At 41.7% G+C, this 57,671-nt stretch carries 47 protein-coding genes and 2 riboswitches (1 of these 49 running past the window's edge); of the genes, 19 read left to right on the top strand and 28 right to left on the bottom strand.

Features of this window, described 5'->3' with window-relative positions; translation table 11 throughout:
* Positions 1-1,203: the start of a CHAT domain-containing protein gene (locus tag RMY64_RS26095; RefSeq protein ID WP_322701534.1), read on the bottom strand. Its footprint begins 4,038 nt before the window's first position; 1,203 of the gene's 5,241 nt are visible here — the first part of the coding sequence; its start codon is at positions 1,201-1,203; its stop codon lies off the left edge, out of view.
* Positions 1,204-1,410: 207 nt separating this feature from the next.
* Between RMY64_RS26095 and RMY64_RS26090 the strand changes: the two genes are divergently transcribed.
* The 6 genes from RMY64_RS26090 (at position 1,411) to RMY64_RS26065 (ending at position 9,085) form a co-directional block, all read left to right on the top strand.
* Complete coding sequence (locus tag RMY64_RS26090; protein WP_322701533.1) at positions 1,411-3,225, top strand: ShlB/FhaC/HecB family hemolysin secretion/activation protein; 1,815 nt, start codon at positions 1,411-1,413, stop codon at positions 3,223-3,225.
* 291 nt (positions 3,226-3,516) lie between these two features.
* Entirely contained in the window at positions 3,517-3,771 is a 255-nt protein-coding gene (locus RMY64_RS26085) for a hypothetical protein (protein WP_322669580.1), read from the top strand.
* 304 nt (positions 3,772-4,075) lie between these two features.
* Complete coding sequence (locus RMY64_RS26080) at positions 4,076-4,699, top strand: DUF3859 domain-containing protein (RefSeq protein ID WP_322684715.1); 624 nt, start codon at positions 4,076-4,078, stop codon at positions 4,697-4,699.
* A 5-nt stretch (positions 4,700-4,704) separates the two neighbouring features.
* Positions 4,705-6,540 (top strand): asparagine synthetase B family protein, encoded by a 1,836-nt coding sequence (locus RMY64_RS26075; RefSeq protein ID WP_322701532.1) that lies wholly within the window; start codon positions 4,705-4,707, stop codon positions 6,538-6,540.
* A gap of 46 nt (positions 6,541-6,586) precedes the next feature.
* Positions 6,587-7,804: a decarboxylase gene (locus RMY64_RS26070; protein ID WP_322701531.1), complete on the top strand. Its 1,218-nt coding sequence runs from the start codon at positions 6,587-6,589 to the stop codon at positions 7,802-7,804.
* Positions 7,805-7,819: 15 nt separating this feature from the next.
* Positions 7,820-9,085 (top strand): hypothetical protein, encoded by a 1,266-nt coding sequence (locus RMY64_RS26065; protein ID WP_416212159.1) that lies wholly within the window; start codon positions 7,820-7,822, stop codon positions 9,083-9,085.
* A 98-nt stretch (positions 9,086-9,183) separates the two neighbouring features.
* Here RMY64_RS26065 and RMY64_RS26060 read toward each other — a convergent pair whose 3' ends face one another.
* Positions 9,184-10,080: a DUF4351 domain-containing protein gene (locus tag RMY64_RS26060; protein ID WP_322669575.1), complete on the bottom strand. Its 897-nt coding sequence runs from the start codon at positions 10,078-10,080 to the stop codon at positions 9,184-9,186.
* Between the two features lie 75 nt (positions 10,081-10,155).
* The gene (locus RMY64_RS26055) at positions 10,156-10,731 is read right to left on the bottom strand and encodes a hypothetical protein (protein ID WP_322669574.1); all 576 of its coding nucleotides are present in this window, start codon (positions 10,729-10,731) and stop codon (positions 10,156-10,158) included.
* Positions 10,732-11,064: 333 nt separating this feature from the next.
* Here RMY64_RS26055 and RMY64_RS26050 point away from each other — a divergent pair, with 333 nt between their 5' ends.
* Positions 11,065-13,053, top strand: coding sequence for a S8 family serine peptidase (locus tag RMY64_RS26050; RefSeq protein WP_322669573.1), 1,989 nt, complete (start codon positions 11,065-11,067; stop codon positions 13,051-13,053).
* A gap of 661 nt (positions 13,054-13,714) precedes the next feature.
* On the opposite strand, the gene thiC is transcribed toward RMY64_RS26050, so the two are convergent.
* Positions 13,715-15,088, bottom strand: coding sequence for a phosphomethylpyrimidine synthase (thiC, locus tag RMY64_RS26045; RefSeq protein ID WP_322669572.1), 1,374 nt, complete (start codon positions 15,086-15,088; stop codon positions 13,715-13,717).
* A 7-nt stretch (positions 15,089-15,095) separates the two neighbouring features.
* A riboswitch (TPP riboswitch) is annotated at positions 15,096-15,192 on the bottom strand.
* A 398-nt stretch (positions 15,193-15,590) separates the two neighbouring features.
* On the opposite strand from thiC, the gene RMY64_RS26040 reads away from it, so the two are divergent.
* A complete protein-coding gene (locus RMY64_RS26040; RefSeq protein WP_322701529.1) occupies positions 15,591-15,935 on the top strand; it encodes a hypothetical protein in 345 nt (114 codons plus the stop codon).
* Positions 15,936-16,160: 225 nt separating this feature from the next.
* Here RMY64_RS26040 and RMY64_RS26035 read toward each other — a convergent pair whose 3' ends face one another.
* A complete protein-coding gene (locus RMY64_RS26035; protein WP_322701528.1) occupies positions 16,161-17,153 on the bottom strand; it encodes a 2-hydroxyacid dehydrogenase in 993 nt (330 codons plus the stop codon).
* Positions 17,154-17,444: 291 nt separating this feature from the next.
* On the opposite strand from RMY64_RS26035, the gene RMY64_RS26030 reads away from it, so the two are divergent.
* Positions 17,445-17,672, top strand: a complete 228-nt coding sequence (locus tag RMY64_RS26030; protein WP_322669568.1) for a hypothetical protein — start codon at positions 17,445-17,447, stop codon at positions 17,670-17,672.
* 216 nt (positions 17,673-17,888) lie between these two features.
* Positions 17,889-18,536, top strand: coding sequence for an rRNA large subunit pseudouridine synthase E (locus RMY64_RS26025; protein ID WP_322701527.1), 648 nt, complete (start codon positions 17,889-17,891; stop codon positions 18,534-18,536).
* Here RMY64_RS26025 and lnt read toward each other — a convergent pair.
* The 6 genes from lnt to RMY64_RS25995 form a co-directional block, all read right to left on the bottom strand.
* Positions 18,533-20,125, bottom strand: a complete 1,593-nt coding sequence (gene lnt, locus RMY64_RS26020; RefSeq protein WP_322701526.1) for an apolipoprotein N-acyltransferase — start codon at positions 20,123-20,125, stop codon at positions 18,533-18,535. The two genes, RMY64_RS26025 and lnt, sit on opposite strands and share 4 nt — an antisense overlap.
* Positions 20,106-22,709 carry a DNA topoisomerase (ATP-hydrolyzing) subunit A gene (gene gyrA, locus RMY64_RS26015; RefSeq protein ID WP_322701525.1) on the bottom strand — a complete coding sequence of 868 codons (2,604 nt, stop codon included), beginning with the start codon at positions 22,707-22,709 and terminating at the stop codon, positions 20,106-20,108. Before gyrA ends, lnt begins: the two co-directional genes overlap by 20 nt.
* Before the next feature lie 140 nt (positions 22,710-22,849).
* Positions 22,850-24,184 carry a chloride channel protein gene (locus RMY64_RS26010; protein ID WP_322669564.1) on the bottom strand — a complete coding sequence of 445 codons (1,335 nt, stop codon included), beginning with the start codon at positions 24,182-24,184 and terminating at the stop codon, positions 22,850-22,852.
* 195 nt (positions 24,185-24,379) lie between these two features.
* A complete protein-coding gene (locus tag RMY64_RS26005) occupies positions 24,380-24,784 on the bottom strand; it encodes a hypothetical protein (RefSeq protein WP_322701524.1) in 405 nt (134 codons plus the stop codon).
* A 110-nt stretch (positions 24,785-24,894) separates the two neighbouring features.
* Positions 24,895-25,764 (bottom strand): zinc metalloprotease HtpX, encoded by an 870-nt coding sequence (locus tag RMY64_RS26000; RefSeq protein WP_322701523.1) that lies wholly within the window; start codon positions 25,762-25,764, stop codon positions 24,895-24,897.
* A gap of 268 nt (positions 25,765-26,032) precedes the next feature.
* Complete coding sequence (locus RMY64_RS25995) at positions 26,033-26,557, bottom strand: Chromate resistance protein ChrB (protein WP_322669561.1); 525 nt, start codon at positions 26,555-26,557, stop codon at positions 26,033-26,035.
* Between the two features lie 201 nt (positions 26,558-26,758).
* On the opposite strand from RMY64_RS25995, the gene RMY64_RS25990 reads away from it, so the two are divergent.
* From RMY64_RS25990 to RMY64_RS25980, 3 genes are all read left to right on the top strand, one after another.
* Positions 26,759-27,946, top strand: coding sequence for an MFS transporter (locus tag RMY64_RS25990; protein ID WP_322669560.1), 1,188 nt, complete (start codon positions 26,759-26,761; stop codon positions 27,944-27,946).
* Positions 27,947-27,976: 30 nt separating this feature from the next.
* Positions 27,977-28,060, top strand: a riboswitch (Fluoride riboswitch).
* A 95-nt stretch (positions 28,061-28,155) separates the two neighbouring features.
* Complete coding sequence (locus RMY64_RS25985; protein ID WP_322701522.1) at positions 28,156-29,490, top strand: voltage-gated chloride channel family protein; 1,335 nt, start codon at positions 28,156-28,158, stop codon at positions 29,488-29,490.
* 333 nt (positions 29,491-29,823) lie between these two features.
* On the top strand, positions 29,824-30,120 hold the full coding sequence (locus tag RMY64_RS25980) for a hypothetical protein (protein ID WP_322701521.1): 297 nt from the start codon (positions 29,824-29,826) through the stop codon (positions 30,118-30,120).
* Between the two features lie 162 nt (positions 30,121-30,282).
* Here RMY64_RS25980 and RMY64_RS25975 read toward each other — a convergent pair whose 3' ends face one another.
* The 10 genes from RMY64_RS25975 to RMY64_RS25930 all read right to left on the bottom strand — a co-directional run bounded on the left by RMY64_RS25975 (position 30,283) and on the right by RMY64_RS25930 (position 41,181).
* Positions 30,283-30,726 (bottom strand): hypothetical protein, encoded by a 444-nt coding sequence (locus RMY64_RS25975; protein WP_322701520.1) that lies wholly within the window; start codon positions 30,724-30,726, stop codon positions 30,283-30,285.
* Positions 30,727-30,872: 146 nt separating this feature from the next.
* Positions 30,873-31,511, bottom strand: coding sequence for a Uma2 family endonuclease (locus RMY64_RS25970; RefSeq protein WP_322701519.1), 639 nt, complete (start codon positions 31,509-31,511; stop codon positions 30,873-30,875).
* Between the two features lie 123 nt (positions 31,512-31,634).
* Positions 31,635-32,870, bottom strand: coding sequence for an LL-diaminopimelate aminotransferase (locus RMY64_RS25965; protein WP_322701518.1), 1,236 nt, complete (start codon positions 32,868-32,870; stop codon positions 31,635-31,637).
* A gap of 243 nt (positions 32,871-33,113) precedes the next feature.
* Positions 33,114-34,469, bottom strand: coding sequence for an NAD(P)/FAD-dependent oxidoreductase (locus tag RMY64_RS25960; protein ID WP_322701517.1), 1,356 nt, complete (start codon positions 34,467-34,469; stop codon positions 33,114-33,116).
* A 233-nt stretch (positions 34,470-34,702) separates the two neighbouring features.
* The gene (locus tag RMY64_RS25955; RefSeq protein ID WP_322701516.1) at positions 34,703-35,623 is read right to left on the bottom strand and encodes a DUF4349 domain-containing protein; all 921 of its coding nucleotides are present in this window, start codon (positions 35,621-35,623) and stop codon (positions 34,703-34,705) included.
* A gap of 323 nt (positions 35,624-35,946) precedes the next feature.
* Complete coding sequence (locus RMY64_RS25950; protein ID WP_322701515.1) at positions 35,947-37,080, bottom strand: restriction endonuclease, SacI family; 1,134 nt, start codon at positions 37,078-37,080, stop codon at positions 35,947-35,949.
* On the bottom strand, positions 37,047-37,916 hold the full coding sequence (locus RMY64_RS25945) for a DNA adenine methylase (RefSeq protein ID WP_322701514.1): 870 nt from the start codon (positions 37,914-37,916) through the stop codon (positions 37,047-37,049). Before RMY64_RS25945 ends, RMY64_RS25950 begins: the two co-directional genes overlap by 34 nt.
* Before the next feature lie 11 nt (positions 37,917-37,927).
* Positions 37,928-40,267 carry an NACHT domain-containing NTPase gene (locus tag RMY64_RS25940; protein ID WP_322701513.1) on the bottom strand — a complete coding sequence of 780 codons (2,340 nt, stop codon included), beginning with the start codon at positions 40,265-40,267 and terminating at the stop codon, positions 37,928-37,930.
* A gap of 60 nt (positions 40,268-40,327) precedes the next feature.
* Positions 40,328-40,576 carry a hypothetical protein gene (locus tag RMY64_RS25935; protein ID WP_322701512.1) on the bottom strand — a complete coding sequence of 83 codons (249 nt, stop codon included), beginning with the start codon at positions 40,574-40,576 and terminating at the stop codon, positions 40,328-40,330.
* Between the two features lie 449 nt (positions 40,577-41,025).
* Entirely contained in the window at positions 41,026-41,181 is a 156-nt protein-coding gene (locus tag RMY64_RS25930; protein ID WP_322701511.1) for a hypothetical protein, read from the bottom strand.
* Between the two features lie 184 nt (positions 41,182-41,365).
* Between RMY64_RS25930 and ilvC the strand changes: the two genes are divergently transcribed.
* Positions 41,366-42,379 carry a ketol-acid reductoisomerase gene (gene ilvC, locus RMY64_RS25925; RefSeq protein WP_416211781.1) on the top strand — a complete coding sequence of 338 codons (1,014 nt, stop codon included), beginning with the start codon at positions 41,366-41,368 and terminating at the stop codon, positions 42,377-42,379.
* A gap of 112 nt (positions 42,380-42,491) precedes the next feature.
* Here ilvC and RMY64_RS25920 read toward each other — a convergent pair whose 3' ends face one another.
* The 3 genes from RMY64_RS25920 to ovoA form a co-directional block, all read right to left on the bottom strand.
* Entirely contained in the window at positions 42,492-42,974 is a 483-nt protein-coding gene (locus RMY64_RS25920) for an SET domain-containing protein (RefSeq protein ID WP_322669548.1), read from the bottom strand.
* 196 nt (positions 42,975-43,170) lie between these two features.
* Positions 43,171-44,022: a sterol desaturase family protein gene (locus tag RMY64_RS25915; RefSeq protein ID WP_322669547.1), complete on the bottom strand. Its 852-nt coding sequence runs from the start codon at positions 44,020-44,022 to the stop codon at positions 43,171-43,173.
* Positions 44,023-44,060: 38 nt separating this feature from the next.
* The gene (gene ovoA, locus RMY64_RS25910) at positions 44,061-45,398 is read right to left on the bottom strand and encodes a 5-histidylcysteine sulfoxide synthase (protein ID WP_322669546.1); all 1,338 of its coding nucleotides are present in this window, start codon (positions 45,396-45,398) and stop codon (positions 44,061-44,063) included.
* Between the two features lie 551 nt (positions 45,399-45,949).
* On the opposite strand from ovoA, the gene RMY64_RS25905 reads away from it, so the two are divergent.
* Together RMY64_RS25905 and RMY64_RS25900 are read left to right on the top strand one after the other, a co-directional pair.
* Complete coding sequence (locus RMY64_RS25905) at positions 45,950-46,945, top strand: glycerophosphodiester phosphodiesterase (protein ID WP_322701510.1); 996 nt, start codon at positions 45,950-45,952, stop codon at positions 46,943-46,945.
* Between the two features lie 35 nt (positions 46,946-46,980).
* Positions 46,981-48,147 carry a DUF3466 family protein gene (locus tag RMY64_RS25900; protein ID WP_322701509.1) on the top strand — a complete coding sequence of 389 codons (1,167 nt, stop codon included), beginning with the start codon at positions 46,981-46,983 and terminating at the stop codon, positions 48,145-48,147.
* Positions 48,148-48,309: 162 nt separating this feature from the next.
* On the opposite strand, the gene RMY64_RS25895 is transcribed toward RMY64_RS25900, so the two are convergent.
* The 4 genes from RMY64_RS25895 to RMY64_RS25880 form a co-directional block, all read right to left on the bottom strand.
* Positions 48,310-49,005: an SAM-dependent methyltransferase gene (locus tag RMY64_RS25895; RefSeq protein WP_322669543.1), complete on the bottom strand. Its 696-nt coding sequence runs from the start codon at positions 49,003-49,005 to the stop codon at positions 48,310-48,312.
* A 216-nt stretch (positions 49,006-49,221) separates the two neighbouring features.
* Entirely contained in the window at positions 49,222-50,319 is a 1,098-nt protein-coding gene (locus RMY64_RS25890; RefSeq protein WP_322701508.1) for an iron-containing redox enzyme family protein, read from the bottom strand.
* A 296-nt stretch (positions 50,320-50,615) separates the two neighbouring features.
* Positions 50,616-52,454 (bottom strand): penicillin-binding protein 2, encoded by a 1,839-nt coding sequence (locus RMY64_RS25885; protein WP_322669541.1) that lies wholly within the window; start codon positions 52,452-52,454, stop codon positions 50,616-50,618.
* A gap of 95 nt (positions 52,455-52,549) precedes the next feature.
* Complete coding sequence (locus RMY64_RS25880) at positions 52,550-53,230, bottom strand: hypothetical protein (RefSeq protein WP_322684754.1); 681 nt, start codon at positions 53,228-53,230, stop codon at positions 52,550-52,552.
* Between the two features lie 492 nt (positions 53,231-53,722).
* Between RMY64_RS25880 and RMY64_RS25875 the strand changes: the two genes are divergently transcribed.
* The 3 genes from RMY64_RS25875 (at position 53,723) to glgB (ending at position 57,386) form a co-directional block, all read left to right on the top strand.
* Positions 53,723-53,938 carry a hypothetical protein gene (locus RMY64_RS25875; RefSeq protein WP_322688216.1) on the top strand — a complete coding sequence of 72 codons (216 nt, stop codon included), beginning with the start codon at positions 53,723-53,725 and terminating at the stop codon, positions 53,936-53,938.
* Between the two features lie 651 nt (positions 53,939-54,589).
* The gene (locus tag RMY64_RS25870) at positions 54,590-54,922 is read left to right on the top strand and encodes a hypothetical protein (RefSeq protein ID WP_322669538.1); all 333 of its coding nucleotides are present in this window, start codon (positions 54,590-54,592) and stop codon (positions 54,920-54,922) included.
* Between the two features lie 172 nt (positions 54,923-55,094).
* Positions 55,095-57,386, top strand: coding sequence for a 1,4-alpha-glucan branching enzyme (gene glgB / locus RMY64_RS25865; protein WP_322684756.1), 2,292 nt, complete (start codon positions 55,095-55,097; stop codon positions 57,384-57,386).
* The last annotated feature ends 285 nt before the right edge of the window (positions 57,387-57,671 follow it).

Raw genomic sequence — 57,671 nt, 5'->3', positions numbered from 1 at the left:
ACCTGTCACCTGAATTAAACCATTGATAACCGAGGCATTCCCGCCTGTAATTCGACCAAGGATATTTTGCAGCGCCGGACTGGCTTGAAAGTTGGCAATTTGTTCTGGTGAAATTCCAAACTGTTGAAAGCTGTGAAAGAGGTTTGCACCATCTCTTGAAGTTGTGCCGCCAGTGATATCAAGTCGATTGCCGTTGGGAGTCACAATTGTGTTTGTGCCATCGGCAGCAGGAACTATTTGTTGTGCTTGGGCTAATCTCGGACTTACCAGCGAGGCAATAACTAAGCCTGAAGCGGCGATATTAGACAATAGACCTCTTGCACAAGTCCCTAACACCCCACCCCCAACCCCTCCCCGCAAGCAGGGAGGGGAGACAAAGCGTAGCTTTGGCGGGGTGGGGTTCTTTCTTATTTTTGATTTATGCAAGAGGTCTAATAAAGATTTTTTGCAGCGTAATATGAAGCGACTTGTGGGCAATTCTACATCGATTTGTAACTTGTCTGCTAATCCGCGCCGCCAAAGTGCTTGAGCGATCGCCTTCTGCGACCAGAGTATTTGTTCTTTTTTTCTGGTAACAGAGATGCTTTGAGAATGATTTCGGTAGAAATAAAGTGGCTCTTGGACTCGGCGCACTTGGGCTACTTCTGAAAGTCGCAGACATAGATCATAATCATAGGCACAGCAAGAGAACAATTCGTTAACACCTCCCACTTGGTCATAAACCGATCGCCGCATCAAGCGGAAGTGGAAAGTCATGAAATCTACCAACAAACCCGATCGAGAGTAAGGAATGTCACAGCGATCGCCATAACCGATAACTTTGCCGTTTGGATCGATATTTAAGTAGTCAGTGTAAACAAATCCCGTTTCTGGGTAGCGATTGAGGACTGTAGCGGTTTGAGCAAGAGCTGTGGGGGCAAGGATATCATCATTGTCTAATATACCGATGTAAGTGCCGCTAGTTTGGGCGATCGCTGCCTTACAAGCCGCAGCAACTCCTTGATTGTCTGCCTCCACCACCCGCACTCGCCCATCTTGTTGAGCATAAGCGCGAGCGATCGCCACCGATCCATCTGTAGAGCCATTATCCCAAATTAGTAACTCAAAGTTTTGCCATGTCTGCGCTAAGACGCTAGCGATCGCTTCTTGAAGGTAAGACTCCCGATTGTAATTGACGATGACAATGGAAATCAGTGGTGACATCGAAGTTTTCCCAAGTTTTCTACCTATTACCACAATATAATGCTAGGGACTATCACTTAGAAGAAATCGCTGTTAATTATAGTTTTAGTTACAAATCTTTTGAAATTTGAATATCAAAAATATGATATTGAAATACTCATACAGCCATACCATACTCCAAAATCAAAATCAGCCCAGTCGTTAAATAAGGCACTCCACTGAAGAGAAATGAGAAAAGAAACAGAAACTGGTGTTCAGCCTAGAGCAACGACTCAGCAAAGAATTGTCTATTTATCTCATCAGTTAGACAACTGGCAAAGTTTGGCAATTACTAAATGCAGTAAGCACAGTTTCAGCTTTCGGTGCGGCTTGCTAATTCTGCCTGCGGTCTGGATTGTAACTGCAAATGGACTGAGAGCTAGAGCTAATATTTTTACACCGGACTCGGTTCAAAATAGCAGTCAGTCAGAGTTACAAATAGTACAGTCAACAGAACCTACTCCAGTAACTAACCCACAACCAGAAACACCACAACGCATTCGGGTTCGGAAAATTCAGGTTGTAGGTAGCACAGTTTTTCAGGAAAATGATTTTAATCCAGTAGTGAAACCGTTTGAAGGACGGGACTTAACTTTAGAAGAAATCAGACAAGCCGCCGATGCCGTTACCCAGCTTTACCTAAATAAAGGGTATATAAATTCCAGAGCAATTCCAGATACTCAACAATCTAGTACCGCAGATGGTGTTGTGGTAATTCAGGTATTGGAAGGGCGTTTGACAGAGATTGACATCCAAGGGACGCGGCGATTAAACCCATCTTATATTCGTAGTCGCATCCAACTAGGTGCTGGTATCCCTCTGAATACTGGTAAGCTCGAAGAACAACTAAGGCTACTGCGGCTAGATCCTCTGTTCAAAAATGTGGAAGCGAGTTTGCGTCCAACGGGTAAGGTTGGTCAAAGTATTCTCGTTGTCAGAGTTGAAGAGGCAAAAACTATAATTGGTAGTTTGGGTGTAGATAATTATTCGCCTCCCAGTATTGGCGCCCAAAGATTGGGTGTTGAATTGCGATCGCGCAATTTAACCGGTATGGGAGATGAGTTAGCTGGCTCCTATTACCATACACTCTCTGGTGGTTCCGATGTCTTTGATTTTAGTTATCAGGTTCCCGTGAACGCCATGAATGGGAAAGTGCAGATTCGAGCGGCATTTAATCGCAACGAAATTACTGAGTCACCCTTTGATGCCTTTGGGATTCGGGCCAACCAGGATCTTTATGAAATCAATTATCGTCAACCATTGATCCGATCGCCTAGAGAAGAATTTGCCTTATCTTTAGGATTTACCTATCAAGATGGTCAAACTTTTATTTTTAATAACCGCGCACAACCCTTTGGCATTGGGCCTGATGCCAATGGCGTTAGTCGTACAAGTGTAATTAAATTTGCTCAAGATTATATCAAGCGCGAACCTCAAGGAGCTTGGTTTTTGCGATCGCAATTTAATTTTGGCGTTGATGTATTAGATGCAACTATCAACAATGACCCCATACCCGATGGCCGCTTTTTCAGTTGGCTAGGTCAAATACAGCGCGTGCAGCAACTCAGTAACGATCATTTATTGCTCATCCAAGCAGACTTGCAGCTTACACCAGATAGCCTTTTACCTTCCCAGCAATTTGTGATTGGTGGCGGACAATCTGTAAGGGGATATCGCCAAAATAGCCGTTCTGGGGATAATGGATTTCGGGTAGCGATCGAAGATCGGTTTACAGTACAGCGCAATGAATCTGGATTATCCACAATTCAACTTGCGCCATTTGTGGATATGGGAGCCGTCTGGAATCAGTCTAATAATCCGAATCTGCTACCTAGTCAAACTTTTTTAGTGGGCGCGGGCTTAGGATTAATATGGAATCAGGCAATGGGAATTGATAATCTCTTTTTGCGCCTAGATTATGGATTTCCATTTATCGATCTGAGCGATCGTGGTAATAACGCTCAAGATGATGGCTTTTACTTTAGCCTTCGCTATCAACCCTAGCTAAAGGCTATGGTAATCATAACTAATTCTGCGGGCATGATATTATTTGAGCCGTATTTGAGGAAGTCGAGTTTAATTAGCAAAATGCTATTTCACTTACTTATTTTAGTAGAGGAGGTACTGATTTCAGTATTTTCCACAGTTAATTACCTGTTCTTCTGCTTTATCCTAATATTGAACTAAAAAATTAACTTCTTTCTTCAGGAATTTGAATTTTATCCTGTGTATATACACAAAGGGGAAAGTTTTAGTTTATAAATTTAAGAAGGAAAGAATTATAAAAGAGAAGTTATGGCACAATCTAACTCACAAGACAAAAACAGCTTTCTTTACCCTCGTAGCCGGTATTATGGTAAATTTCAGCCAGAGAATTTGGTGTTTAATGCCAACCTCCAAGAATTCTCTCAAAGAATTAGTTACATCACTTCCCTAGAAACAGGGGGTAAATTGTCTCAGGAAGAGGCTTATCAGCAAATTAAGTCACTTTGGAAAGAGTTGAAACATAGCAAAAAACAATTGTCTATTGGCGGAAATCAAGAAATTTAAACTAAGAAGGAGGTGTTGGTAATTTTTTTTAAATTTAGTGCAAAAATACTATTGCAAAAATCCTTGAGCCGCCCATAAATTGATTTTAGGGCGGTTTTTTGGCTTTTGCAAGAAGTATCTTTTTCGTTATGTTAATTCTACTTGTTACAGGTAATACCAATTCTGTTATGTCATATTAATTTTAGTTGTTACAAAGTATCTCTTAAATAATCCGAAAAGCAACAACTTTATTTTGTAGCTTATGATGTACCTACAAAAGCGATATTTAGCGATCGCCATAAAGTTTTTCAACAGGAGTTAAGCTATGACGCGGCGACTGACTCAAGAGCAATTATCACAAATAGTTACAGAAGTAGAAGGTCTGCAATTGCGTCGGGAAGCGGAACTAGACCAACAGCAGATTAGAGAAATTTTACAGGAGTTGAATTTACCGCCAGAGTTACTAGATGAAGCGCTGATTCAGTTAAATCGCCGCCAAGCATTGGAAGTACAACAACGCCGGAATCGATGGATTACCTCTGGAGTGGTGGCAATTGTAGTAATTGTCATTGCATCGACAATATTTTTCATGCAGCAGCAAAGTTCTACACTTTCTCGTGTTTCTGCTCAACAAGACCGCATTACTTTGATACAAGATAATGGCGGCGACTTAAAGACAATTTCTCGCCAAACCAATCCAGAAGTGTTGTATCGTGTCACCTTAAAGGATGCACCTTTAGGTAAAAAGCTGGCTCTCTCTTGTAATTGGATTGACCCAAGCGGTCAAATTGTCAAGCAAAACAACTATCAAACCCGCGAAATTAATACATCTGTCTGGGATACCCAGTGTCGCTACACTATTAACCCAGCTGCAACTGTTGGCAATTGGAAAGTGCAGATGTTCCTAAAAGGTCGGCAGATTAGCGATGAAACCTTTGAAGTTAAATAGTCCAGATGGTTATCCCGCATCACTTTCTTGGCTATTGGGGTTACGGCGCTCAACAGGAGTTGGAAGCGCTGTTAACTAGTGTGGTGGAAAACCTCTCTCCAAACCTCTCCCCTACAAGGGGAGAGGCTTTGAATTTTCCCCCTTCCCTAGTAGGGAAGGGGGTTAGGGGGTTAGGTCAGAAAAGTCAGTTTTCTACACAAGAAAATAATCCTCTTCCCATCTGGAATGTTGTTTACATAGGAATTGATGGCAATCCCCCACTGCAACAAAATCAAATTGCTGCCATCTTTGCATCAGGATTATTTAATTCACCCGATGCTTGGGTAATCCAAGAAAACAACTGCCTAATTTTGGGAAGGGAAGCTTTCGGAAGAGTTCCTTTGTATTGGACTGTGCAAGGAGAAATAATCTGGTTTGCATCTCAACTGCAATTACTTTTACCGATTTTGCCACAATCAGAAGTTAGTATTGCTGGGTTATATGGCTATAGCTGTTTTTCTTACGTTCCCACACCCTTAACTCCTATTAAAGAAGTGTTTGCAGTGACGGCTGGGACGGAATTAGTTTGGCAGAGCGATCGCCAATCAGGTATTCTGCAAACACCTAAATCTAAAAACATCCACTCGTGGCGGGAAGCACCAGAACAGTTAACAGATGAAGCTACAGCAATTACCCAATTGCAAACTCTCCTGAAAAACTCCATTGAAGGACAAATTGCAGATTTAAAGGATGAGCCTGTCGGGGTATTTCTCTCTGGCGGACTCGATTCTTCAGTGGTGGCGGCGCTGCTAGTACAAGCAGGGGTGAAAGTCCGCGCCTACACTTTAGATTTTGGGAACGCAGGGATTCCAGAGTATCCATACTCTGAACAAGTCGCCCACTTTCTCAAAATTCCGCTTGTAAAAGTTGCAGTAACCCCAAGTTCGATCGAGAATGCCTTAATTCCGACTGTGCAAGCATTAGATTTGCCTTTTGGAGATGGGGTGTGTGTGCCATTGTATCTCCTATCTGAGAGAGCCAGTCAGGAAACTCAGGTAATTTTTAACGGTGAAGGTGGAGATCAATTGTTTGCTGGTTGGACGAACAAACCTTTAATTGCCGCAGGTGTTTATCAAGCAGAAAATCCCGCCGGACAGGAAACTTTTATCCAGCAATATCTCCGCACCTTTCACCGTCTTGGGGGATACGAATCTCAAGTTTATCAACCAGATATCTATGCACAGATCCAAAATTTGCATCCTGAAGATTGGCTGTTGGCGGCTTTAGATCGCAATGAGTGTCCATCTTTGCTGCATTGCCTCCGCCGTGCTAGTTTGATGCTCAAAGGAGCGCAGAATATCCATCCCCGTGCCACTGCATTAGGGTTTGCTCATGGGTTGTGGGTGCGATCGCCTTTTTGTGATTTACCTTTAGCTGAGTGGACATTCCGTTTATCTGGAGAACTCTGTTTGCAGGGTGCTTGTGAAAAATATATCCTCAAACGGGCTGTAGAAAACTGGCTTCCGCCCGAAATTGTCTGGCGACAAAAACGTGGTATGGGGGTTCCTTTAACTTCTTGGTGTTTAAATGATTTTTGGCATCAACTCGGCATTTGGCTCAATCCAGAAAGACTTCGCGCCAACAATCACTTTTATCCTCACATTGCGGCACAAATCGTTGAAGGCAAACTGGGAGCAGCTATTCAAGGCCGTCGAATTGGTGAAATACTCTGGTTACTAATTATGTGGCAACTTTGGCGATCGCACGTTTTAAATGAAGAAATAACTAAACAGTCTTGGGATCATCCCTTTTGGTTACATCGTTGGCTATGGAGAAATTACAAAATAATTCGTAATTCGTAATTCGTAATTCGTAATTCGTAATTTACTTTATTAGTATTTTTGGTAAATGGTATCAAATAATTTAACTCATAATCGTCTTAATCTCCCATTCTCTAAAGAATTTGCTCAGGAGTTACTGAGTACTTATGGTTCTCCGCTTTATGTTTATAATGGCGATCGCTTGCGCGAAACTATTGAGCGGATTAGCAAAGCAGTCAGTTATCCGCGCACGCAATTTCGGTTTGCCAGTGTTACTAATGGCAACATTGCGCTGTTAAAAATTTTTCGCTCCTTTGGGTGGGGACTTCACGCCAATACGCCAGGAGATATTTATTTAGGATTGCAAGCTGGTTTCGATCCTAGCGAGATTGTTTATAGCGGCAGTAATTTGAATCAGGCTGAGATGCTACAAGCCCTAAATTGGGGAGTTACAACACTCAATCTCGATAGCCTTGCTCAGTTGCAGTTGTGCTGCAAAGTTTTGCCCAAACACAGAGAGAAATCTATTCGCCTTGGTTTACGCCTCAATTTGCCAGAAATTACCGGAGATAGCCGCATTGGTGTACGTCCAGAAGAATTTGGTGATGCGATCGCTTTAACTGCTGAGGTGGGATTAAAGCTGAGTGGTTTACACTTCTATCGAGGAACGGGAACTAATGCCACAGCCGCTTTTACCCAAGTAATTGATACGGTAATCGCCACAGCACAAAAGTTACCTGATTGGGAATATTTAGATTTTGGTGGTGGTTTTGGCTATCCTTATCACCACAACAAAACAGCCTTTGACTGGGAAATATTTGGGGCTGAGTTAACCGAGAGAATTACTCATTTAGGGCGGAAAATTGATTTGGTGATTGAACCGGGACGAAGTGCGATCGCTGGATGTGCAACTTTGCTTGCTCAAGTTGTTTCGGTAAAATGGCAAGGAGAAAAACAGATTGTCGGAGTTGATACCACCGTTGCCAATCTTTCAGTACCCTCAGTACACGGCGGCTACCGAGAAATTATTACTTGGAAACAAGCAGACAATCCATTCACAACTGATATTTGTGGTAATACCACATATTCACGAGATTATCTGGGGAAAAATTGCCAACTTCCAGCCCTAGAAATTGGCGATCTCGTTGCCATTTTAGATGTCGGTGCTTATGGTTATGCTATGTCGTCTCACTTTTTACACCGTCCCAAGCCGGCGGAAGTCTTGCTAGAAAATGACACACATCGCTTGATTCGTCGGCGCGAAGATTACAGTGTTTTATTAACAAATCAGGTATTAGATAACTAATATCAAATAACCATTATGAAGTGTATTAACTGCGGAACTGACAATAAACTAAAAGACCGGACAGCTAATCAAGGTCGGTGTGTAAAATGCAATCATCTCTTTGCATTTGAACCGACTAGTATGAGTAATGTTCAGATTACCGATCCTTTTTTTGCAAAGGCGATCGCTGACATTTCTGTAAACAACACCTTATTTTTTACACCCAAGCAATTGTTGTACTTGTTAGATAATCGTCTTAGGGCTAAATCATTTTCAGGATTTATCTGGTTAGTTGAATTTTTAATAATTAGCTTTTTTACAGCCATTTATAGTTATTTGATAGTTACATTACTTTTAAGTCTTTTTATTATTATAAGACTTTTAAAATCTAGTACGTCTAGTAAACTCAATAATCAAGCTCGTCAGGCAAATGCCAAGGCTTTAAAAATTATAGGGGGAATCATTATTGTTGGAGGAATTTTATTTAGTATCAAGATGAATTCATTTGCTATATTTGTTATTTTCGTTAGTATGGGAATGCTGTCGATATACTTAGGAACTCGACAGTTAAGTAGAATCGGATTAGTAACACAGGAATTGTTGTTTTCTCAATCTCAGGTTAAAGATTGGCTAGATCGCTGGCAGCAAATAAATGGTTCGATTCTCAAAATTCTTCCCTCGCCAAAGCAGGAAAATACACCAGCCACGATTAATCCTGACGTAACAGCTTACAGTTTTGATAGATTAGTCGTTTGTGACACTGCTAGTATTGCTCAACTATTAATCGCTAATAATTTCCACTTTGAAAACAACTGTGCAATTCTTAGTATTACTGGATATCCCCAAAGCATTTTTGACACCACAATGCAAATGCTGCGGCGCAATCCCGATTTAAAAGTCTATGCACTGCATGATTGCAATCCACAAGGAATTGCTTTAGTTCATAATTTGAGAACCAACGCTAATTGGTTTCTCAATAGCGAGATTGCAATTATTGATATCGGATTAACGCCACGTCAAATTATCGCTACGAAGCGCGGAATGTTCATTCAAACCTCTCCAGAGTCGGCGCAAGCAGCTAAACAATTGCCTGAAGAAATACGTCAAAGTTTATCTGCTGAAGAATTAGCATGGTTAGAATCGGGAAAGTTTGTAGAATTGGAATCTTTCACTCCCCAAAGAATAATTAAAGTTCTACAAAAGGGTATTGCTGGCAGCCAAAATTTAGAAAGCGATGACAGTAGCTTGCTTTTAGTCGGTGATACAGGAAATGATATGTACGTTGTTCAAAGTTTTGGTTAGTATTCTCCTTTCAATTGTAGGGGCAATTCATGACTTGCTCCTACATGAATAAAGTGCAGTCTCACATAAAATTTGTTTAATTGATTTACAGATGATATTTATTCAATTTGTTGGTTTAACCAAGCTTCTAAATCAGAAATAGCTGAAAAATCTAACAAAGCCTCTCCTAACGCCTCCAATTGTTCAATAGATAATCCTTGAACTCGCTCAATAGTAGATGAATCAATCTCACCAAAACGGCGATTTAGTAGACGTATAATTAAACGTTGTTCGCCTTGTTTATTTCCTTCTTGTACAGCTTGTTCCCGATCTTGTTGATAAAGTGGTTTTAATCGCATAATTAACTCCCAATCGTCTTCTTCTGAATTTTGATTAACTTGCAAGTTTTGCCGCAAGTTATAAAGTAATTCTAGCGTTGCTCTGCGAAATGGATGATTTGATGATAGTGCTTCTAATTCATCTATTGCTTGTTTTTGTACTGTTCCTCGACCGAGAATTCTTAACCACAGAGTTTCTTGGGTGCGCGGTAACTGGTGAATCGCAACGATCGCAGTCCGCAAATACTCTGCGATAAAATGTACTCCAGGTAGCCAATCTAACTTTTGAGTAGCACCGAATCCTGACAACAGCGTTGTAGATGCTGTTGGGGTGAGTATCCATAATTTGGGAAGTTCTAATTCTGAAATGGAAGTTTTATTGCGATTTGCTTGACGTTGTAATCCACCCCTTACTTCTAATAATTTTAACAGACAATCACAAATTTCTTCTTTTGATGCAGGGTTACGGAAGGGTTCAATAATGGCTGTTGTAGCGGCAAATCTTCCTAATAATTCTAGTGTTTCTAAATTCGTGCTTTGTTTTGTTAAAGGAGAAAATAAAACATCGATTTCTCGAACTTCTCCCGCCACACGGCTAGAACCTTGCACTTCTCCATAAGGTTTTAGTAATTCTTCCAAATAATCTTTTGCAAATTGGTCATGGATAAATCTAGTCATTCAACCAAAAAAGTTTATTTAGTTAACGAATTGACGATCGCTCCAGTTACTTTTACCACAGGTCTAATTTGTAATTTATCTCAAACCCCTTTCCATAAGCATTTGAGGTTCAACATTCTCAACATTAGCGATCGCTTCTAACTGAGAAATTCCAGCGATCGCATCAACAATCCTACCTGATTTGGCACGCAACCAAGCGGTATGAGGCGCATAAGAAAGGCTTTGTGCAACTTCATAACCCGCTTGATTAATTACCTCGTGCTGCGATTCCACATCAACGCTTTCAGCAAAGCGGATAAAAACCAGTCCAGTTGGTACTGCTAAAGAACCATTAGATTCTAGTGTATAAATCGGACTCAATATACCCTGTTCTGATTGATTGGGTTCGCCTGAAAAAACTGCGATTGCACCGTCGTTAAGTCGTAAAATTGCTCCTGTTGCCACAGTGCTGGGTTGATTGTAATGTACTGCATAGTACCCAGGTTTACGACTGTAAGATACAGTTGTGCGTAGGCGTAACCCGTCGTAGCCATCGCTACCAACGCGAATTTGTTCAGGATACTCAGAAAAGTAGTCTTTTTGAAATCTCACTTCACCAATCAGGGGTAGAGAGTACACCTGTAGAAAATACTCAACCGGAAAATAAAACATCTTTCTCAAGTTCTAATGATCTTATAGCGTTTTTCAGTGGCATGAAATACATTATTTTCATCGTGATTCACAGTTATACGCCCTTACTGATAGTGAAGATTCTTAAAACAACCGATTTTGAATCCTCTCTTTTCTGGAAAGACTAATCGAAGATTTGTATGAACTGAGATAGATTAAATTCTGTATTGTAATACACATATAGCACATGAAATCAGAAGCATCCATAAACTAAACGTAAGCCTACGATGGGTGTAGCAAGCTTTAAAAGTAAGGCATAATACGGACTTCCCAATTGCCAATTTTCAATTTTCAAAACATTTAGGAGATTAAACAATGGTTCAGGTTCGCTATGGTGGACAGAACGGACAACAGTATGAATTTGCTATCAGTAACGAACACGTTGTAGTGCGTACCGAAAGCCGCAGCACTCTTGTCGGTGCAAGATCCTTTGAAGTCGCACCTGTGTCACCTACAGCTCGTAGTATCCTCAATCAATTTGAGTTAACAACACGGTTTCGGCAAGCGGGTGTAGAAATTTTACAAGCGAAAGTTCCGAATCAGGGTGCTGCTTTGCGCGATCGCGCCCGTAAAATTCTCAACAATGAGTCCGAAGTCCAATTTGCCGGACGTGTCCTAATCGATCCACTATCCCAACAACCTGTAGTTTACACTGAAAACATTTTTGTTAAATTTGATAGCGAAGAAGAGCCAAGGGTGTGCCAAGAGGTTTTAAGACGTTACAACTTAACAATTAAACGCCAACTTGAATACGCGCGAAATGCTTATTTTGTCAGTGCCCCTACAAATACTGGTATAGCCGTCTTTGACATCGCCGAGAGACTTCTAAATGAGAAATCAGTTGAACTGTGTCATCCCGAACTAGCGCGTGAGTCACGCCAACGTCAGGTTTTCCCGCAGCAGTGGCACTTAAAGCAAACAACAATTAACGGTAAGACAATTAACGCTCATGCCAACGTTGAAGCCGCTTGGAAGTTGAGTAATGGCACTGGGACAATTATTGCAATTATCGACGATGGAGTGGATCTCGATCATGAAGAGTTCCGTTCCTCTGGCAAGATTGTTGCCCCGCGTGATGTCACACGTAAAACGAACAATCCCAGACCGGGAAACGATAATAATCACGGTACATCTTGTGCGGGAGTCGCTTGTGCAAACGGTAACTTTGGAGCATCTGGTGTAGCACCGGGTGCAAAACTCATGCCGATTCGTTTAGCTTCAGCATTGGGGTCGCAAGATGAAGCAGATGCTTTTGTTTGGGCGGCTCAAAATGGTGCTGATGTTATTTCTTGCAGCTGGGGCCCAGCAGACGGGACTTGGTTTGAGCCAGACGATCCCGCACACAACCAAAAAGTACCTTTGCCTGATTCCACACGACTTGCTATAGATTTTGCAACCAATAAAGGACGCAATGGCAAGGGCTGTGTAATTTTATTTGCAGCTGGCAATGGTAACGAAAGCGTTGATAACGACGGCTACGCCAGCTACCAAAAGATAATTGCAGTGGCAGCTTGTAACGACTACGGCACGAGAAGCGCTTACAGTGATTTTGGTCAGGCGGTTTGGTGTGCCTTCCCCAGCAACAATGGTGATATTTCTCAAACCACTGGAATTTGGACAACCGATCGCTCTGGTGTACTTGGCTATAATTCCGGTAATCGAAATCTGGGTGAGGCCGCAGGCAACTATACGAACGAATTTGGCGGAACTTCTAGTTCCTGTCCAGGTGCAGCAGGTGTAGCAGCCTTAATTCTTGCCAGAAACCCAAATCTGCGTTGGGATGAAGTGCGAGACATTATAAAACGCTCCTGCGATCGCATCGATTCAGCTGGAGGTAAATATGATGCCAATGGCCGCAGCCCCTTTTACGGTTACGGTCGAATCAATGCTCTCAAAGCTGTAGAATTGGCCAAGCCACCGCAAACATCACCCATCAGCAGATTCCAAGCAGTGCAAGATATCCCAATTAACGATCTACAAACATCAACATTATCGGTGGCGATCGCTAATACTACCCTCCTAAAATCCATCAAAGTTAATATAGATATCGAGCATACTTATATTGGGGATCTTATAGTTACTCTTCTTCCCCCAGTGCAAACAGGCATACTTCCCATAAATCTGCACGATCGCCAGGGCGGAGCTACAGATAATATTAAAACAACTTATGACGAAGTAAATACCCCAAAACTTGCTGCCTTTAAAGGTAAAAGTCCCCAAGGAACCTGGACTCTGGAAGTTGCAGATAAATCTGAAGGAGATACAGGAAAAATTCGTAGCTTGACCATTGAAATGGGATTTTAAATAGGGGGCGCACAGCTAGCTGTGTATTGGTGTTAACTTAAGGTAAAAGTTATACCAAATTGAAAAAAGAATGCGACAAATAGACCATTTGTAGAGACGCGATTCATCGCGTCTTTACCGAAGGATGTGTTGCAATCATTAATTGAATTGGTATTAGGTTAGAAAAAGCGTTCTAGAGTTGCCCTCATCCCGCGGGGTATTTATTAATGTTCTGTTAAATAACCACATATTACTGAGCAAAAATCAAAATATTCTTCGCTGTAGGAACTTCTGCCTTCACGTTTGGGTGTTACGCGCAGTCTGTAGCAGCTTCTGCCTTCTCTGTAGGAACTTCCGCCTTGACGTTTGGGTGTTACGCGCAGTCTGTAGCAGCTTTTGCCTTCACGTTATCAGAAACAAGTAAGTAGGCGCGATTAAACGCGATCGCATAGATTACCAACCAGAATTACTGATTTAGCTTTAATTGGGGAGCGATAGCAATTAGATTACTCTTGTAGGAAGTAAAAGTGCGATCGCAAAACCTAACCTTATATTTTGAGAGAAGCAAAACCATTTTGTCTCATTCCCAGTTTCCGACTGGGAACGAGGTTTTGAAAGAGTTTGAACTTATAGTTGATACCAGTTACAGAGGTTTTTCGACTTTTGCAAGAGGTCTAATCTGTTAACTTTGAGTCACAGCCTCTTTCGCCAGGAACTTCTCTAATTCTGTCAGCGCATCAGCATCAACCTTAGTTTGCATTGGGCAGAACTTAGGCCCACACATCGAACAAAACTCAGCAGTTTTATAAATATCTGCTGGCAGAGTTTCATCGTGATATTCCTTAGCTCTTTCTGGATCGAGTGATAATTCAAACTGACGGTTCCAATCGAAGTTGTAACGCGCCTTGGAAAGTTCATCATCTCTATCCCTTGCACCAGGGCGATGTCTAGCAATATCAGCCGCATGAGCTGCTATTTTATAAGCAATCAACCCATTCCGCACATCTTCGGCATTTGGTAGACCTAAATGTTCTTTAGGTGTTACATAACACAGCATTGCCGTACCGTACCATCCAGCCATTGCCGCTCCAATAGCTGAAGTGATATGATCATAGCCGGGAGCAATGTCTGTCACCAATGGCCCCAAAACATAGAAAGGTGCTTCCGAACACTCTTCCATTTGCTTACGGACGTTGAACTCAATTTGATCCATTGGCACGTGTCCAGGCCCTTCCACCATCACCTGTACATCATCTTTCCAGGCTTTGCGAGTTAGCTGTCCGAGGGTTTTTAATTCAGCTAATTGTGCTTCATCTGAGGCATCATGGGTGCAGCCGGGACGCAGGGAATCTCCCAAACTGAAGGAGACATCGTACCTTTTGAAAATCTCAATAATATCTTGGAAGTGGGTATAAAGCGGGTTTTGTTTGTGGTGATGTAGCATCCACCGCGCCAAAATCCCGCCGCCGCGAGAGACAATACCAGTGAGCCGATTTCTCACCAAAGGCAAATGCTCAAGCAAAATCCCAGCATGGATAGTTTGATAGTCTACTCCTTGCTGGGCGTGCTTTTCAATGATATGGAGGAAATCATCAGCAGTCAGATTCTCAATTGTGCCGTGGACGCTTTCTAAAGCTTGGTAAACTGGCACTGTACCAATGGGAACAGGTGAAGCCTTGATGATTGCGGTGCGAATTTCATCTAAGTTACCGCCACCTGTGGACAAATCCATCACGGTATCAGCGCCGTACTTCACAGACAGATTTAGCTTATCAACTTCTTCCTGAAGATTAGAAGAGTTGGGGGAAGCGCCGATATTAGCATTTACCTTACATCTAGAGGCGATGCCAATAGCCATCGGCTCTAGATTCGTGTGATTAATATTAGCGGGGATAATCATTCGTCCCCGCGCTACTTCCTCACGAATGAGATCCGCCGGGAGATTTTCCCGTTTGGCGACGTAGTGCATTTCTTCGGTGATAACACCTTGGCGGGCGTAGTGCATTTGAGATACATTACTTTGCCCACGTCGTTTAGCAACCCATTCAGTCCGCATATTGTGATTCCTCAATAAACAGCTTCCCTCCGCTGGTATTACCCAGACTCAGGTGTTAAGGGTGTGATCTCAGCCTGGTTATATAGGCACCCCTAGCATGGATGTAGTGTAGCACCTTGGTTATATCTGGGAACAAAGATGTTAATAATTTATAAGGTAAGCTAATACGCCTTATATATCCTTGGACTCCATAAACCTGTCAGTTCACAGATAAGGGCACTCTACTGCCGAGGCAAGGTCGGATCAAGTTATCCGGAAACTTCTCAACGTCTCCCCTCTATCAGGTTTCTGCGATGCGATCTGCTTTGCAGCAACGCTTCGTGATCGCTTTCAGCCCCGAATCATCCCTACTCAATCTTCCAATTAGGCGTATAACCAGAAGTAACTTGGCTATACATTTGCAAGACCGATGCAGAAATACGTCCTAAGAGTTTTGCGATCGCCCATAGCGCTCTTGTAAAATCATTTTCAATTGTTGAGAATTCGCAAGAGAAAAAAGTTTATGGCAGATAAGTCCGGTCAAGACCCCTCGGAAATCACAGTGGCAACGATTGATGAAGAACGAAAAGGCACAACTTTCAGCGGTACGGTCATCCTTGGTATAGATCCTGAGGGTGGGGCAGTCGTTTTCTTTAGAGACTTTTTAATTGAAGATTATAAAGGAGAACTTACCGCAAATCTTGCAACAGATGGCGATATAACGAAAAGCATTGATTTAGGCGAACTCGATCATAAAAGCCCCAGTTTTAAGCTGCCAATTCCGCTGGGAACGGATACATTACCCTACAATACAGTCGTGTTGAGCGACAAAAAAAGCAAGAAAAAAATCCTGACGATCAATCTATAAAATTTGTAACTTAGCTCGTAGTTCAGCCAAATTCGATTGCCCTCCTGTATAGATATCAAATGGGTTCTATATATTGCACAAACTCCGTATAGACCGTCATTAGTCATTAGTCATTAGTCATTTGTGTTTCTAAGGACAAATAACTAATGACAACCCTTATTAGTTGATGTGCAATTTTAATGCGTGACACCTTAACACAATTTGGGATTTGAGATTGCTAAAGATTTAGGCGCGAATTTCATTCGCACAAGGACGACCCTGTTCAACATCGGTAATATTAGCAAAAGTTGTTTCTGCAATATTGTAGAGAGCTTCTGCTGTAAAAAAAGCTTGATGTCCGGTAATTAGTACATTGGGGAACGTTGTCAGACGCTGGAAAATATCATCTTGAATAATTTCCCCAGACAAATCCTCAAAGAACAATTCCGATTCTTGTTCGTAGACATCTACAGCCAGATAACCAATTTTACCAGACTTCAATCCCTCAATCACTGCTTGGGTATCAATCAGCGCTCCTCGACTAGTATTAATTAGCATCACACCTGGCTTAATCTGTTTTATAGCTTCAGTGTTAATTAAGTGATGGGTTTCAATAGTCAAGGGGCAATGCAGGGAAATAATATCGGAATTGGCAAATAGCTCAGGTAGTTCTACATACTTTCCACCCAGCGCCTCCAATTCGGGATTGCGATAAACATCATAGGCGAGTATGTGACAGCCAAACCCCTTCATAATCTGTCCTAAAATCAGACCGATTTTGCCAGTGCCAACAATTCCCACTGTACGTTCATGCAAATTAAATCCCAACAGTCCATCTAAAGAAAAGTTGCCTTCTCGGACACGGTTATAGGCACGATGAATTTTGCGATTTAAGCTCAAAATCAATCCGACGGCGTGTTCTGCAACCCCATAAGGTGAATAAGCGGGAACACGCACAACGGTAATTCCTAAATCTGCTGCGGCTTGTAAGTCTACATTGTTAAACCCTGCACAGCGAAGGACAACCAGACGAGTTCCCCCTGAGGCGAGAAGTTCTAAAGTTGGGGCATCAACCTGATCGTGGACAAATACACAAACCGCCGGAAATCCAGCAGCCAGAATAGCCGTATCTCGATTTAAACGGGGTTCAAAAAACACTAACTCGTGTTGAATAGGAGAATTTGCAGCTGACAAGAACTGGCGATCGTAGGCTTTTGTACTGAAAACTGCTACTTTCATGCAAAACCTCAGACTTTATGTATGCTGCACGGTGTTCGAGTAGATAATACCTCGATCTTTAGAAAAGCGATGTCTACAACGAGCGTAGTTGCGGCATTTTTAAATATTTTTTAATCGTTTACTCTGGCAGGATAAGTTATACCAATTCAAAATTCACGCATTCAAAATTCAAAATTAGGAAACAAAGTACACAACGGTTCGTCTCAAAACCTGATATGAAGCGTGTTCTACTCCTGAATTCTGCTGTATATGCAGCTTCACAAAGAAAAAGTATAAGTCAGGAATATATTTATGAGTAGCTTAGTCTTATTATTAATTGGTTTGGGAACATTATTCTTGGTTTTCAATACTAGAGATGAAATTAATCGCATTACTGCTATGATTAGCGGGACAATTCTTTTGATTTGGGGTTTGGCTCTAGCCCCTTTGTCATTTCAATTACTAATTGAGATTGTTTCAGTTTTAGCAGCTTTCTCTGTTTGTATGCGTTGTTTAGGTTGTGGTTTTAACCGCGATTGATTTTTCACTTGATAACTTATAAGTTTAAAGTAAGATTTATAAATTCTGCTTCTAAGTAGAACAGGCGGGAAAAATCAAACTATGTTAATAAAAGTAAAGTGGACTAAAACCCTCTTTCCTTCTGCCTTCTGCCTCCTGCCTCCTGCCTGAACCTGATGATAAATATTCACAGCGACTTACTTATTGTTAAAAGAGAATTCAGAAGTCAAATGCCCCATGCCCAATCATTACCGATATATTATTTTTTACAAACCATACGGCGTTCTCAGCCAGTTTACAAAAGATGCCCCTACACATAGCACCCTAAAAGATTATATTGATGTGTCTGATGTGTATCCTGTGGGACGCTTAGATTGGGATAGTGAAGGATTGCTGCTGTTAACAAACGATGGACAATTGCAACATCGCCTTGCCCATCCGCGTTTTGGTCATAAACGTACTTACTGGGTACAGGTAGAGCGAATTCCAGATGCAGAAGCTATCAAAAGGTTGCAAACAGGTGTGGAAATTCAAGATTACCGCACTCAACCAGCAGAAGTTAAGCTTCTATCAGAAGAACCACAGCTACCTGAACGCACCCCACCAATTAGATTTCGTAAAAATGTACCGACAGCTTGGCTGGAAATGACTTTAACAGAGGGAAAAAACCGTCAAGTTCGGCGCATGACTGCGGCTGTTGGCTTTCCGACTTTGCGACTGGTCAGGGTCAGTATTGCTCACCTACAATTAGATGACCTACAATTGGGTCAATGGCGCGACCTCACCGCTTCTGAAATTCATAATTTTAGTAAATCGAAAAGTTTTCCCCCAAAAACCGCCCCATCAGAGGAATTCGCTAATAATTCCAAAGACTCAATCCGCTAGGGATTTCCAACATTACTAAATTTCTTTATACCGCGAATTCCCAGCCAAGCTCCTCCAGAGGAGATTAACAACAACGGTGTTAACCAATCACCCCAACGCACATATAAAGTCTTTGTCTGTCGCCGATAAATTGTTTCAGCATGAGTTTCGTAGGTATTATATCCAGACATCCACAAGGTTCTGCCATGAGGGTCTATAAAGGCTGAATATCCGGTATTAGTTGCCCGTGCTGACCAGCGATCGCTTTCAATTGCCCGCATGATATCCTGTGCATGATGCTGGAATGGCATGGATGCAGTGTAATGGGCATCGTTAGAAGAACTGATAATAAATTGTCCACCCGCCGCCGCTTGACGGCGAAATTGTTCGGGAAAAGCAGATTCATAGCATATACTAGCGATCGCCCGCCCAAAAGGAGTGTCAAATATCTGATTTGCTGAACCGGGAACTTGGTGTGCCTCCAAAGGCGATAAGCGTTGAATTAACCCGCCTAAAATTCCTTCAAAGGGAATATATTCTCCCAAGGGTACTAGCTTGGACTTATCGTAGCGGCTGACAATTTCACCCTTACTGTTGAAAGTAAACAAGCTAATTGTATAACTGTCTCCCCGTTCGCCAAAAGCTCCAATCCAAGCAACTACGCCTTTTTCCTTCACGGCTGCGACTAAGGCCGTTTCCAGCAAGTTACGCTGGAAAATAGGTAAGGCTCCTTCTGGGGTGAGGACTGCATCTACACCTTGGTCTGCTAAAGTTAGATATCCATTGGTATAGTTTTCTTGGGCGCGACGAAACCCTTCAGAACTTCGTAAAAGTCGGTTTGGAATATTACCCTGAACAATCCCCACTTTCAAGGCTGCTTCTGGGGGTTGGGCAATGGGACGGCTATATAAGATAAAACCAATAAGGTGTAGGGTAATTAATAGTCCTGTGGCGATCGCCAAATATTTATTAACGAACCGCAGAGGCGCAAAGGACATCTTGGTATCTTGTCGGTTTATATACGCTTCAGCAATTAAGCCATTAACAGCAACGATCGCAGCTGTCACAGTATTAGGCCCAGACAGTTGCCCTAGATGTACAATTACGAGATTGTGCGGGCTTTGTGTGTAAGCAAGAGAACTCCACCATAAAGGGCCTGCACTCCACAGACTCTCTAAGCCGCACCAGACGGCTGTACCAATCAGTAACCGTAACCACGGTTTTTGTCCGGCTAGGCGAACCATAACAGCTGCCCAAATAGCAAGAAATACCCCTCCCAAGACACTGATAAATCCCCAACAAAAAAGGGTGATTGCCAGACTTGGCAACCACGGAACGCCCAACCAAGTCATGGGATGAATTCCGGTAATCCAAGATAGGGCGACACCGTGATAACCGATACCCCAGAGGAAAGCAGGGGGGAATTTGTTTTTACCTTTGGCTGAAGTGACAACTAGCACCCATAAGGGAACTATGGCAATCCAAGCCAACAACCATGCACCTACTGGGGCTACAGTTAGCCCCATTAAAATGCCGCTAGCTAAGGCGATTAAATAAGGGAGTAAGGCGGTTAACCTCTCCCCCTGCTTTTTACTCTGCTTCTTCTGCATCGGCAGCATCAGGTGGAATTATTGCTACTCCGGTAATAGCATCGTCTTCATCTAAACGCTGCACTCTGACTCCAGTTGCCGATCGCGATTGGATAGAAATCGCATTCACCGCTTGACGGATGATAATACCGCGATTTGTCACCATCATGATTTCATCATCATCGTTGTTAACAATGCGTAGGGTTGCTAGCTTGTCTTTAGTTTTGCGGTTTTTGAACTTGGTTGCCATTAAACCCTGACCAGCACGATTTTGCAGCCGGAATTGGGCAACTGGGACGCGCTTACCATATCCACCCATTGTAATTACCAACACCCAAGGGCCAACAATGCCACTGCTAGACACTTCTGCGGACTCTTCAGTAATTTCGGTAATTTCGATATCTTCTGTTTCGATTGTTTCGATATCTTCAATTTCTGCTTCTGCAACATCCAAACTTTCCAGAATTGCTGCAGGGAGAATATCCATACCCACAAGTTCATCTTTATTTTTGAGTTTCATGGCTTTCACTCCACGAGTCGCCCTACTTAAAGGACGCAGTTGTTCGTGGTTGCATCGGAAGTGAATCGCCATCCCGTTACGAGAACCAATGATTACACTATCCTCGACTCTAGCGCGTCTCACCCAGCGGAGTTGGTCGCCTTCTTCTAAGGAAATGGCAATCAAACCATTGGCGCGAATGTGACTAAACGCTGCCAATTCGGTTTTCTTGATATTGCCACCTTTGGTGAGCATAACCAGATATTCTTCGCTGCTAAACTCGTCAACCGGTACAATCGAGGTGATTTTTTCCTCTTTGGGAATCGGTAACATCTGGACGATTGGTGTCCCACGACTGGTACGCGAACTCGCTGGGATTTGATAGGCTCTTAGGCAATAAACAACACCACGTTCGCTAAAGAATAAAATACTGTCGTGATCGCAGCAAGTTAAGAAATGCTCAATGGTATCATCATCTTTCACCTTGGCTGCGGCTTTGCCTCTGGTAGCACGGCTTTGGGCTTCAAAGGTGTTAACTGGCATCCGTTTGATGTACCCTTGCTCTGTCACCAGAATTATCGCTTTTTCATTGGCAATGAGGTCGCGATCGTCTAATTCCCCTTCCCCTGGTAAAATCACCGTGCGGCGGGGTGTGGCGAAGTTAGTTTTCAGTTGTGTGACTTCGGTTTCAATGATTTCTAGCACTCTCTCCCGGCGTGCCAAAATATCTTGTAAATCAGTGATTTTCGCTTGTAATTCTTCGTGTTCCAGACGAATTTTGTCTGCTTCTAAGGCAGTCAAGCGCCGCAATTGCATTTGCAAAATCGCATCTGCTTGTACTTCTGAAAGTCCGTAAGTTGTGATTAATTCGCCTTTAGCAGTGGGTGCATCGGGAGCATGACGAATTAAGACAATAATTGGATCTAAATGAGACAGGGCTATTAATAACCCTTGCAGAAGATGGTCGCGTTCCTCGGCTTTCCGCAGTTCGTAGCGGGTGCGTCTGGCAATGGATTCGATGCGGAAATCCAAGAAGACGGTTAAAAACTGCTTGAGGGTGAGTACTTGCGGTTCGCTATTCACCAACGCTAGCATATTCGCGCCGAAGTTGGCTTGCAGTGGTGTTTGCTTGTAAAGGTTGTTCAACACGACGCGGGGATAAGCATCACGCTTGAGTTCGATGACAACTCGCATCCCGTCGCGATCGCTTTCATCCCGGATATCTGCAATGCCCTCTAGACGCTTCTCATTCACCATTTCGGCGATTTTTTCAATCAGCGCCGCTTTGTTGGTTTGATAGGGCAATTCGGTGATGATAATTGCTTCTCTATCTGGGCGTCCCCGTTGTTCAACGGTTTCAATGTTAGCGACACCACGCATGGTAATAGAACCACGCCCGGTAGTGTAAGCTTCACGAATGGCAGATGTTCCCAAAATTTGCGCCCCAGTCGGAAAGTCTGGGCCGTGGACATACTGCATTAATTCGATGTCGGTGATTTCGGGATTGTGGATGACAGCCACCAAAGCATCAATCAATTCGCCCAAGTTGTGGGGCGGAATATTGGTGGCCATGCCTACGGCAATCCCAGAGGAACCATTGAGCAATAACTGCGGAATTCGTGCTGGTAAAACTGTCGGTTCTTGTTGGGAACCGTCGAAGTTATCGGCGAAATCTACGGTTTCATACTCGATGTCGTGGAGTAAACCAGCACTAGTTAAAGCTTGCAAGCGGCATTCTGTGTACCGCATGGCGGCTGGCGGATCGTTGTCTACCGAACCAAAGTTACCATGTCCGTTAACTAGGGGCGATCGCATGGAAAAATCCTGCGCCATCCGCACCAAAGCATCATACACAGCTGTGTCACCGTGGGGGTGATATTTACCCAATACTTCACCCACTACACGGGCGCATTTCTTAAAGGGGCGATCGTGGAGCAGACCTAGCTCGTGCATTGCGTAAAGAATGCGACGATGCACAGGTTTTAGACCATCCCTGGCATCTGGCAGCGCCCGACCCACTATCACGCTCATGGCGTATTCCAGATAAGACTGCGACATTTCGTTTCGCAAGTCTGTCGGGATAATCCTCTCCTGTGAGGTTGTCATAACCTAAAAATCTCCAAAAATCGTAGATTTTAGCTCTTTTACTCAACAAAGCGCAAAATTATTCTAAATTGCTCTTGAATAATTGCTATAATTTGATACAATCTTAACATATATTGCTTTTTATTGCCTGGGCAGCTAACTCAGCCGCTTATTTGATCCGTAGCTTCTCTCTGGGATTTGAGTTGAGATGCGATCAGGGGAACTTTCGGGGCAAGAAAAAATCCCATCAAACTGGCAAAAAGGATCGGCGTCAAAGGACTCAAGTTAGTCAGTTTTGATAGTAGCAAAGTCGTACTTATAGGTGTGCGGGTTACGGCTGCGTTGACAGCCGCCATTGTACAAATCATCGCCAGGGCAGGATCGAGTCCTGGAATTAAGACTGCTACTGCTTTACCAATGCAAGCACCAGTGAAAAATAGGGGAATGATGAATCCACCGCGCCACCCACCTGTTACTGTAATGCTAATGGCAGCCATTTTCCCAAGAGCTAGAGTTAAGAGAAAAACAGCACCAAAGTTAGCTCTCAGGACTGAATCTAACTCTTCATGTCCAAAATAACGGGTAAGGGGTAATAAAACTGCTAAAATGCCAAGTCCCACTCCTGCTAGTGTTGTGCGTACATAAATGGGAACAGGAGTTGATGCAGAGACGCCCAGACGTGAAACAGCTTGCCAAAAAGCATCGCAGCCGCGAAAAATACCTATAAAAATCCATCCCGCCACTGCCCCGATAATTCCAAACACGATCGCGATCGCAAAATCATCAATCCTTTCTAAGTGATACTGAGGAAAATGCCAAGTAGGGGCTATACCCATATGTGTAATTGCTGCAAACACCAGATAGCTAGCGCAACTCGAAACAATGGCTGGCATTAAAGCTTCGTAATATTCCACAATATGCTCGTGGTGCAAAATCTCTAAAGCGAACATCGCACCACCAAGAGGTGAGCCAAACAAGGCAGTAAAGCCAGCCGCCATTGCTGCTAAACTCATGGTTCTGAGGTCTTCACCTTGGAGTTTTAAGCGATCGGCAATCCAAGTACCAAAAGAACCTGTTACCTGTACGAGTGGTGCTTCTGGGCCAGCACTACCACCTGCTGAGATGCTGACTAGAGAAGCAAGAATCATTGAAGGATTTTTGCGAACATCTAGGCGGCCGCCACGAAAATGAATATTATCAACAATCACAGCGATTTCACCGGGATTTCCCAAATAATGAATCACCAGACCGATAATTAAGCCGCTAAGTGGCATCACTATCAGCAGGCTAAAACCCTCAAATCGCTGGAGTCTGTGAGTTAAAAACTCTAGAATATTCCAGTACAACGCCGCAAATAGACCACCAGCAGTCCCCACGGCTATCCAGCGGATAACCCACTGCGAAATCATTAGGGGATTACGCTTTACCAGTCCAAAAAGTTGAGCAAATGTCCAGCGTTGAGTTTGATTACTAGCGGGGGGCTTGTTTGGTAACACTGCTTATTTCCTATTTGTGAAACCTAGAGTACTGAATATTTACGCTTTTTATGGTAAGGGGTATTTAGTTTAGTAAATCATTTTTGGTCTACAAATAGCGATATTTTTGACGGACTATAAAAAAGGGCGTACATCTGTACGCCCTTAAAATATTTATCTGCGTAGGCATAGCCCAACCTAGACATTGCACCCTCTTTAACGAGAATAAGGATTATTGAAGGTTTCCCAAGCAGCAATGGCCGCCTTTTGCACGCGAAAGCTGAAGTCTACTAAGTCTTTCATCAATAAGTGCCAGTTTCTCTCAGCTTCATCCTGAATTACCGCCCAAGAGTTTTCTAAGCGATCGCGTTGTATCAGTTTCCTTCCTTCAATTAATTCCCGTGCTTGACGCACAACTTTCAAATAGGTTTCACGGGTGAGAGTACCTGCGGAATCAGCCTCAGCTTGAGCGCGTCTTTTTAGCGCCTCAATTAACGCTTTGGTTTCGCGTTTTACCTCATCAGTTTCACCAGCCATTTCGGTTTCCACTAATTTGTCGGTTTCAGAACTTATTTTTACAATTACTATGGATTCAGTAGATTCGATATTGTTAGAATTCATACTTAAAACATCCTTAATTGCAAAGTTTACTCTCCAATAAAAATTGCACTCTATCTTAATAGTCATTAGCCATTTTTTTATTTGACAAAGGACAAATGACTAATGACAAATTAATAAGCTTTTGTTGGCAGTTGTTGCTCTAGTTTCAGCAATGCTGCAACTCGCATTTCTGTAGCTGGATGACTAGAGAACAAGTTACCTAAAAACTGTCCAGAAATGGAATTGATAATTAATAACGGCTCATAAGCTGGATTAGCATTTAAAGGCATTTGCTTTGCTGAAGCTTCTAAGCGTTGCAATGCCCTAGCTAAAGCGCGGGGATTACCAGTTAATCTCGCAGAACCGGCATCAGCAGAAAATTCTCGCGTGCGCGAAATTGCTAGCTGAATAATTGTCGCAGCCAGTGGAGCAAGCATGACTGTTAATAAAACTCCTATTGGATTTCCACCTCTGTTGTCATCTCGCGAACTACCGCCAAACCATAAGCTGTAACTAACCATTTGGGCTAAGAATGAAATCGCACCAGCTACAGTAGCAGCAACAGCTTGAGTGAGAGTGTCACGATTAATAATATGGGTTAGCTCGTGGGCGATAACGCCTTCGAGTTCATCCTCTGGCAATATATTTAAAATACCTTCAGTGACAGCTACAGCAGCATGTTCTGGATCGCGCCCTGTAGCGAAGGCATTAGCACCCTGGCTTGGAACGATATAAACTTTAGGCATAGGAATGTTAGCGCGATCGCTCAATTTCTGCACCATCCGATAAAGTCCTGGTGCTTCCCTTTCACTTACAGGTTGCGCTTGGTATACTGCTAGGGCAATTTTATCTGATTGATACCAAGAAAACAGGTTGGTTGCTGCTGCCAAGCCAATCCCGATAATCAAACCACTAGAACCGCCAATTACCCAGTAACTAATTGCAATCAAAAGAGCACTTAGTGCAGCAAGCAAAGTAGCCGTTTTCAATTGATTTGTCATGTTTTTGCTCTCCTGCTAATGCTGTGTAAATTTTTTCGAGAACAGCATTACTTCAGCTATATTTTGATTTTATCCAGCTAAACTTAAAAATATGGTATAGAAAACCTATCAGATAAGTACGGTTTTCCTACTTAAGTTTTAATAATACTAATTTAATTATAGAATCAACATTAATAAATAGTAAAAACAACATCTATCTATAGGCAGAAATTACAATGGTGATGCTTAAATTAGGCTATGTATACACCATTAGTTAAGATCGATTTACTTATAAAGATTCTGAGTCTATTCCTTCTGCTTGATATATTTGTTGGGAAAATAGCTGAAAATCTAATTCGCACGCCTTCAAAGCTTCAGTGGCTTGTGAGTATTTTGGGGCATCAAACAAATCGCGATCGCGGATTTTAGGCAACCAAGAACGCAGTTTATTTAATTCCGCCTCGTTCTCTTCTAATTCTGCAAAGGTGAGATTACCTATTTTCCGTTCCTCGCTCAATTCGCGATGCAAATCCCGACATTGCCCCAAAAACTCTTGATATTCTCGATCTGCCTGCTGTTGAAAACGATTTACCAACATAGCATTTTGATCGGGTTCATCAATCCAAATAGTCAATAAATCTGCTTCACCACCACCTGCTGTAATGTCTGCTTTCAATTCTGCTAAATATTGTTGCAAGTCTTCTCTATGCGGTAGCACGCACACCGACTGCTGTAGATAAAGTGCGCCCCAACCCTTGAGTTTACGCCAAACATACACCCGTTGCGTTGAAGGCTGTGCGGGTACTTTGTACACCAATAAGTTCCAACACTTTCTGTCCATAGATAGATTGTAACAGGTGTTGCATTAAATCGATTTTATTGTTAGTCTACTTATGAAACACCTGTTGCATTATAGAAAAATTATGAGTCTGAATCATAAAGTCAGAAGCTCACTTATTGGTTCTCAAGAATTACAGAGTTGATGTAGTAAAAGCCAGTCAGGTAAACAGGAAATATGCAACTACAAAATAAATTTTTCCAGACAATTCCCCGCACTGTTTGGGTATTGGGATTTGTCAGTTTGCTGACAGATATTAGCTCTGAGATGATTAATTCTGTATTGCCCTTATTTTTGGTATCAGTTTTAGGGGCGAATGTTTTGACTGTGGGCATCATCGAAGGCATTGCAGAAGCAACAGCTTCAGTTTTAAAAATCTTTTCGGGAGCGTTGAGTGATTATCTAGGACATCGTAAAGGATTAGCGGTGTTTGGGTACGGCTTATCCACCTTTGTTAAACCACTATTTGCTGTAGCTAGCAGTCCAACTGGGGTGTTAATAGCTCGATTTGGCGATCGCATTGGTAAAGGTATTCGGGTAGCGCCCCGCGATGCCTTAGTCGCCGATTCCACCGATCCAGAGGTACGCGGTGCAGCTTATGGATTGCGTCAATCCCTTGATACTATCGGAGCATTTTTGGGGCCTTTGGCAGCATTCACCCTGATGACTGCTTCCAAAAACAACTTCCGCCTGGTTTTTTGGCTAGCACTCATCCCTGGATTTTTCGCAGTCGCTTTATTAACAGTAGGAGTACGCGAACCACAAACAAGTGAAACTCAAGGAAACCGAAGCAATCCTCTGCAATGGCAAGCTTTACGCAGCTTGAGTCAAGGATACTGGGTACTTGTAGCAGTGGCATTGTTATTCAATTTAGGCAACTCCAGCAATGCTTTTTTGTTGCTGCGAGCAGAACAAACAGGCATTTCTGCCTCACTTATACCATTGACATTAATGGTGATGAACATTGCCTACTCATTCAGCGCCTACCCATTAGGAATACTTTCCGATCGCGTGGGTAAATTTGGGTTACTGGTAGGCGGATTTCTCCTATACGCTTTAGTCTATCTGGGTTTCGCTTTTGTGCAGACACCTTGGCAAGCGTGGGGATTGTTTGCCCTTTATGGTCTACATCTGGGCATGAGTAAAGGATTGCTATTGGCGCTAGTGGCAAATAGTATACCTGCAAATCTGCGTGGCACTGCTTTTGGATTCCTCAACTTAGCTGTGGGATTAGCGCTTTTACCTGCCAGTTTGCTAGCTGGTGGGTTATGGCAAACACTGGGAGCAGAGGCGACATTTATTACTGGAAGCTTGTTTGCGTTGGCAGCTGTATTATTGTTAGTTTCTCAAAAAAACAAATATTGAAAAGCAAAAATGGTATCCTTGATTTGAAATCAAATCAATGGCGATGGAGCTCGCCGAAACCGCCTTTCCAGTCCGAAAATTCATCACTGGAAGGCTGATGGCTCCTACTTTCCTTGCTAACTGCGGGAGAGTAGGGCTTGGCTAAATGCATTACCTGACTCCCCTGTAGAAAGTATCTCTCTACAAATCGCACCTCAAGGAGTCATGGTATGAAACACTTTCGTCAGTTTGAACCATTTATTGCCTTACCTCATTTAATCAAGTGGTTGCCTATCTCCTTTGTGGTTGGCATTGTTGCTGGAACAGCTTCTGCGGCTCTTTTAGCATCATTAGAATGGGCAACTGATTGGCGAGAATCACATCGCTGGATTATCGCTTTGCTTCCCTTTGGTGGCTTCTTGAGTGGTTGGATTTATCATCAATTTGGTCGGACTGTAGAAGCAGGAAATAACCTTTTACTCGAAGAAATTCATAACCCCAAAAAGATTATTCCTTTTCGTATGGCTCCTCTTGTTTTACTAGGAACAGACCTTACCCATTTATTTGGTGGTTCAGCCGGTCGTGAAGGTACAGCATTACAAATGGGTGCTTCTTTGGCAGACCAGTTAACTAAAATATTGCATTTTCAAGGGGCTAATCGCAGAATTTTGTTAACGGCAGGTATCAGTGGGGGATTCGCTTCAGTTTTCGGTACTCCCTTAGCTGGAACCGTATTTGGTCTAGAAGTTTTAGCGATTGGTAAAATTCATTACGACGCTCTTTTTCCTTCTTTAATTGCTGCGATCGTCGGAAATCAAGTAACTTTACTATTAGGTTTACATCATACAGCATACCGACACGCTCCCTCTATACCGCCGCTCACAATTTGGGGATTGATTGCTGCGATTATTGCAGGTGCAATTTTTGGAATTGTCGCGAGATTCTTTGCTAAAGTAACTCACAAAATTAGCCACTTATTTAAAGCAAAAATATCTTATCCTCCACTGCGTCTTTTGATCGGTGGTGCGATGATAGCAGTAATTGTTGGGTTAAGTGGTACAACTAAATACATTGGGCTTGGTATCCCTACTATTGTTGATTCTTTTTTCACTCAGCTACCTCCTTGGGATTTTGCAGCCAAATTGGGTTTGACTGCTCTAACTTTAGGAGCAGGTTTTAAAGGAGGAGAAGTTACGCCTTTATTTTTTATTGGTGCAACTTTAGGTAATGCTTTGTCGTTACTTTTAGCGTTACCTGCACCACTGTTAGCAGGAATGGGATTTGTGGGTGTATTTGCGGGTGCAGCAAATACACCTTTGGCATCCACCTTAATGGGAATTGAATTATTTGGTCTGGAATCGGGGGTATTTATTGGTATTGGTTGTGTAGTTAGCTACTTATTTTCAGGTCATTCTGGAATTTACTCAGCACAGCGTATTGGGTTGAGTAAATACTCTGCTGTATATTTAGAAGAAGGGGTGACTTTGGCTAATTATGGACGAGAAAAAGTTGAGCCAAAAATTGGTTTACCTGATGATGGCAAAGAAGGAGGAAATAATTCTTAAGAATAATTTTTTGATGCAATGAATGAATAATTGGGAAAGTGCGTATTTTACTACCGTAGGCATCGCATAGTCAGAAATCGCTATTGTATAAAGGAAAGTAGCCACTCAATCAAAAAGAGAGGGGAAAATCGCACATAAATTTGCTGGGCAAAAGGTGTCTGAAATCCTGAAATACAAGAAGGGTAGTATAAGACAAGCTCCACTCCCGGAAGAATCGCCCAGTTGGGATGAGTTTTGTGAAATGTTATGGGAAGAGATTGAAGCGGGTGCTGAGGTAAATCAACCGGGTTTTAAAGTTGTTCGCAAGTTATTAAGCGATAAGAGGTTTGACAAATGAAGAATCATGGATTTGGCAAACTAATTACCTTTCTAAGTCAATTAGAACAAGAGACAATTAGTTACACTTTAGCTCATCATCGCGATGAAACTATTATGGTAAATGTGGCGGTGGCTGGAGAACGATGGGAAGTGGAATTTTTTGAGGATGGTTCGGTTGAAGTAGAACGATTTATTAGTAGTGGAGAGATTAATGGGGAGGAGGTTTTTAGCGAACTATTTGCTATGTATTCAGAGCCAGAAACTAATTCTGCCAAATATACCCAAAATGCTAATTTTACAACCACGACATGAAGGCGATCGCATTGTATCTTAATCTAGAGAATGGGAAGTATTAACCAATCCTACAGTATCTCAATAAATCGGCGTAATCCCTAGCTCTTGTAACTCTTTGAATATCAATTTTTTGCACTCAGCTTGAGGATAATAGTATTTTTCAGATTCATAGAAGTCTTTCTATTCTATTAAATAATAGAGGTTTCTTTGGCTTTTTTCTTTAGAAAAGCTGAGAGGAACGTAATCAAATACATACCTTGATGTAAATAAATAGCATGGATATTCTTCTTCATTTTTTATGTTCCAAATAACTTCTTGCTCAAAAGCAAAAGTTCCTTTTTCTATTGTTACTCTGACACCAAACGGTTCAATATCTCTAATTTTATCGCCAATATTACCATTGTGGCTATAATGATTAGTTTCAATTAATTCATAAAATTTTATACTAAATGAAGATCGGTCAATTTTTGACACTGAATACTTTCCTTTAGCAGTAACAATGATTGCTTGTCCTGCTCCAGATGCCATGTCTACAGTGCCATCTTCATTAAAAAGTAAATAATGAAAGTAGCCATAGTAGTGAGGATTTGCATTTAAACAACCGATTCCGAAAACGTTTTGCATAAATATCTATATGTAGAATAGATTAGAAACTAAAGTATAGCTTTTGAGTACGACTACCAAACATAAAGATACAAACTATTTAACTTGGCATTTATTCAACTTTTTCCTGGAATGCGATCGCACCTTATACTGACTATTTTTATTTACTAAATCATCGCTTCCAATTCTTCCAAAGCTTGAAAACTTCCTACTTGCCAGCTACGTTCCACAGCAGCAGGGATAATCTCAGTAATAGCTATATCTTCAAAATTAGGACTGGTGTCAGATTTTATGTATTTCCCCTCTTTCAACAAATAAATAGAAAGGCTCCCGCTATCGTAAACCCATAGTTCTGGAACTCCAATGGCTTCATAAGCATCAAGAGTAGTTTTTGATGTGACATCAGTTTCAATTGCTAAATTAGGCGGTGGATCGTCAGGTTGTAAGCGGCGACGACCAATCATTTGTTGATAATTCTGAATATAAAAGCAAGCATCAGGTTCAACTCCTGCTAAACCTTGCTTTTTAAAGGTGGTGGAACCAAAAGGTTGATATCTGATATCTTTAGCCTTCAGCAATATTTTGACAATATCAGAAATTAAATCTTTAGGTATTTCATGTTCTGGTAAAGGAGCCATAATTTCTAAAATACCCTGGCTATAGGCAATTCGTGTAATTCTTTTTTGTCCCAATTCTTGTAATATAGATTCAAATTCTTCCCACTTAACATCTGGAATTGTTACTGTGCTACCAGGCGCTAACTGCATCTGGCTAACAGCTTTTAAAACCGGAATAGCAGCAGTCACGTCGCTTCGCTCCAATTCAAGATTCAAAATTCAATATCTGTCAGGTTGCGGTGGATAATACAGCCCACCGTAACCTTTAGATTAATAAAATGAGTTTAACAAAAGCGACTAAAAGCGATCGCTCTACACCTTAAACTTCTCGGTAATCCGCTTCATCGCCTCTTCGACATTCTCCCGGCTGTTAAACGCCGATATGCGGAAGTAACCTTCACCCGCAGCACCAAAGCCTGAACCAGGTGTCCCCACAACGTTGACAGTTTGCAGCAACTTATCAAAGAATTCCCAACTGGACAAACCATTAGGCGTTTTTACCCAAACGTAAGGTGCATTCACGCCTCCATAAACTGATAATCCGGCGGCTGTGAGTTTCTCACGGATAATTTTGGCGTTTTCGAGATAGAAACTAACCAATCCCTTGATTTGTGCTTGTCCTTCTTCGGAGTAAACCGCCTCCGCTCCCCGTTGGACGATGTAAGAAACGCCGTTGAATTTGGTAGACTGGCGACGATTCCACAGTTTCCACAGTTCGACATCGGAACCATCGGCGGCTTTTGCTGTGAGTGTCTTTGGTACTACGGTTAACGCACAACGGGTTCCTGTAAAACCTGCATTTTTGGAGAAAGACCGAAATTCGATCGCAACTTCTCTTGCACCTTCAATTTCATAAATTGAGTGCGGAAGCGACGGATCGGTGATATAAGCTTCGTAGGCTGCATCAAAGAAAATAATCGAGTTATTAGCTTTGGCATATTCTACCCACGCCTTTAAATATTCCTTGGTAGCAGTTGCGCCAGTGGGGTTATTGGGAAAGCAGAGATAAATTAAATCGACTTTCTTTGAAGGAATCTCGGCGGTGAAGTTGTTATCAGCTGTAATTGGTAGATAAACTAAACCCTCAAATTCGCCTTTATCGTTAGCATCCCCAGTATTTCCCACCATCACATTAGTGTCTACATATACGGGATAAACGGGGTCAGTAACGGCAATTAGATTGTCATGACCAAAGATTTCTAGAATATTGCCGGTGTCGCACTTGGAACCGTCAGAGATAAAGATTTCCGAAGCATCTATATTGGCTCCCCGTGCTTGGAAATCTTGAGTAGCAATTTTCTCCCGTAACCAAGCGTAGCCTTGCTCTGGGCCGTAGCCTTTGAAGGTATTGCGATCGCCCATTTCTTCCACAGCTTTAATCATCGCTGTGCGGCAAGCCTCCGGTAGAGGTTCGGTAACATCGCCAATCCCCAGCCGGATGATTTTAGCATTACTGTTTGCTTCTGCAAAGGCATTCACCCGCCGAGCAATTTCTGGAAACAGATAACCCGCTTTCAGCTTCAGGTAGTTGTCGTTAATAGTTGCCATTATGTAGATTATGAAAAACGCCCTCAAATAGCTTACTGCTAATTTATGAGGGCGATAACTTTGTTATGGGGAGTGGGAAGTGAGGAGTGGGGGGACAAGGGGACAAGGGGACAAGGGGACAAGGGGACAAGGGGACAAGGGGGACAAGGGGGAATTATTGAACAAGTCTCTCCCTTGTCTCCCCCCTCTTCCTTGTCTACCTTGTCTCTTCTCCATGCCCAATGCCCAATGCCCCATGCCCAATTAGACATTTACTGGTTGTTTATTATCGGCTGAATAACTGTTGCGATCGCCAATTTGGAACTGCGTGATTGATTCTTGTCCTGTAATCAATCTTGCTCCACGATTACGGGTGAAATAGCTCCATGCCCACTGAATCATTACTACTAATTTGTTGTTAAATTCAATTAAGAAGTAGATGTGAATAAATAGCCAAAACAGCCATGCAACGAAACCTTTCAGCTTGGTAAAGCCCAAATCGACTACAGCAGAATTATGCCCAATCATTGCCAAACTACCATAATCGGTATAAGCAAAGGGTGGCAAATTGTTTCCTACAAGCCGCTTTTGGACTAGTGCTGCTACATATTCACCTTCTTGCTTGGCTACAGGTGCAACACCAGGTAGCGGTTTACCATTTTGATGAGAAAAATTTGCTAAGTCGCCAATTACAAAAATATTCGGATGTCCTTTAATACTCAAGTCAGGTTCAACGATAATCCGTCCAGCGCGATCGCACTCAGCACCTGTGCGTTCTGCTAGCACTTTTCCCATTGCTGAAGCTTTTACACCTGCTGCCCATAATACCGTTTTTGAAGCAATTTCTTTAACTTCTTCGCCTTGTTTGAGGGTAACAGTATCATTTTCAATATTTGTTACCAGTGTTTTTGTCTGGACAACCACCCCTAAGCGCGTCAGGGATGCTTCCGCTTCTTGTGATAACTCTGGTGCAAAGGGTGGCAAAATCCGATCCAACCCTTCTAATAGCAAAATTTTGGCTTCTGAGGTGTCGATGTTGCGGAAATCTTCTTTGAGAGTTTGATTTGCTAATTCTGCAATCGCACCAGCTAACTCTACACCTGTTGGGCCACCACCCACAATTACAAAGGTCAACCAAGCACGGCGTTTTTCTGGATCGGTTTCTTTTTCTGCGGCTTCAAACGCCGAAAAAATCCGGCTACGCATTTCTATCGCATCTTCTACTGTTTTCAAGCCTGGGGCAAATTCTTCCCAGTTATCTTTGCCAAAGTAGGAATGCTTCGCACCTGTGGCGACAATTAACGTATCGTAAGGTATTGCTTCGTCACCCACAATCACTTTTTGCGCTTCTGGATCGATATTATTCACCTCTCCCAACAGCACTTTCGTATTCTTGCTCTTGCTGAGAACAGAACGCAACGGTGAGGAGATATCAGCCGGAGATAGCGCACCTGTGGCGACTTGATATAAAAGGGGTTGAAATAGATGAAAGTTACGTTTATCAATCAGAGTAACGTTTACTGCTGCTTTGGCGAGTGTTTTTGCTGCATAAAGTCCACCAAAACCACCGCCAACGATTACTACTTTATGGGGTGGATTATTGTCAAGTGAATTTACCATAAGAAATATTATCGTGTATGCCGACTATTGTAACTATTCTTAACAGATTTGTATCAAAATTGTCATCATATATTTTGTATTGCTCTTTACATTTGAAAAAGTATTAAAGTAATCGAAACTACAGGATAAACAAAATTTTTAGGACAAAGGTACAGACAATAAGAGTTTGGGATATTTCAATCCCTGTTTATCTGTGTAGATTTATCAAAGGTAGATGTAGAATTTATGCAACTTTAGTCAGAAATAGTTGACTCTGGTGTTTGTGGCAAACGTGGTGAATGAGTTCGCCGCCAACGCCTAAAGCCATAGACAAGAGCAACAAAAATTAACAAATAGGGGCTGTAAACAATTAACCAAATACCCAGTTTAAGTAAGCCAACGGAAAATGCCCTCAAAGAATGGGTAGAGTTATTCCAAGTTTCCTTAACTTGCAAACCCAAGTCAGGTTGGGGACTGGTGCTAGAAACTGCTGCTTCTAGGTTCAGCGTAATAGTGGAATAAGCAACTTGATTTTGTAAGCTTTTTAGTTGGGCATCAATTTGTTCTATTGTTTGTCGGACATTACTCAGTTCTTGGGCAACACTAAGCACATCTCTGACAGAACCAGCCCGATCCATAATTTTTTGCAAATTGGCTTCAGTTTTTTGCAAATTGGTTAATCTGGCTTGGAAATCTACTAGGCGATCGCCTACATCTTCGGCAGTGATATTACGACTATTAACAGTGCCCAATTTAGCTAGTTGTTCTAGAGTAGGTTCTAGCCGATCCTCTGGTATCCGCAATTGGATTGTTGCTGTGTAACGCGGGTTGTCGTTTTTGGGTTGTTGTTGTTTCAACCCGATTAAATCCCCTTGCTGTTGATTGATAATTTGCGAAACAGCATCGACAGTCTTATCTACAGAGTTAACAGTCAAAGAGATTGCTGCCTTTTTGATCAGTTGGGGACGAGAACGCGCTATTGGTGCAGCTTCCGCCTTTTGGGAAATATTGTTTTCACGGGCACTTAATTGATTTACCCCATCATTAGCTGCAATTTGAGGTGCAGACTTATTTGCTGTCTGTTGGGAAGAGGCACAACTAGTGAAAATCACCCCTCCCAATAACGCACTTATAAATAAAGCAGATGTGCGCGGGAATTTAGTCGAAGTATACATAATCTACCCCCAGATAGATGAAGTTAAACCCAGTATTACTGAAGAAAAACTCAAAGCCTGTATTGTTGCGATTTATGTAACAGGGTTAGTCATTTTTATTTACAGAGCTTGATGAGATATCTCAAAAAGATTATTAGCAAGTCATTTGACGATTATTTCAAAAAATATTTGTAACAAGTCTGTTTGCCAGTAGGGTTGTAAAATTGCTTTCTGGTAGTTGATATTTTTGAAATTGTTTGATTTTGAAAATAAGTTACATCTGCGATCGCTGCTTGCAAATCTGCCTTTATACCAATTCAAAATAGCCTACGGTATCTTGTCGGTCAAAATTCTCTGGCACTTTCAGCAGCCTGTCTCAATGCTAAAAAAGCTTCTTTTAGAGGTTGGCTAACAGCACTGTCTGGTTCTGTTAGCACTAGCTGTTGGTAGGCTGATAAAAATTGCGATCGCAGCCGATGGAACAAATGCAGAAAGTGACGTACAAAGCTGATACAATCCAAAACCACAATCTCTATACCATCTGTACGGTCGTACATACTTGAGGCATATTCCTGAATACCTTTTTCGATCGCATCCGTCGTGATAAAAATATAGTTGTCAACCCGCTTGCCTGTGCTATTGATTTTTTGCAAAGCACGGTCAATATCTGCTAACGTGACGCGTCGGGTCTTCATTTCATAGCTGCTAATCACCTTCTCATCATCAACTAAAGTAATTTCCAAATCTCCCAAAGCTCCAGTCTGCTCGTCTGCTGCATTGTGGGATTCTAGAGGTAAAAAACGCTCTCCAATATATTGTTCTGCTACTTGATAGGCAGCAGCAACCATTAGTACAGGAAGGCGGCTTGAACCTCGGCAAGCCAAATGCTGTCTCAGGAGTGTGATAATTTCCTCTGCTGACAAAGGTATTGCGTCTTTCGACTTCTTCAGGTCAGCTAGTAGTGTTTCCATACGCTGCCGCTTCTCGTTCCGAGCGATAATTAGACAGCGAATGGTTTGGGCTAGCAGTTCCTCAGCAGTTATTCTGCCTTGATGAACATCATCAAGTAATTCCAGGGCAACTTCATAGAGTTTGGGCGGTCGTCCCACCAGATTGACTGCTGGGGTCAAGGTGATGTTGCGGTTACGTAATGCAGGGGTGAGGAACGCGGTAGTGGGATTACAGGGCAACTCGTGTTTGTTAATGAATGCTGTGATGTAACTTTCATCGTAGTAGCGCCCAGAGTAAGCATCTGGTGTACCTATTTCGGTGTAAGGCTTGCGGATATCAACATTCCCACGGTGAATTGCTGCCAAAGAGCAGGCCAGCAACAAACGAACTACAGCACGATTGCCTACATAGCGCGATACATAGTCAATTTTTTCGGCAATGCTGGGGTTGGTGACAATCGGTTGGACTATCGATGAAGAGGCTTTTTGTAAGGCTACATCAAGGATAGCTGCTGGGGTTGTGGACATGGAGCGATTTCTTCAACAGTAAGTGTGGAAGCTTGCGGGTCATAATTGAGCCAAAGTACTTCTTGCCGTAACTGCTTGATGGAATGGCAGTGTTTCAGGGGCGCTTTAATGCAGTTCCAGTCACCATATAGTTCCTGCATCAACGAACAATCATAGCCTGAAAGGGCCACTTTACCTTTAACTGAACGCAAAACACCCGCTAGTTGCCGATGCTGGTCGTCGGTCATTTCATAAGCGTAAGCCTTGCTATCCCCACGGGAATCGTGCGGGTAGGGAGGGTCACAGTAAAATAATGTTTCTGGACTATCGTAGCGTCGAATAATATCAATTGCTCGGTCGTTCTCAATTTGCACGCGTAGCAACCGTTGCACGATTTCAGGCAGATCCTCAACACTACCAAGCCACCGGGAAACTGCACCAGCCATTCCAGCGCGGCTAGTAAGTTTGCAGTGTGCCCATCGTCCTTGACTTGCGGTTTGTGCCAAGCCTGTTCTCACTTGTCGCGCCCGGACAAAAAATCGTCTAGCCCTTTCCAGGTCTGGCAAACTCTCTTCTTCTTTGCTAATAGCAATCCGAAATTCTTCACGCGAAAATGGGGTTAACCCAATCGCCTCGATGAGTTGGTCTTTTTGGTCGCGTAGTACGCGAAAAAAGTTGACTACCTGGCCATCAGTATCATTGTAGGTTTCTACAGGCGAAGGCTCCCGGTTTAACAACACGGCTGCTGAACCACCAAAGGGTTCGCAGTAGTGGGTTGTTTTTGGTAACAAGGGTAAGAGCCAGTCTAAATGACTGTACTTGCCGCCATACCAACCAAATGCAATTTTCTTTGCCATGAAAGCCAACCTCAGGATGAATAACCAGTAACAAGTGGTAAAAATAAAGTATTTTCAATTTCTTCTCGCACACTCCGGCTGACGTAGCAATCACTATTCAAACATACTATTAGTAACAAATTGGCATAGTAGTATTGATCTAGTAACTTCTTCTGTTTCTTACTAAAATTATCGAAATGCCAAGTTTCGCCTAAGCTTCGATATCGAACTATAGTATCTCTTAAAAGATCTCCCCAAGCTTGACCTTTTTCTTCCCACCAGCTTTCTAATACTTCCTTACTACTATTTGCTTCAGGTAATTCTTGTTTAAGTTTTTTTAACGATTCTACTACTTTGGCTTCAACCCCCATACTCTCAAGAGAATTGATAGCAACAACTCGCTCAAAAGCAATAGCAAGAGATGGTTCAAGAGCGCGAGAGTCTCTCAAATCATCAATTAAAGTAATATCATGAAACGTCTCAACAACTTCACGACCTGTGACACGAGATACAAGACTAGTACAGGTAAAAGCACGAGTAAAGGGAAAATCAAGAAGACAGGCAAGTGTGCGATCGCGATCTAGTGCTATGTCAAAATCAAAATAACAAGCTCGAACAGCCGCAGGCTTGTAATCTCCAAATGACAGAGATTTTGATTTTTCATTTGCCCAGTGCAAAAACTCCTGTAATTCTTCATCTCCTGCTAATAACAGATCGATATGGTGCTTCATTAAGCGCAACAAACAATCTGAGGTTGTTAACATTCCAATTGTCAATAAAAAAACTTCCCGCCAACGTTTTTCGGTTAGATGATTTACTAATATGTTGAGCATTTCATCTTCCATTGACTTTGGGTTGCAATTTTCAACTATCTGTCTGGCTGTAAAATATTCATGAAATGTTAGGTGCGAGAATGAATAAATTCCCTTTGCTCTCTCGACAAATAGACCATGTTGTGCTTCGATTGATTTTAATACTGCTTCACTGTCCAGTTCCAGCTTCTTTTGGTCAGTATTAGCATCAACTAAATTTTTAATGTATTCGGTAATCTGTCTTTCAAGTTCTTTTTGTTTAAAAAAGTAATTGCCAGCTTCAAAGTTAGAATAAGCTATTTGACTCAATAAATCTTCTTTACGTTGTAGTGAAAGCTTTTTATAAGCTTGATCTCGCTCAATGTTTCGCGTCACATCCCAGCGTTTGAGTAACACATCTAAACCACCCTTGTATAACTCTGAACGATTAGATGGAAAGCTTCCCGTGTCTTCAAATACCAGACATAGTAATGTCAGTAAAATTGGGCTTGTTGCCAACTCTTTGATCGGTTGTTCTCTTTTCAGCTTATCCAAAAACTTTTTAGCTTTAATTGGGTCATTCTTACAGCGGAACCACTTTTCGGTAAAATTAGTAATTTGCTGTTCGTCAAAATCTGCTATTTCCAATTCTGTAAAGTTTTCAAAGGTATATTCCTTTGCAGCTATACGACAGGTAATTATAAACTGATTGCTGTAAAATCTGGCAACAAAACTCCGAATTTGTTGATAAACTCGACTATTGTCAGCATCTTTTATTTCATCTAATCCATCTAATAAAATAAATACTTTACCCGCTCGTAAAATCTTTATTAACCATGAAATATCTTCTCTTGGTTGTGAATGTAAATCAACTAGTTGAGCAATATAGTTTAACAAATCTATCTGTTCGTGACTTTCTGCAAAATCCTTGAGAGTAATGAAAACCGGAACCCGATTTTCCTGCTCACAAATACACTGCATTGCCAAATGTTTGAGGAATGTTGTTTTTCCCGCTCCTGGTTTACCTAAAATCATTAGTTTTGAAAATCTTTGTACCGCTTCTAACCCTGGTACTCGTTCTTCTCTAACATTGCCTAGATTGAATCGGTCAAATTCTTTAGATGAAACATCCCGCAGCAGTTGGTCTAACTCCCATCGCAAAGTTCCAGTGATTTTCTCTACAATGTTGACACTGATATAAATATCATCCAAACCAATTGGTTGAGACATATCTAGCACTCGCATAGTACCGCAACGCTGCTGGATATAAGGCCGGATATGGTAGCGCACTTCTTGGACAAGTTTATCAATTTCTAAGTCTTGATTTTGTTCAGGTGAAGATAGCCCAGCAACTTCTTGCCACTGAAGCTTTAATTGTTGGCAAATAGCCTGAAAACTTTCTATACCAACAGGTTTACCTGCAAAAAAATTCTGAACAACACTACGTGATTTCTCTGCAAAATCTGCTAGTAGTGTCTTCTTTCCATTGCAGATTTGTTGTAAAGCTTTTTGAGCTTGTTCAATTCCTTCTGGTGTTGCTGAAATTGATTGTTTAGCCCGTTTCACTGGATTGTTACTCATACTATATCTGCCAAATTAGAAACATTGTAGGTATTAAGACGAAAAATACCAGCTAAACTTTTATTCTTCTTTACTACTGGTATTTCTCTTTAAAGCTAGCAGTTGAACCGCATTGTTACTTAATAAACCAAATATACATCCAATACCCATTTGCCAAGTTGCCCTGCTGTCTTGCAGGATACTAACTTGATGTTTTGAGAGTTGGGGTTGGAAAGCTAACCAGAGTGACATTCCACCAGAAATTGTTGTCAGGCAAAGAACTGTAGAGAAGACAAGTAAAAAAGTAGTTGATTGTTTAGCGTATTTCATGATTAATTTCAGTTCATGATCTGGTCTGTATCAATTATGAACTGTAATTAAAGTAGCTCTGTTCAGCTTATGTCTTAGGGTTGTATAAATTTTGTTCAAAATACGTTTTTATATTGAGTTTGATAAAATACTGAAGTTCTAGAGCGTTTAAGCCAAGAATTTCAGTAATATTTTTTACTTAGATGTGAGGCTAGTTGTTAATAGTTAACTATGAACGCAAGATTCTCCCCAATACGTAGTAATCGCTGGAGCGAAAACTGAAGAGTCTTTTGTCGATGCTGATTGACAAATATATACTTAAGCTCGATTTTTTATAGCCAGTATTCTATCAGTATCCCTAACGTAGAGTGGCACTATTATTTCCCTTTGCTCCAACAGTTCGGACAACCCAATATGAATTTCCTTCCCCTGATGAAATAATGCACGCGCCGCTTTTTCTACCATTCGTGCTAGTTCAGCACCGTTACAGTTGATGGTTTTGTTGAGAATAATCCGCCATTCTTTCTCGGTAAGGCGATAAACTTGAACAAAACTGTATCACAGGCTACTATTCTTTGGCGATCGCTACGCCCCCCGAACGCGAGTGCGTCTCGTAGAGAAGGCATCGCAAAACTTTTCGGTCTACTGAAACTGAGTAACTTTACTTGCTTGAGATAAAGAAGTTAGGCAATTATTGCCGTCGTAAACACTCCCCCTAAGTCCAAAGAGATAAATTGAATGATTGATAATTCATTTGTGTTACTCAATTTGGGGTACAATCGTAAGCCTGCCAATAAATGACGACGCTTGCTGACAGGAGATGCTTCTATGGCCCGGATGTATTATGACGAAGATGCCAATTTAGACCTTTTGGCTGGAAAAACTATTGCTATCATCGGCTATGGTTCTCAAGGTCATGCCCACGCTCTCAATCTTAAAGATAGTGGTTTGAATGTGATTGTGGGACTATATCCGGGTAGTAAGTCAGTCGCAAAAGCTGAAGCAGCTGGGTTAACTGTGAAAAACGTTGCAGATGCTGCTAATGCTGCTGACTTCATCATGATTTTGTTACCTGATGAAGTTCAAAAAACAATTTACAAAAACGAGATTGAACCCAATCTAGAAGAAGGGAATGTGTTAGCTTTTGCCCACGGGTTCAATATTCACTTTGGGCAAGTTGTACCACCAGATAACGTCGATGTGGTGATGGTAGCACCCAAAGGGCCGGGGCATTTGGTACGACGGACTTATGAAGGTGGTGAAGGTGTACCAGCGTTGTTTGCAGTTTATCAAGATGCCAGTGGTCAAGCACGCGATCGCGCCATGTCTTATGCTAAAGGTATCGGTGGTACTCGCGCCGGTGTTCTGGAAACTACTTTCCGCGAAGAAACTGAAACCGATTTATTTGGCGAACAAGCGGTATTGTGCGGTGGTTTGAGCGCTTTAATCAAAGCCGGATTTGAAACTTTGGTAGAAGCTGGTTATCAACCAGAATTGGCTTATTTTGAATGTCTGCATGAAGTCAAGCTGATTGTTGACTTGGTTGTAGAAGGTGGTTTAGCCAAAATGCGCGACAGCATTTCTAACACGGCCGAATATGGCGATTATACCCGTGGCCCGCGGATTGTCACCGAACAAACCAAAGCTGAAATGCAGAAGATTCTCAGCGAAATTCAATCTGGGCAATTTGCACGAGAATTTGTTCTGGAAAACCAATCTGGTAAACCAGGATTTACCGCCATGCGTCGTAAAGAAGCTGAACACAAAATTGAGGAAGTCGGTAAAGATTTACGCGCTATGTTTAGCTGGTTGAAAAAAGCTTAAGCAAAAAAATAACATCAAACATCTCCAAAAAAAGAATGTAGAGACATAGCAGTGCTACGTCTCTACAAGAGTTTTGGTTACAGCATATTTAATTTCTGGAGATGTCTAAATATCATTTGCTTTGAATTTTGAGATAATCTGCAATGTACTCTCCGTAGCGATCGCGCAATATTTGTTCCCGAAATTTGAACCCTAATATTTTTCCTCGACAGGATAGAGATTCGCACAAGCACCCGAAGACAATAATTAATTCATATTCAGTGGTTTCGTAGTCCCAGGTAATTTCCTCACCTGCTTCGATATCGCACAAAGCAACGTAGTCATATCCTCCAAACTGATTGTTCCTTACCCCAGTATTTGGATTACAAGAATGGTTAACGATCCAAGAAGGCTCATCTAGATGGACATGTAAATTAAAATCCATCTGAAATGTATACATTGTTCGTTCGGGAACTTCTTCAATTAGTATACCCACCACGACAGTTTCCCCTTGGACAAATTTTTTTGTAGCAAACACTCCTCGTCCTTTTGCTGCTTGTTGAATCGTGACATGAGAATTGAGTTTTCCATCTGAAATCGACTCTATTCTGTTCATAGATAAAGACCCACTATGTTTAAATTTCTTGCGGCTTCCAAGTTTTAAACTTGGCTTATAGCGTTTCCTAATGATATGAGGTACATCTCTTTAGTTAATGTAAAAGTTGTAGCGCTAATTACATTAACAAGGATAAGTAGCATTATTCCTTTTAAATGTAAGGTATTTTTAATTTCCATTAAAATAATTGATTGAATTATATTTTTTCAGTGTCATTACTAATAGATGAATTAATAGTTATATACTCGATAAAACTCATAGGAAATGTTATTCCTGGCTTCTTGGTAGGAGGATTTAGTGTGTTGAATATTCTGTCCCAGAATGCCTGAATGCCATAGTTTCCATTAAAGCAAGTGTGATGAAGATCGTGGAAATCTGATGGAATGAAAAATATTGACAAAGAACTATGACCTTCTAGGTTGTAAGCATTGCCTATAACACTCCATGCACATAGTTGAGTGATGTCATATCCAAATATAAAAATAGGCAAAACGTCAGCGATCGCAACAATAATATATTCAACCAAACTCTTATGTCCAGCAACAAAACTTGATGAGTCACGAAACTCATGATGTTTAAGATGGATTTTCTGCAATAATCTTGTGTGTAAGAGTCGATGAGCAACATAAAAACAGAAATCAGCAGCAACTATTCTCATCAAAAACCATCCAAGGTTTAGGAGTAAACTATTTCCTCTATGAACCTCTGGAGCTAGATATAGCATTATTAATGCTGATAGAAAAGCTTTAATTTCTCCTGTAATGATGCCTTTGACAGTAAAAGAAGGAAATTCTTTATTTTTAACTTTCTTGACCCTTGCCGTTAGCTTATCTCTTAAAACATCGTTACTTTTGATTCCTTTTTCAATGAAAATGCCAATACTATAAAATGAGATAGAACCAATTAACCAGTATAACAGCACCTGCGTTATAAAGTCGATCTCGATATTGTTTAAAAGCAAATAAAATATCTGCTGAACAAGCGTGCAACTAATAGCAATCTTGAGATAAAATTCGATATCAGAACAGAAATTCAAAATCTTTGGCATCTCTGTAACCTTATAGTATGTGACTGAGGCATATTCTGTTAATCTTTAATATCTTGAACAATCCGAAAACCAGCGTGCTGATAAAAATTTGGACGGAACCAGTTGCGGTAATATTTTAAAGCTTCTGTACCATTAGTTATCCAACATCCTCCTAACATCATTTGATGTTGATCGTCAAAAAATATCGCAGAATTATCTTCATAAAGAAAATGAGGCTGATATCCTGGAAGAGGATTTAAGTTATTACTCAACCATTCCCAAACATTCCCACGCAAATCATACAATCCCGAAGAACTTTTAGCTGTTTCTAACATCCCAACGGGACTAGGGGAGCCAAATTTTAAATTGAGATTATAATTTTCTACATCATCTAATAAACTATTACCATAAGTTGCTAAATGGTATTCTGCTTCACTCATTAAACGAGTATTTTTGCCTTGCCAACGACAATAAGCTATTGCTTCATAATGATTGACTTCCACAGGCCAATCTAGAGGTAAGTCAATTTCATCAAACATAGCTCGATATTTATAGCTACCATTTTCATGTAACCAAAATTTGGGGCATTGAATACCGTATCGAGTTTTCCAATTCCAAGATTCTTCATCCCAATATTCTTGATTTTCGTAGCCACCAGCTTTTACAAAATAAATAAAATCGGCATTGGTAATCAGATATTTGCTGGCAAAAAAGGGTGCAACTTCAACAGTGCGATCGCCATAATCAATATCCCATCCATAAGTTGAATCATCTAAGGCTTTACCAAGTTTTACTACCCCACCAGCAACTTTTATCATTTCGTTCTGAGGAGTGTAACCATTAAAAGGAGCATATTGCCAATTTTGAGGACGTTTCACTTTCTCAATTGGTAGTTGGCGAATTAACATCGAAGAAGTTTCAATGTGAATACGCTGGTGTTCCATCCCCATCATTAAAGCCCAAAGGGGATGATTTGGATGAATTGGCAGAGTAATTGGGATGGTTTTAATTACTTCAGAAATTACAGAATATGCTTGTTCTCGGTACTCCCAAGTTTGTGCAACTTGCGGCCATTCCAAATGAGCGATCGCTGCATTCAACTCCTCTGGTTTTTCTGGATCTACTCCAATTTCAAACAAAATTTCATACTCTGGATTGAGGCGTTTTTCTAATAACCCTACCTGAATTAATTTATTGATGTAGAAAACAGCCGAATGTCCCAGATAAAAAATTAGAGGATTTCTCAAAGGGTCAGGATTGAGATAAAATGTCTCTTCCCCAACTAGACTTTTCAATAATATATCTTCCAATTGCCAAGCATTCTCAAAGTAATCGAGGAGCGCTTGGTTATTACAACTATCAAGTTTTGGAGGTTTAGCAGATTGTAGACTATTCATGGTCTAATTCCTATTAGTGAACAATGAAACAAATTAATTATCTATAATTTCGATTTGATTCCTGAATTTACTTGCATAAGTAAAAAATACGGAAAAAAACAATAGATATGTACTGAGTTTTTTGAAAAAACAAATATTAATCTTATCGGATGTATTAAACACAATAGGATTTAAGGAGAGATCAAATAAGATTCTTAAATATGACAGATTTATTATTTAATAGCAATACTTATTATTTAATATTAGTTATTTAAATAATACTAAAACTGCATCGATTTAGTGTGGTAAGTCCGTAGATTTGAATAATTTCATACTTGTTGAATTAATCAAACTCTCAGTCAAGAAATAATTCAGTGGTAATCAATATAACTATATGATTGAATGTAAAGACTTTTGATACTATTACCAATGAAAAATTACAACTCTCTAAAGAGGGTTTTATTTGTCTTAAATTATTTAAAATTAAGTGAAAAATAATTGTAGGTTGAATAACAAAGCCCTTACTACAAACCTTTAATTGTTTACGTTGTCCTACTTAGGTGGGTAAAATAATGACTACAACTTTGCAAGACGCATCTCCAATTATCATTGCCCATCGAGGTGCTAGCGGCTATCGTCCAGAACATACTTTAGCTGCTTATGAATTAGCGATCGCACTTGGGGCTGATTATATTGAACCTGATTTAGTTTCCACTAAAGATGGTATTTTAATTGCTCGTCACGAAAATGAGATTTCCGAAACCACCGATATTGCAATCCATACAGAGTTTGCTCATCTTCAAACCACCAAAATAATTGATGGCGAATCAAAAACTGGCTGGTTTACTGAAGACTTTACCCTAACAGAACTGAAAACACTACTAGCCAAAGAGCGAATTCCCCAACTGCGATCGCAAAATACCACTTATGATGGACTTTTAGAAATCCCCACACTGCAAGAAATCATCAATTTAGTCAAGGTTAAAAGTGGCGAAATTAATCGGACGATTGGCATTTACCCAGAAACTAAGCACCCAACTTACTTTCAATCTATTGGGTTAGCCCTAGAACCACCCCTACTTGCAACTTTAACAGCCAACGGTTATCAGGGAGCTAACGCACCTGTTTTTATTCAGTCTTTTGAAGTCGGTAATTTACAAGATTTATCCACAAAGACTGATTTACCTTTGGTGCAATTGCTGAATAACAGTGGTAAACCTTATGATTTTGTCGTTAGCGGCAATGAACAAACTTATGCAGATTTAGTCACAGCATCAGGTTTAGCAGAAATTGCCAAATATGCACAAGCGATTGGAATTCATAAAAATTTATTGGTTCCTAGAGACAGCAATGGTAAATTGCGTTCGCCTACATCATTAGTGATAGATGCTCATGCGGCTGGTTTGCTGGTTCATGCCTGGACTTTCCGCAATGAAGACTGTTTTTTGCCACTGGATTTTCAAGGAAATCCTCAAGGTGAATATGAACTATTTTTCAGCTTAGGTGTTGATGGCGTATTTAGCGATTATCCAGATACGGCAGCTTGCCACCGTACTCTTCAGTGGTAATTTGGTAGGGGAATAGAAAATCACGGCAAGGTAACATGGTTTTACTTAAGTGGAAATCCTGTATAACAGCAATAACTTTCACCGCAATCAGTCTGACTGCATCCAAGTCGGCATTGGCGGTATCTTTATACTCAGTTACTGACTTAGGCGCTCTTACGGGAGAAGCCTACAGTTATGCTACAGACATTAATGACTCAGGTAAAGTAGCGATTAATTCTTTGGACAGTTCTTTTTTTTACAGTAATGGTTCTGTCAAAAAAATTAGTCCATTGCCTGGCGATAATGTACTTGCAGTCAGTGGTATCAATAACTTGGGGCAAGTAGTTGGTAATTCCATCGGTAAGACCGACGGTGATAATAACGTCTTTATTTACAGTGATGGAACAACACAAAATACCGGTCTTAAAGGCATTCCTTATGCTATCAATAACTCAGGTGAGGTGGTTGGCGGTACAACTGGTGGCGGTATATTCCCAAAACTTGCCTTTCCCAACGGAGCCGCTTTCCTATACAGCAATGGTACGACGACTATTATTAACAATAATTTAAAAGAAAATTATGTTGCCTATGGCATAAATAATCTAAGTCAGGTAGTTGGCATTTTCGGTTCTTCCGGCCGAGCCTTTTTATCCGACAAGGGTGTAATCACTAATCTCGGTACCCTCCCTGGTGACAGGTACAGTCAAGCAAATGATATTAATGACTCAGGACAAGTAGTTGGTAGTTCGGGACTGACTGGCGTAAATGATAGTCGTGCTTTTGTGTACAGTCCCAACACAGGACTCCAAGACCTCGGTAGGTTACGTCCTACAGATTTGTTTAGTACTGGTTTGGGGATCAATAATTTGGGTCAAGTAGTCGGGTTTTCTGGCACTAACAATAACTTTTTTGCCGCAGATGGCAATGGTTTACGGGCTTTTCTTTATAGTGATAACACTATGTACGACTTAAATAACCTGATTGCTCCTGGTTCAGAGGGTGGCTTTACCTTGACAGCAGCATCTGCCATTAATAATAATGGACAAATTGTCGGTCGTGGTGCAGTTAATAATGAATTACACGCCTTCCTCTTGACGCCAATCTCATCTGTCTCTGTAGCTGAACCGACTTCAGGCTTTCCTATCTTGTCGTTCGGTGCTGGTGTAATTTTATTTCCAGCACTTAAGCGCAAACGTCACTCAAAAAGTGCAGCCATACAATAAAGAAGTTAATGCAATAACTTCAGGCAGACAAAATGATTACTTGGGAATATGGATTTATAAAAATGCTCGTTGAAAATCTTTAAGGATATGTCTCGAAGCGTGGCTTAGAGACACATCTGTACTTTAGGCAATGGATAACATCACTTAAATTGTTCTTGATTTTCACAAACTAGTCATCACCTGAGCTAATTGATTAGATAAATCAACTACAGAACCCTGGCATTTTTTAAATAAAACTCCAGCTAAAAAATAATAATCGCCAGAATAAAATGCCATCTGATTTTTTTGGAGTTTTTCGATGTGCTTCTTTACCTTGGGGTCAGAGCTATAGTAGCCGAACTTTAAAGGTAACACCATGAAGTTTTGAACATAATAACCATTTTGTTTTGCTATGTTCAACGTATTGATTGGGTTAGAAAAGCTAGATATTAAAACCAATACATTTTCATAATCTAACGATAAAAGCTCATTGGTAACTGTAGCTCCATCTACACCCCCAAATAAAAGTGGCATATAAATATCGTTATCTGGTGCGGGTAGATAGGGCGGATTAGCTACAAGATACTCGGCATCGGGTTGAGAAGAATTAAACAAAGACGAATTGTGGATGATGTATTTATTAGTGAGATTGTATTCATCAATGGTTGAATTTGCAACTTTCCATGCAGAAGTATTTAATTCAAATCCCTGGATGACACCATCAAAGTTGTTTCTTAATAAAGAATTAATTACAGGGCTACCATCTCCTGAACCAAACTCCACAATAGATTCGGAATTTTTACAATTTCTGATAACAAAGCTTTCTAAGCAGTTTGAGTAGAAATTAGATTCTTCTGGGCAAAAAAAGATATCTTTCATTTGATTGCACTTCCAGGTGTAAGGTATAATCAATGTAATAGGTGGTTGTCTATTACCTTGTATTCAGGCAATAAAAAGTTTTCCTTTAGCAATCCTTTGCTAAAGAAATCTGAGCGCAAGTGAATTAGCAATAAAATGATTTAAAGATGTCAAATTAAAAGGCTAATAATAACTTGCTATTTTGATTTTTTAGATTGATCATAGGAATAAGGCGGCTTATTCTGCTTCGCGTATCGATCGCACAACAGCCGTCCCGGCGCGATCGCTCATGAGTTTCTGCTGATCGTACCCAAGCAGCAATTCCCATGCATCATTGGGATATCGTTCTGCTAATGGCAAAGCCACATCATCTAACATCCAACGGCCGTGGCGTTCATCTTCCCTGATGTGTAGTTCCCAATAACCCACTGCTACTTCTGAGAGTAAGAGCCGTTGCGCCGCCACCATATAATTTTTGTAAACCGCAGGGCCAGCCACCTCAAAATAGGTCAAACCGCCGCTATAACGCAGGAAATAGCGTTTGCGCTCAGTCATCAAAAAATTATGATTGGTAGAAGCCAAAACTTCCCAAGGTACTAAATCGAAATATGCCTCTGGTTCAGTGTTCATTCCAAACTCAGCAAGCATTTGGGCAAAAAAAGTAGAGTGCTTGCGAGATAAACGACCATTGCCGTATTCTTCTATTAATACTCGCATCAGCGTACATTGCACTTCATTAGCAACACCACCCAAAATGCGGGAAAGATGACTAGCTTCAACCAAACCATCAAAGGAGCCGATCGCTAGCAGGTGACGATAGCCAGATTCAGTCATTTCCTCACGAATGTAGCGGCTACTCTGTGACAAAAGCGGATCTAAATCGGCAGATGTGCGCTCAATTAGAGCTTGTTTTACATCTAATTGTTGCAGTGCAGCCACATCGAATTGTGCCAGTTCCCACTGTTGCCAAGCAGCTTCAATTTGGTCGCGACATGAGGACAAGTAAAGCGATCGCTCATTGTTATAATGCCGCAAATCGTCGTACCAAAACAGCTTTAGCCGATTAATTCGATAAAGTATCCGTTGAAGAAAACGGTGAGCCTGTTCATCAGAGCGATCGTTTCCATAAGCAGCCTCAATTGCCATAGAGAGCGCCTGTTCAAACTCACTGGCTATTGAAGGTTTTGCATCCAGTTGACGATCCAAATCCTCCATTGCTAGCAGTTCTAGAAATTGCTTCTCAGCACGGTCGTACTTGGTAATTGTTTTTTCTTCAGTTGGGGTGCTATTTTTCGTAGCCCCAGCATTAGGAAATATAAGTAAATTGCTTTGCATGAAATCTTCGGTAGCTTTAGAAAAGTGATAAATTACTTTCACCTCTAATATCTAGGTTTCCACACCAGTAGCTTTCTGTACCTCTTTCCCTGGTTATAGAGAAAGATTAAGTTTTGGGGCATTGGGCATTGGAAAGAGGACTTGGAGACAAGGAGAATTGGGGACAAGGGGAAAGACTTGTTGTAAGTTCTAAACTTTTGTCACCTTGTCCCCTTGTCCCCTTGTCCCCTTGTCCCCTTGTCCCCTTGCTTCCCCTGCCCCCCTGCTCCTGCCTCCTGCCCCCCTGCACCCCAACCCTACGGTACTTGCGTCCGTTGCTCGATTGCCTTACTGGGCGGAATCTGCTCAAGAGGAATCAGTGCTTCGATTACCGACTTCACAATTGGCGCGGCGACAGTAGAACCATAAGCACTTTCTCCTTTTGGCTCATCCACCAGTGCAAACACTACATAGCGAGGAGATTCCACGGGTAAAATAGCCACGAAACTGGTCATTCTCGCACCCTTGATGTATCCGCCATTGGGACTAGCTTTTTGGGCTGTACCAGTTTTACCAGCAATGCGATATCCCGGAATTTGTGCCGGCTTACCGCTGCCTTGAGTAACAACAGTTTCCATCATTTCCACAACCTTTTGAGTTGTTGCGGTTGAGAAAATTTGCCGGGGGATAGTGTGAGTGGGTGAATCATGCATCTGCCCTTTGCTATCAATCAACCCGCGAACTACATGGGGTGTAACTAACTTACCGCCATTAGCTAAAGCACCGTGCATTTGCACTAGCTGTAAGGGTGTCATAGAAAAGCCTTGTCCAAAGGAAGTAGTAGCCGGTTCAATTGGCGAAGCGATAAATTCTTCTTGACTTTTGAGCCTTCCGCCGACTTCAAAAGGCAAATCTGTATCAACTTTTTGTCCTAGCCCTAAGCGTTCTAACCAGTTGTAGTAAATTGAAGGCTTTAAACGTTGGATAATTTGCACCATGCCAATATTGCTAGAATATTGCAAAATCTGAGCGATGCTGATTCGCCCATTACCATTATTCATCGCATTTTTGATGGTGTAATTAGCGACTCGAATCGAACCGGAGTCATTAAACATATCATCTGGTTTGATGATGCCATTTTCCAGAGCGATCGCCACATTCAAAGGCTTAAAAGTCGATCCCGGTTCATAAAGATCCGCTACTGTCCAATTTTTAAATAGTGAAATATCAGATTTAGCATATTCATTAGGATTATAAGTAGGTTGAGAAACCAGGGCGAGTAAGGAACCATCCAATGCATCCATGACAATTACCGCTCCACGTTTGGCGGCAAATTTCTGCATCTGTTGTTTGAGCGCAATCCGAGCAATTCGTTGCAGACGGCTATCGATAGTCAGTTGTAATCGCAAATCGTCAAAATGCAAAAAACCTTCGGGCGCCCGATCAGGCATCAAGGTTCCATTTCCCGACCGACTGAGCCGCACCGTTTGCACAGGACGTTCTAGCAACTTCTCTTGAGAGTATTCCACACCAGCTTGACCGCGACGGTCAATGTCCACGTAGCCCACCACATCAGCAACCAAATCGTCTGGCGGATAATATCGGGAGTATTTTTGAGCCCACTCCAAGCCATTTAAGCGCAAAGAAATGACGCGATCGATAATTTCTTCTGGTAAGGCTGGCGCAAGTATAATTCCGCTTCTTTTGCTTTGAAAAGTTTTCACCAATTCAGCAGTGTCTTTTGCCAAAATTGGGGCAAGTCGCTCTGCCATATCTTCATTAGACTTATCAAACAGCTTGGGATGAGCATACAAAGTATATACAGGGCGGTCAATAGCCAACAGATCGCTATTGCGATCTACCACTGGGCGACGGGGCATAAAAGGTCGCACATTCACCATTTGCTGATTGCGTGCATACTCAGTTAACTTTGGCCCCTTGACAATTTGTAGATTATACAAGTTAATAGCCAACCCCAACCCTGATGCCATTAATACGCCCCAGACGATGAACAGTCGCGACTTAGTGTTGGATGTTTGGTCTTGCATATTAGAGGCTAATTTTCCCAAAAGCCCTCGTTTATCACCCTTGTGTCGCCCTGTAAATTTTGGATTCCGAAACTTTCTGAATTTTGTTTTGCTTGGTGACTTCTGCATTGGGTTCGTCCTTTGTCTTTGTCTGTTGCCTTTTGTGATTAACCAGAAGTCTCAGTCCTAATGACTAATGACAAATGACAAATGACTCTTAGGGATTAGTATCCCAGTGGCGAGAGTGTTTGCGGTTGGGTTTCAGAATTTGGCGTTGTGTTAGGCGATGCTGATTTAGGACTCCCAGATGCTGGAGGCAAGAAAATCATCCCTTCAGGAGTTGGCGATACCAGCCCTGCTGTTGGTTGTTCTGCTTCATTAGCCATTTTATTTTTCAGCGTCGCGTTGGTTGTCGTTAGCAGCCGTTCATGACGTTGGAGGCTTTGCAGTCTGCGATATGACTGACCCCAAAGCTCTTGAGAATAGACTGTCCAACCATAAACAGCAAGTGTCGATGCTACTAACAAGAACGCCACAACTGACGAATAACGATGAAAAGTATACAAGCGCAGCAACCACAAAGGTGCAGCTCCAGAATTAGGCATTGTGGGAAGCCCAAGAAAACCTTCCTCCGGACTCTTTTGCTTCGCATTCAACTGTTCATTGAGATTTGGTAATTGTTGTCTACCCAATTCTTTCACCGATTTAGCTATAACTGCCTTATTTGTGGGAGAAACCGCTAAATTTTTCGAGGAACGCTGTTGTCTTGAAGACGATACTGGTATAGAAGCACTCCCTGCTGCTGACTCCATAGGCGCAGAACGTCGCCTTCCTAAAGAAAGGATAGAATCTCGCCGGAACCAATTACCCCTTGTAGAAACAGTAGATTTACGAGCAACTACCATAAATTTTTAAATTTTTTAGATGGAAAATACTGCACTTTTAGATTGATTGTCTGTTTTGCTAAGGTTTAAATTACCTTCTGTACAACCAGCACACATCACAGACTATACCCTTTTAACTTTTCTGATAGGTAGCTGTATCAATGTTTGCATCCCCTAGATATGCAATGTTTGCAATTAGCGATTAGAAACTGGACAGCTTACCTTTTAGGTATCGCACCTAAAGTATGGCAACCTCAGGTAGCCAGATGCAATACTCTGTGAAAAAAATAAAATTTTTTGCTATCATAGCTCCGTTTGCTAAATAAGTTGGTATTTTTCGTTTTGCTCCTGAGTTAAGAGAAACTAATCAGGATACGTAATTCCAAAAACAATACCCCAAAGGATTGTTTTTTTTAAGTATGTAATCTCGCAGAATTTAAAAAAAGCAATAAATACGGTATCGTATTCAACAGGCGAAAAATTATTCTAGCCACAATTGGTGAAAGAGGAGTTATGAAAACAAAAATCTTTGGTTTTGCTTTAATGTTAAGTCTGGCTGCAATTCTTGGGGCCTGTGAAGGTGGTGGTGGTGATGGTGCTGGTACTGCTACTCCAGCCGCTACAGGTGAACCAACTGATGCACCTGCTGTTAAGACTACTCCTGCCGCTACCCCCGCAGCGACTCCCGCAGCGACTCCTGGAGCGACTACTCCCGCTAAACCTAAATAAGGCATCTTAAACTTTAGTTTAAATCGCGCCCAGAACTACTTAGTGACAGCATTCCTCACTACATAGCTCGAAGTATCACTCGAATTAATTGGGTTCACGAGAAAACCTCATTTTTATGCTGGTTTATCAGAGCCGAGAGTTTGCTCAAATATCAACTAAGTAGGGCAGGAAATAAAGGATACTGAGTGCTGAGTGCTGAGTTTCTAGTTCCGAGTGCTGAGTTAAAAGACCGCCCACGTTCGCGCAGCGTCTCGCAGAGAGGGGCGGGGCTTTTGCTATACTGCGAAAGTACTGAGTACTCAACTTCAAAACTCAGCACTCAGCACTCAGCACTTAAGTATGGTAAAGAGGGTTATGTCCTCTACCAAGTGTCCTTGTGAAAGTCCCGCCCGCTCAAACCTTGTTCTCAGTCCAAGGGAGTTGAGTTAATCTAAGCTATTCATTTGGCATTTTAAATTACTTATACTACTGAGTTGTGAGAGGGTAAAATAATTTATCGCGATCGCTGGCAATTGCTCTTGAGCATTCCTGTAGTCTATTCCGGATCAGAAAGACTTGGAAATCTCCCTTGATATTGCCAGATTTTTATTGGGAAAATTTGGGTATGAAAAAAACAGATTTTCATCCTGCGTTGCGAACGTAGTTCAGGAGATGAGGAGAGTTAAAACGAGAAAATCTATAAAATTACTGAGCTTAATAGTAATTAGTGCTACTTTGATTTTTTTAAGTAACTATTGGAGATCGGCAGTAATAGCATTACCGCCACCAGAGGATACCCCAGAAGAAATATTACGGACAAAGATTATTATAGAAGCGCGATCGCCTATTGATGGAAAATCCCTAACAGCTGCCGAATATATTCAATTACAAGCGCAGCTCCAACTTGCCCCGCCCCCAAAATTAGACCCCAAAATTCGGGAACAGATTTTCTTGCTTCGTATACGTAAAACGTTACTCCAGTTTTTCCCATTTTTAAATTTTTGATAAATTCGTCATTAGTCATTAGTCATTTATCCAATGCCCAATGCCCCATGCCCAATGCCCTATTATGATGTAGGATAACGGTGGCGACAAAATTGCAAATAAATGTAAAGAATATATATAGATATTAAAAAAGTAGATTTAGTCAATCACGTTATTTCACTTAGGTAGCTTCATGTCCATGACCACGATCGCCCCTGAACAGGTTAACAGCATCGTTTGGAATCAGCATAACGATCCCTTTGAAATACTAGGTTCTCATCCTATAGAGCAAGACGGCAAAACTGTCTGGGCTGTACGGGCCTACCTACCAAATGCAAGTGCAGCATGGGTCGTTCTTCCTGAACAACGCAAGGAATACCCAATGCAAACGGTGCACGATCCTCACTTTTTTGAATGCACGATTGACACTCCAGAACTGGCAAACTACCAGTTACGGATTAAAGAAGGAGAATATGAGCGTGTCATCTATGACCCTTACGCTTTCCGTTCTCCCAACTTGACAGACTTTGACTTGCATTTGTTTAGTGAAGGCAACCATCACCGGATATATGAAAAACTGGGAGCGCACCCTACGGAAATAGGCGGCGTTAAAGGTGTTTATTTTGCTGTTTGGGCACCTAACGCTCGTAATGTTTCATTATTGGGAGATTTCAACCTCTGGGATGGGCGTAAACATCAGATGCGTAAAGGCCGCACTGGAATATGGGAATTATTTATTCCTGAAATCGGTGTGGGAGAGCATTACAAATATGAAATCAAAAATTTTGAAGGACACATTTACGAAAAATCCGATCCCTACGGTTTCCAGCAAGAAGTTCGCCCGAAAACGGCATCCATTGTCACTGATTTAGATGCTTACAGTTGGGATGACGAAGGCTGGATGCAAAAGCGGCGACACACTGACCCCCTAACTCAACCAGTTTCAGTTTACGAAGTGCATTTAGGCTCTTGGTTACACGCTTCGAGTGCAGAACCAGCTAAACTTCCCAATGGTGAAACTCAACCTGTAGTTGTCGTTTCTGGACTAAAGCCGGGCGCACGTTTCCTTACCTACCGAGAACTTGCTGACCGACTCATTCCCTATGTCAAAGAATTAGGATACACCCACATAGAAATGCTGCCCATTGCAGAGCATCCCTTTGATGGTTCTTGGGGTTATCAAGTAACTGGTTACTATGCCCCTACCTCGCGTTTTGGCAGACCCGAAGATTTGATGTATTTTATTGACAAATGTCACGAAAATGATATAGGGGTAATTGTAGATTGGGTTCCTGGTCACTTCCCCAAAGATGGACATGGTTTAGCTTTCTTTGATGGTAGCCATTTGTACGAACACGCTGACCCCCGTAAAGGCGAACATAAAGGATGGGGTACTTTGGTGTTCAATTACGGTCGCCATGAAGTTAGTAATTTCTTAGCAGCAAATGCTCTCTTCTGGTTTGACAAGTACCACATTGACGGGGTTCGTGTCGATGCTGTTGCCTCGATGCTCTATAACGACTATTGCCGCGAACCAGGAGAATGGCTGCCCAATCAGTACGGTGGCAGAGAAAACCTAGAAGCAGCAGATTTTCTACGTCAGGTAAATAACATTATCTTTAGCTATTTCCCCGGTGTTCTCTCAATTGCTGAAGAATCCACTTCTTGGCCAATGGTATCTTGGCCTACCTATACAGGCGGACTGGGTTTTAACTTGAAGTGGGATATGGGCTGGATGCACGATATGCTGGATTACTTCAGCATGGACCCCTGGTTCCGCCAGTTCCACCAAAACAATATCACCTTTAGTATGTGGTACAACCACAGCGAAAACTTTATGCTAGCCCTGTCTCACGATGAAGTCGTGCATGGCAAGAGCAATATCATCGGTAAAATACCGGGAGATACATGGCAAAAGTTAGCTAGTGTGCGTTGTTTATTTACCTATATGTTTGCTCACCCAGGCAAGAAAACCATGTTTATGAGCATGGAGTTTGGGCAGTGGAGTGAGTGGAATGATTGGACAGATTTGGAGTGGCATTTATTGCAGCATGAAGCCCACCAACAGTTAAAAACGTTTTTCCACGATTTGAATTATCTTTACCGTTCTGAACCAGTTTTGTACACCCAGGATTTTGCCCAACCGGGGTTTGAGTGGATTGACTGTAGCGATAACCGCCATAGTGTAGTTGCCTTCATGCGTCGTGACAAGGATTCTGATGATTTTGCGATCGTGGTTTGCAATTTTACACCACAACCCCATTCTCACTACCGCATCGGTGTACCGCAAAAGGGATTTTATACTGAGTTGTTCAATAGTGATGCACGTCAGTATGGCGGCAGCAATATGGGCAACTTGGGTGGCAAATGGACGGATGAGTGGTCTTTGCACAGTCATCCTTATTCACTGGATTTATGTTTACCACCTTTGGGCGTGTTGATTCTCAAGTTGGATAAGAAGAAGACTGCTGAGGTAATTGGATAACAATTTGGGGTGGGGCGATGCCCCATCCTAAAGATAATTTCGCTTATTCACAGCTACTCAACTCAGTTCTCTAAGAGGATGTCTGAGAAGTATTAAATATTTCGTCCGATCCCCCCTAGCCCCCCTTGAAAAGTGGGGAAAACTTCTAAAAGTCCCCCTTTTTAAGGGGGATTTAGGGGGATCTACAAGTCTCGAATACAACACTAAAAAGTTTTCAGACATCCTCTAATCTCGACTTTATCCATTTTTGGCTACGGGTCATCACAAATGTAGGCGATCGCTACA

Source organism: Nostoc sp. DedQUE08, from assembly GCF_034530895.1.
Classification (GTDB): domain Bacteria; phylum Cyanobacteriota; class Cyanobacteriia; order Cyanobacteriales; family Nostocaceae; genus Nostoc.
The sequence above is the reverse complement of the archived record's forward strand: the minus strand, read 5'-3'. Positions and strand labels throughout refer to the sequence as shown.

Coding starts and splice junctions, on each gene's coding strand:
- RMY64_RS26090 (WP_322701533.1), top strand. CDS start 1,411: ATGAGAAAAGAAACAGAAACTGGTGTTCAGCCTAGAGCAACGACTCAG.
- RMY64_RS26085 (WP_322669580.1), top strand. CDS start 3,517: ATGGCACAATCTAACTCACAAGACAAAAACAGCTTTCTTTACCCTCGT.
- RMY64_RS26080 (WP_322684715.1), top strand. CDS start 4,076: ATGACGCGGCGACTGACTCAAGAGCAATTATCACAAATAGTTACAGAA.
- RMY64_RS26075 (WP_322701532.1), top strand. CDS start 4,705: ATGGTTATCCCGCATCACTTTCTTGGCTATTGGGGTTACGGCGCTCAA.
- RMY64_RS26070 (WP_322701531.1), top strand. CDS start 6,587: ATGGTATCAAATAATTTAACTCATAATCGTCTTAATCTCCCATTCTCT.
- RMY64_RS26065 (WP_416212159.1), top strand. CDS start 7,820: ATGAAGTGTATTAACTGCGGAACTGACAATAAACTAAAAGACCGGACA.
- RMY64_RS26060 (WP_322669575.1), bottom strand. CDS start 10,080: ATGACTAGATTTATCCATGACCAATTTGCAAAAGATTATTTGGAAGAA.
- RMY64_RS26055 (WP_322669574.1), bottom strand. CDS start 10,731: ATGTTTTATTTTCCGGTTGAGTATTTTCTACAGGTGTACTCTCTACCC.
- RMY64_RS26050 (WP_322669573.1), top strand. CDS start 11,065: ATGGTTCAGGTTCGCTATGGTGGACAGAACGGACAACAGTATGAATTT.
- thiC (WP_322669572.1), bottom strand. CDS start 15,088: ATGCGGACTGAATGGGTTGCTAAACGACGTGGGCAAAGTAATGTATCT.
- RMY64_RS26040 (WP_322701529.1), top strand. CDS start 15,591: ATGGCAGATAAGTCCGGTCAAGACCCCTCGGAAATCACAGTGGCAACG.
- RMY64_RS26035 (WP_322701528.1), bottom strand. CDS start 17,153: ATGAAAGTAGCAGTTTTCAGTACAAAAGCCTACGATCGCCAGTTCTTG.
- RMY64_RS26030 (WP_322669568.1), top strand. CDS start 17,445: ATGAGTAGCTTAGTCTTATTATTAATTGGTTTGGGAACATTATTCTTG.
- RMY64_RS26025 (WP_322701527.1), top strand. CDS start 17,889: ATGCCCAATCATTACCGATATATTATTTTTTACAAACCATACGGCGTT.
- lnt (WP_322701526.1), bottom strand. CDS start 20,125: ATGCAGAAGAAGCAGAGTAAAAAGCAGGGGGAGAGGTTAACCGCCTTA.
- gyrA (WP_322701525.1), bottom strand. CDS start 22,709: ATGACAACCTCACAGGAGAGGATTATCCCGACAGACTTGCGAAACGAA.
- RMY64_RS26005 (WP_322701524.1), bottom strand. CDS start 24,784: ATGAATTCTAACAATATCGAATCTACTGAATCCATAGTAATTGTAAAA.
- RMY64_RS26000 (WP_322701523.1), bottom strand. CDS start 25,764: ATGACAAATCAATTGAAAACGGCTACTTTGCTTGCTGCACTAAGTGCT.
- RMY64_RS25990 (WP_322669560.1), top strand. CDS start 26,759: ATGCAACTACAAAATAAATTTTTCCAGACAATTCCCCGCACTGTTTGG.
- RMY64_RS25985 (WP_322701522.1), top strand. CDS start 28,156: ATGAAACACTTTCGTCAGTTTGAACCATTTATTGCCTTACCTCATTTA.
- RMY64_RS25980 (WP_322701521.1), top strand. CDS start 29,824: ATGAAGAATCATGGATTTGGCAAACTAATTACCTTTCTAAGTCAATTA.
- RMY64_RS25975 (WP_322701520.1), bottom strand. CDS start 30,726: ATGCAAAACGTTTTCGGAATCGGTTGTTTAAATGCAAATCCTCACTAC.
- RMY64_RS25965 (WP_322701518.1), bottom strand. CDS start 32,870: ATGGCAACTATTAACGACAACTACCTGAAGCTGAAAGCGGGTTATCTG.
- RMY64_RS25960 (WP_322701517.1), bottom strand. CDS start 34,469: ATGGTAAATTCACTTGACAATAATCCACCCCATAAAGTAGTAATCGTT.
- RMY64_RS25955 (WP_322701516.1), bottom strand. CDS start 35,623: ATGTATACTTCGACTAAATTCCCGCGCACATCTGCTTTATTTATAAGT.
- RMY64_RS25950 (WP_322701515.1), bottom strand. CDS start 37,080: ATGTCCACAACCCCAGCAGCTATCCTTGATGTAGCCTTACAAAAAGCC.
- RMY64_RS25945 (WP_322701514.1), bottom strand. CDS start 37,916: ATGGCAAAGAAAATTGCATTTGGTTGGTATGGCGGCAAGTACAGTCAT.
- RMY64_RS25940 (WP_322701513.1), bottom strand. CDS start 40,267: ATGAGTAACAATCCAGTGAAACGGGCTAAACAATCAATTTCAGCAACA.
- RMY64_RS25935 (WP_322701512.1), bottom strand. CDS start 40,576: ATGAAATACGCTAAACAATCAACTACTTTTTTACTTGTCTTCTCTACA.
- RMY64_RS25930 (WP_322701511.1), bottom strand. CDS start 41,181: ATGCCTTCTCTACGAGACGCACTCGCGTTCGGGGGGCGTAGCGATCGC.
- RMY64_RS25920 (WP_322669548.1), bottom strand. CDS start 42,974: ATGAACAGAATAGAGTCGATTTCAGATGGAAAACTCAATTCTCATGTC.
- RMY64_RS25915 (WP_322669547.1), bottom strand. CDS start 44,022: ATGCCAAAGATTTTGAATTTCTGTTCTGATATCGAATTTTATCTCAAG.
- ovoA (WP_322669546.1), bottom strand. CDS start 45,398: ATGAATAGTCTACAATCTGCTAAACCTCCAAAACTTGATAGTTGTAAT.
- RMY64_RS25905 (WP_322701510.1), top strand. CDS start 45,950: ATGACTACAACTTTGCAAGACGCATCTCCAATTATCATTGCCCATCGA.
- RMY64_RS25900 (WP_322701509.1), top strand. CDS start 46,981: ATGGTTTTACTTAAGTGGAAATCCTGTATAACAGCAATAACTTTCACC.
- RMY64_RS25895 (WP_322669543.1), bottom strand. CDS start 49,005: ATGAAAGATATCTTTTTTTGCCCAGAAGAATCTAATTTCTACTCAAAC.
- RMY64_RS25890 (WP_322701508.1), bottom strand. CDS start 50,319: ATGCAAAGCAATTTACTTATATTTCCTAATGCTGGGGCTACGAAAAAT.
- RMY64_RS25885 (WP_322669541.1), bottom strand. CDS start 52,454: ATGCAGAAGTCACCAAGCAAAACAAAATTCAGAAAGTTTCGGAATCCA.
- RMY64_RS25880 (WP_322684754.1), bottom strand. CDS start 53,230: ATGGTAGTTGCTCGTAAATCTACTGTTTCTACAAGGGGTAATTGGTTC.
- RMY64_RS25875 (WP_322688216.1), top strand. CDS start 53,723: ATGAAAACAAAAATCTTTGGTTTTGCTTTAATGTTAAGTCTGGCTGCA.
- RMY64_RS25870 (WP_322669538.1), top strand. CDS start 54,590: ATGAGGAGAGTTAAAACGAGAAAATCTATAAAATTACTGAGCTTAATA.
- glgB (WP_322684756.1), top strand. CDS start 55,095: ATGTCCATGACCACGATCGCCCCTGAACAGGTTAACAGCATCGTTTGG.